Annotated in this window: 41 protein-coding genes (2 of these 41 only partly in view); 25 read left to right on the forward strand and 16 right to left on the reverse strand. The window is 67.0% G+C overall.

The features are described from left to right. A protein-coding gene (locus OV208_RS17740) for a M13 family metallopeptidase (protein WP_267575015.1) crosses the window boundary here: on the forward strand, positions 1 to 895 show its 3' portion. Its footprint begins 1,256 nt before the window's first position; the window shows 895 of its 2,151 coding nt (coding positions 1,257-2,151); its start codon lies off the left edge, out of view; its stop codon occupies positions 893 to 895. A gap of 48 nt (positions 896 to 943) precedes the next feature. Here the strand turns inward: OV208_RS17740 and OV208_RS17745 are convergent, their stop codons facing one another. After that, positions 944 to 1,621 (reverse strand): O-methyltransferase, encoded by a 678-nt coding sequence (locus OV208_RS17745; protein WP_267575016.1) that lies wholly within the window; start codon positions 1,619 to 1,621, stop codon positions 944 to 946. Between the two features lie 148 nt (positions 1,622 to 1,769). On the opposite strand from OV208_RS17745, the gene OV208_RS17750 reads away from it, so the two are divergent. The 5 genes from OV208_RS17750 (at position 1,770) to OV208_RS17770 (ending at position 7,801) form a co-directional block, all read left to right on the forward strand. Beyond that, positions 1,770 to 3,002 (forward strand): S8 family serine peptidase, encoded by a 1,233-nt coding sequence (locus OV208_RS17750; RefSeq protein WP_267575017.1) that lies wholly within the window; start codon positions 1,770 to 1,772, stop codon positions 3,000 to 3,002. Positions 3,003 to 3,168: 166 nt separating this feature from the next. After that, entirely contained in the window at positions 3,169 to 4,362 is a 1,194-nt protein-coding gene (locus tag OV208_RS17755; RefSeq protein ID WP_267575018.1) for a toxin-antitoxin system YwqK family antitoxin, read from the forward strand. 63 nt (positions 4,363 to 4,425) lie between these two features. Further along, on the forward strand, positions 4,426 to 5,010 hold the full coding sequence (locus OV208_RS17760) for a TetR/AcrR family transcriptional regulator (RefSeq protein ID WP_267575019.1): 585 nt from the start codon (positions 4,426 to 4,428) through the stop codon (positions 5,008 to 5,010). Next, positions 5,007 to 6,227, forward strand: a complete 1,221-nt coding sequence (locus tag OV208_RS17765) for an HlyD family secretion protein (protein ID WP_267575020.1) — start codon at positions 5,007 to 5,009, stop codon at positions 6,225 to 6,227. Before OV208_RS17760 ends, OV208_RS17765 begins: the two co-directional genes overlap by 4 nt. Continuing rightward, on the forward strand, positions 6,224 to 7,801 hold the full coding sequence (locus OV208_RS17770; RefSeq protein ID WP_267575021.1) for a DHA2 family efflux MFS transporter permease subunit: 1,578 nt from the start codon (positions 6,224 to 6,226) through the stop codon (positions 7,799 to 7,801). Before OV208_RS17765 ends, OV208_RS17770 begins: the two co-directional genes overlap by 4 nt. A 10-nt stretch (positions 7,802 to 7,811) precedes the next feature. Here OV208_RS17770 and OV208_RS17775 read toward each other — a convergent pair whose 3' ends face one another. The 5 genes from OV208_RS17775 to OV208_RS17795 all read right to left on the reverse strand — a co-directional run bounded on the left by OV208_RS17775 (position 7,812) and on the right by OV208_RS17795 (position 18,784). Further along, the gene (locus tag OV208_RS17775; RefSeq protein ID WP_267575022.1) at positions 7,812 to 9,425 is read right to left on the reverse strand and encodes a peptidoglycan-binding protein; all 1,614 of its coding nucleotides are present in this window, start codon (positions 9,423 to 9,425) and stop codon (positions 7,812 to 7,814) included. Positions 9,426 to 9,736: 311 nt separating this feature from the next. Continuing rightward, a complete protein-coding gene (locus OV208_RS17780; protein WP_267575023.1) occupies positions 9,737 to 13,072 on the reverse strand; it encodes a Dauer Up-regulated in 3,336 nt (1,111 codons plus the stop codon). Between the two features lie 277 nt (positions 13,073 to 13,349). Next, the gene (locus OV208_RS17785; RefSeq protein ID WP_267575024.1) at positions 13,350 to 15,155 is read right to left on the reverse strand and encodes a methyl-accepting chemotaxis protein; all 1,806 of its coding nucleotides are present in this window, start codon (positions 15,153 to 15,155) and stop codon (positions 13,350 to 13,352) included. Between the two features lie 213 nt (positions 15,156 to 15,368). Next, positions 15,369 to 16,550 carry a sialidase family protein gene (locus OV208_RS17790; protein WP_267575025.1) on the reverse strand — a complete coding sequence of 394 codons (1,182 nt, stop codon included), beginning with the start codon at positions 16,548 to 16,550 and terminating at the stop codon, positions 15,369 to 15,371. 413 nt (positions 16,551 to 16,963) lie between these two features. Continuing rightward, positions 16,964 to 18,784, reverse strand: coding sequence for an aminopeptidase P family protein (locus tag OV208_RS17795; RefSeq protein WP_267575026.1), 1,821 nt, complete (start codon positions 18,782 to 18,784; stop codon positions 16,964 to 16,966). A gap of 159 nt (positions 18,785 to 18,943) precedes the next feature. On the opposite strand from OV208_RS17795, the gene OV208_RS17800 reads away from it, so the two are divergent. The 3 genes from OV208_RS17800 (at position 18,944) to OV208_RS17810 (ending at position 22,040) form a co-directional block, all read left to right on the forward strand. Next, positions 18,944 to 19,225 (forward strand): hypothetical protein, encoded by a 282-nt coding sequence (locus OV208_RS17800; protein ID WP_267575027.1) that lies wholly within the window; start codon positions 18,944 to 18,946, stop codon positions 19,223 to 19,225. Between the two features lie 206 nt (positions 19,226 to 19,431). Further along, positions 19,432 to 20,679 carry a glycosyltransferase family 4 protein gene (locus OV208_RS17805; RefSeq protein WP_267575028.1) on the forward strand — a complete coding sequence of 416 codons (1,248 nt, stop codon included), beginning with the start codon at positions 19,432 to 19,434 and terminating at the stop codon, positions 20,677 to 20,679. A 176-nt stretch (positions 20,680 to 20,855) separates the two neighbouring features. Further along, positions 20,856 to 22,040, forward strand: a complete 1,185-nt coding sequence (locus tag OV208_RS17810; protein WP_267575029.1) for a site-specific integrase — start codon at positions 20,856 to 20,858, stop codon at positions 22,038 to 22,040. Here the strand turns inward: OV208_RS17810 and OV208_RS17815 are convergent. Next, a complete protein-coding gene (locus tag OV208_RS17815) occupies positions 22,018 to 22,443 on the reverse strand; it encodes a hypothetical protein (RefSeq protein WP_267575030.1) in 426 nt (141 codons plus the stop codon). The genes OV208_RS17810 and OV208_RS17815 overlap by 23 nt on opposite strands. Before the next feature lie 4,284 nt (positions 22,444 to 26,727). On the opposite strand from OV208_RS17815, the gene OV208_RS17820 reads away from it, so the two are divergent. From OV208_RS17820 to OV208_RS17855, 8 genes are all read left to right on the forward strand, one after another. Beyond that, a complete protein-coding gene (locus OV208_RS17820) occupies positions 26,728 to 27,681 on the forward strand; it encodes a DUF2381 family protein (protein WP_267575031.1) in 954 nt (317 codons plus the stop codon). After that, positions 27,678 to 29,468, forward strand: coding sequence for a serine/threonine protein kinase (locus tag OV208_RS17825; protein WP_267575032.1), 1,791 nt, complete (start codon positions 27,678 to 27,680; stop codon positions 29,466 to 29,468). The genes OV208_RS17820 and OV208_RS17825 overlap by 4 nt, the downstream gene beginning before the upstream one ends. Before the next feature lie 190 nt (positions 29,469 to 29,658). Next, positions 29,659 to 30,813 carry a protein kinase domain-containing protein gene (locus OV208_RS17830; protein WP_267575033.1) on the forward strand — a complete coding sequence of 385 codons (1,155 nt, stop codon included), beginning with the start codon at positions 29,659 to 29,661 and terminating at the stop codon, positions 30,811 to 30,813. Positions 30,814 to 31,017: 204 nt separating this feature from the next. Then, a complete protein-coding gene (locus OV208_RS17835) occupies positions 31,018 to 31,722 on the forward strand; it encodes a hypothetical protein (protein WP_267575034.1) in 705 nt (234 codons plus the stop codon). A 145-nt stretch (positions 31,723 to 31,867) separates the two neighbouring features. Continuing rightward, positions 31,868 to 33,429, forward strand: a protein-coding gene (locus tag OV208_RS17840) for an IS3 family transposase (RefSeq protein ID WP_267575035.1) whose coding sequence is annotated in 2 segments (ribosomal slippage) — positions 31,868 to 32,330 and positions 32,330 to 33,429 — 1,563 coding nt in all. Because the reading frame shifts where the segments join, the coding sequence is not laid out codon by codon here. Positions 33,430 to 34,596: 1,167 nt separating this feature from the next. Next, on the forward strand, positions 34,597 to 34,794 hold the full coding sequence (locus OV208_RS17845) for a hypothetical protein (protein ID WP_267575036.1): 198 nt from the start codon (positions 34,597 to 34,599) through the stop codon (positions 34,792 to 34,794). Positions 34,795 to 35,523: 729 nt separating this feature from the next. After that, a complete protein-coding gene (locus OV208_RS17850) occupies positions 35,524 to 36,807 on the forward strand; it encodes an AHH domain-containing protein (RefSeq protein ID WP_324291390.1) in 1,284 nt (427 codons plus the stop codon). Positions 36,808 to 36,820: 13 nt separating this feature from the next. Beyond that, positions 36,821 to 37,399, forward strand: coding sequence for an imm11 family protein (locus OV208_RS17855; RefSeq protein ID WP_324291391.1), 579 nt, complete (start codon positions 36,821 to 36,823; stop codon positions 37,397 to 37,399). Between the two features lie 344 nt (positions 37,400 to 37,743). Here the strand turns inward: OV208_RS17855 and OV208_RS17860 are convergent, their stop codons facing one another. From OV208_RS17860 to OV208_RS17870, 3 genes are all read right to left on the reverse strand, one after another. Next, positions 37,744 to 38,022, reverse strand: coding sequence for a hypothetical protein (locus OV208_RS17860; RefSeq protein ID WP_267575038.1), 279 nt, complete (start codon positions 38,020 to 38,022; stop codon positions 37,744 to 37,746). A gap of 877 nt (positions 38,023 to 38,899) precedes the next feature. Further along, entirely contained in the window at positions 38,900 to 41,278 is a 2,379-nt protein-coding gene (locus OV208_RS17865) for a hypothetical protein (RefSeq protein ID WP_267575039.1), read from the reverse strand. 163 nt (positions 41,279 to 41,441) lie between these two features. After that, complete coding sequence (locus tag OV208_RS17870; protein WP_267575040.1) at positions 41,442 to 41,804, reverse strand: hypothetical protein; 363 nt, start codon at positions 41,802 to 41,804, stop codon at positions 41,442 to 41,444. Between the two features lie 891 nt (positions 41,805 to 42,695). Here OV208_RS17870 and OV208_RS17875 point away from each other — a divergent pair. Then, complete coding sequence (locus OV208_RS17875) at positions 42,696 to 43,940, forward strand: FAD-dependent monooxygenase (protein ID WP_267575041.1); 1,245 nt, start codon at positions 42,696 to 42,698, stop codon at positions 43,938 to 43,940. A 93-nt stretch (positions 43,941 to 44,033) separates the two neighbouring features. Further along, positions 44,034 to 44,501: a hypothetical protein gene (locus tag OV208_RS17880; protein ID WP_267575042.1), complete on the forward strand. Its 468-nt coding sequence runs from the start codon at positions 44,034 to 44,036 to the stop codon at positions 44,499 to 44,501. Positions 44,502 to 44,566: 65 nt separating this feature from the next. Here the strand turns inward: OV208_RS17880 and OV208_RS17885 are convergent, their stop codons facing one another. After that, positions 44,567 to 45,046, reverse strand: coding sequence for a PaaI family thioesterase (locus OV208_RS17885; protein WP_267575043.1), 480 nt, complete (start codon positions 45,044 to 45,046; stop codon positions 44,567 to 44,569). A gap of 218 nt (positions 45,047 to 45,264) precedes the next feature. Between OV208_RS17885 and OV208_RS17890 the strand changes: the two genes are divergently transcribed. From OV208_RS17890 to OV208_RS17905, 4 genes are all read left to right on the forward strand, one after another. Then, positions 45,265 to 46,281 (forward strand): alcohol dehydrogenase, encoded by a 1,017-nt coding sequence (locus OV208_RS17890; RefSeq protein WP_267575044.1) that lies wholly within the window; start codon positions 45,265 to 45,267, stop codon positions 46,279 to 46,281. 758 nt (positions 46,282 to 47,039) lie between these two features. Continuing rightward, entirely contained in the window at positions 47,040 to 49,340 is a 2,301-nt protein-coding gene (locus OV208_RS17895) for a hypothetical protein (RefSeq protein ID WP_267575045.1), read from the forward strand. A 226-nt stretch (positions 49,341 to 49,566) separates the two neighbouring features. After that, positions 49,567 to 49,821, forward strand: coding sequence for an endonuclease/exonuclease/phosphatase family protein (locus OV208_RS17900; RefSeq protein WP_324291393.1), 255 nt, complete (start codon positions 49,567 to 49,569; stop codon positions 49,819 to 49,821). Between the two features lie 99 nt (positions 49,822 to 49,920). Beyond that, positions 49,921 to 50,748 (forward strand): glycosyltransferase, encoded by an 828-nt coding sequence (locus OV208_RS17905; RefSeq protein WP_267575047.1) that lies wholly within the window; start codon positions 49,921 to 49,923, stop codon positions 50,746 to 50,748. A 370-nt stretch (positions 50,749 to 51,118) separates the two neighbouring features. Here the strand turns inward: OV208_RS17905 and OV208_RS17915 are convergent, their stop codons facing one another. Together OV208_RS17915 and OV208_RS17920 are read right to left on the reverse strand one after the other, a co-directional pair. Continuing rightward, on the reverse strand, positions 51,119 to 51,313 hold the full coding sequence (locus OV208_RS17915) for a hypothetical protein (protein WP_267575048.1): 195 nt from the start codon (positions 51,311 to 51,313) through the stop codon (positions 51,119 to 51,121). A 97-nt stretch (positions 51,314 to 51,410) separates the two neighbouring features. Continuing rightward, positions 51,411 to 51,797, reverse strand: a complete 387-nt coding sequence (locus OV208_RS17920) for a transposase (RefSeq protein ID WP_267575049.1) — start codon at positions 51,795 to 51,797, stop codon at positions 51,411 to 51,413. Between the two features lie 173 nt (positions 51,798 to 51,970). On the opposite strand from OV208_RS17920, the gene OV208_RS17925 reads away from it, so the two are divergent. Beyond that, positions 51,971 to 54,151 carry an FG-GAP-like repeat-containing protein gene (locus OV208_RS17925; RefSeq protein WP_267575050.1) on the forward strand — a complete coding sequence of 727 codons (2,181 nt, stop codon included), beginning with the start codon at positions 51,971 to 51,973 and terminating at the stop codon, positions 54,149 to 54,151. A gap of 174 nt (positions 54,152 to 54,325) precedes the next feature. Here the strand turns inward: OV208_RS17925 and OV208_RS17930 are convergent, their stop codons facing one another. The 3 genes from OV208_RS17930 to OV208_RS17940 all read right to left on the reverse strand — a co-directional run bounded on the left by OV208_RS17930 (position 54,326) and on the right by OV208_RS17940 (position 55,953). After that, the gene (locus OV208_RS17930; RefSeq protein ID WP_267575051.1) at positions 54,326 to 54,811 is read right to left on the reverse strand and encodes an IS66 family transposase; all 486 of its coding nucleotides are present in this window, start codon (positions 54,809 to 54,811) and stop codon (positions 54,326 to 54,328) included. Further along, positions 54,805 to 55,332, reverse strand: a complete 528-nt coding sequence (locus OV208_RS17935) for an IS66 family transposase (RefSeq protein WP_267575052.1) — start codon at positions 55,330 to 55,332, stop codon at positions 54,805 to 54,807. The genes OV208_RS17930 and OV208_RS17935 overlap by 7 nt, the downstream gene beginning before the upstream one ends. A gap of 384 nt (positions 55,333 to 55,716) precedes the next feature. Continuing rightward, entirely contained in the window at positions 55,717 to 55,953 is a 237-nt protein-coding gene (locus OV208_RS17940; protein ID WP_267575053.1) for a hypothetical protein, read from the reverse strand. A gap of 738 nt (positions 55,954 to 56,691) precedes the next feature. Between OV208_RS17940 and OV208_RS17945 the strand changes: the two genes are divergently transcribed. After that, positions 56,692 to 57,671: the 5' portion of a hypothetical protein gene (locus OV208_RS17945; RefSeq protein WP_267575054.1), read on the forward strand. The gene runs 628 nt beyond the window's last position; the window shows 980 of its 1,608 coding nt (coding positions 1-980); it begins with the start codon at positions 56,692 to 56,694; its stop codon lies beyond the right edge, outside the window.

Genomic DNA, 57,671 nt, shown 5'->3' on the forward strand with positions numbered 1-57,671 from the left:
CGTCATGGTCCGCAACATCCTGGCCGCGCTGGGCCGCCACATCGAAGCGCTGGAGTGGATGTCGCCGGAGACCAAGGCGCGGGCCCAGGAGAAGCTGGGCACGGTGCAGGTGGGCATTGGCCACCCGGACACCTGGCGCGACTACTCCGCGCTGGAGATCATCAAGGGTGACGCCTTCGGCAACGCCGAGCGCGCGGACCTCTTCGAGTACCACCGCAACGTCGCCAAGCTGGGCAAGCCCGTGGACCGCAAGGAATGGTTCATGACGCCGCAGGAGGTCAACGCGCTCAACTCGCCGCAGCAGAACTCCATCATCTTCCCGGCCTCCATCCTCCAGGCCCCCTTCTTCGATCCGAACGCCGACCCGGCCGTGAACTACGGCGGCATCGGTGCCGTCATCGGCCACGAAATCATCCACAGCTTCGACGACGTGGGCGCGCAGTTCGACGCGAAGGGGAAGCTGGCTAACTGGTGGACGCCCAAGGACCTGCAGCGGTTCAAGGCCGCGGGCAAGGCGCTCGCCGCCCAGTACAACGCCTACCGCCCGCTGCCCGACATGACGGTGAATGGGGAGCTGACCCTGGGCGAGAACATCGCCGACGTGGCCGGTGTCTCCATCTCCCATGACGCCTACGTGATGTCGCTGGGAGACAAGCCCGCGGTCACGAAGGACGGCTTCACCGGCGAGCAGCGCTTCTTCCTCGGCTTCGCCCAGGTGTGGCGCAACAAGTTCCGTGAACCGCTGCTGCGCCGCCTGCTGGTGACGGACGGCCATTCCCCCGGCCCGTACCGCACCGCCACCGTGCGCAACGTGGACGCGTGGTACCAGGCGTTCGACGTGAAGCCCGGCCAGGGCCTCTTCCTCACGCCCGAGCAGCGCGTGAAGGTCTGGTAGTCATTGCCTGCACCGGGCGCACGAATGCAGTGCGCCCGGTGCGCGACGCTACGCCGGTCCGCCCGTGACGAGCGCCAGCGAGAAGCCGTCATGGCCCTTGCTGCCCACCGTCTGCACGGCGGTGGCGCTCACGCGGGGTTCTGCGGCCACGGCCTCGTAGAAGCGGCGCATGCCCTGGACGTTCGCGTCGGTGCTCGCCGCGTCGATGATGCCGCCCTTGCGCACGACGTTGTCCGTGAGGATGACGCTGCCCTGGCGCGACAGCTTGAGCGCCCACGCGAAGTACTCCGCCGTGTTCACCTTGTCCGCGTCGATGAACGTCAGGTCGAACGGCGCCTGCCCCTCCTTCGCCAGTTGGGGCAGCGTCTCCAGGGCAGGGCCCACCCGCACCTCCACCACGTCGGACAGGCCCGCGCGGGCGAAGTTCTCCCGGGCCACCTCCGCGTGCTTCGGCACCGCCTCCAGCGTGATGATGCGGCCCCCGGGCGGCAGCGCCCGCGCGAGCCACAGGGTGCTGTAGCCCCCCAGCGTGCCCACCTCCAGGATGCGGCGCGCGCCGTGAATCTGGGCCAGGAGCATCAGCAACTTCCCCTGGTTGGGCGCCACGTTGATGGCCGGCAGCCCCGCCTGCGCGCTCGACTCCAGCGCGGCCTCCAGCAGGGCGTCCGGTGCCACCAGGTGGTCGGTGATGTAGCGGTCGACGGCGGTCCACTGCTCCTGGCTCATGCGTCCTCCTCCGTGGAATTTCGACCTTCTCTAACGCCCGGCTTCCTCCCAGGTGCACCCGGAAAACAAATGCAACGAAACTTAAAATAGGGACAGGCGACAATGTGGGAGTCAGTGGCCGCTCCGCATCCCCCCACGGAGGAACACCATGGAAATCAACCGCAAGTCGCCCGCTTCCGTCGCCCCCACTGCCCGTACCGGTGAGACCTCCCGCGCGGAAGCCCCGAAGGCCAAGCCCCTCACGGTGCGTGACGGCTTCGAGACCCGGGGTGCGCGCCCCACCAACTTCGTGGACCGCCCCACGGGCCGTCCTTCGGCCCCGGCGGGCGGCCTGCCGGCGTCGGCCTTCGCCTTCGGTTCGTCCAACGTCGCGGTGAAGCCGGACGCGAACAAGGTCATCGACGCGAAGAAGGTGGACCCGTCGCAGCCGAAGCCCAAGCCGTCGGGCGATCCGGTCATCGCGGTCATCGACGGTGGCGTGGACTTCAAGCACACGGACCTGGACGACGCGATGTGGACGAACCCCGGCGAAATCGACGGGGACGGCATCGACAACGACGGCAACGGCGTCAAGGACGACATCCACGGCTTCAACGTGGGCACCGGCGAAGGCGACCCGTTCAAGGGTGAGGGCACGGACCACGGCACGCACGTGGCGGGCATCATCGCGGCCGAGGACAACGGCGAGGGCAACACCGGCATCGCGGCCGGCAAGGCGAAGATCCTGAGCGTGGGCGGCCTGTACGACGGCGCCGACCTGCTCACCAACTTCGAGCGCTCGGTGGACTACCTGGTGAATCTCAAGACGGAGCAGGGCGTGAACATCCGCGCCGCCAACGCGAGCTTCGGCAACACGTACCGCTCCCCCGCGGACCAGGCGCGCTGGACCGCGGCGGTGCAGAAGCTGGCGGACGCGGACATCCTGCTGGTCGCGGCCACGGCGAACGGCAACGGCAGCAACATGAACAACGTGGCGGACATGCCCGCCAACATCGACCTGCCCAACGTCATCACCATCGCGTCGATGGACAAGAACAACGACAAGCTGGCGCGCTTCTCGTCGCACGGCGACAAGGTCGTGGACCTGGCCGCGGTGGGCGAGGACGTGCTCAGCACCGTGCCGGGCAACAAGTGGGAGGAGATGAGCGGCACCTCCATGGCGACGCCGACGGTGGCCGCCACCGCCGCGCGCATGTTCGCTGAGAACCCGGACCTGACGGCCGTGCAGGTGCGCGACCTGCTCCTCAAGACGGTGGAGCTGGATCCGGACCTCAAGGGCAAGGTCATCACCGGCGGCAAGCTGGACATCGACGCCGCCATCCAGGCCGCGAAGGACACCGTCGTCGCGAAGCCCGAGCAGCCCGCCGTCGCCGCGCGCTAGTCAGAACTTGGCGCCATGAGTTCCGGGCCGGGTGCGCTTCGAGCGTGCCCGGCCCGTTGTCTTTTCACGGCGTGAAGCGCGCCGCGTTGGCGAGCACGGTTCCTGCGCACCGGCCCGCGAGGCTAGGGTTGGCGTGAAACCTTCCGCCTCCTTTCGTGGAAACCCCATGCGCGCGCCTCCCGTCCTACGCCTCCTCGTGCTCTCCGCCTCCCTGTCCGCCCTGCCCTCCTGGGCCGTGGAGGACTGCTCTTTCAAGGGCCAATCCATCAACCTGGACAACGGCAACTCGACCGCGAAGCTCACCGGCACCGTGCGCTGCGTGGACCGGGACACAAAGAAGGAGACGCACACCGTCTCATACCGCGACGGCAAGAAGGACGGCTGGGAGGTGCGCCGCTGGTCCGACGGCCGGGCCGTGGAACAGGAGTACAAGGCCGACAAGCGACACGGCGGCTTCAAGCGCTTCGAAGACGGCCGGCTGGTGGAGACCTCCACCTACGCCGACGACAACGAGCGCGGCGAAGGCCAGCGCTACCACCCCAACGGCAAGCTGTCCCGGCGCTTCGACCGGCAGCCGGAAGACGCGAAGAGCACCTACGCGGACTACGACGAGACTGGGCGGTTGAATGAAGCCGGCTGTGGCCTCCAGTCCTCGCGCGAGGCGGGCATCAAGGACTGCGTCTGGAAGGGCACCTCCCCGCTCGTGTTCTTCCACGCGAACGGCCAGAAGCGCTCCGTCATCCCCCTGAAGAACGGCCTGCGCGAAGGCGTGACGGAGTCGTTCGACGCCCAGGGCCAGCGCACCAGCACCACCGCCTACGCCGCGGGCCTGCGCGACGGGCTGAACACCGAGTACTCCAGCGGGACCCCTCGCCGCTCGACGACGTACGCCAAGGGGCAGATGGAGGGCGACGAGACGGAGTACTTCAAGGACGGCTCCAAGAAGCTCGTCACCACCTGGAAGGACCGCAAGAAGCTCAAGCGCGTGGAGTTCTTCCAGAACGGCGAGCGCAAGAGCGAGTTCGTCGTCACCGGCGAGCGCGCGGTGGACTCCCAGTTCAACGACGACGGCTCGCTGAGCCAGCGACAGGCCCAGGCCCTGGATGAAGGCAAGTATCGCTTCGAGCCCGACGGTGTGACGGAGTCCTTCTTCCCTGACGGTGGCGTGCAGTCGCGCGAGCACTACGTCCAGGGCCGGTCCGAAGGCCAGCGCCAGGTCTGGGCCGAGAACGGCGTCCTCGTGGAGGACTCGCAGTGGGCGAAGGACCGCGTCACGGCGCGCAAGCGCTGGAACCCGGACGGCGGACTCGTGGAGGACGACACCTTCTACGAGGACGGCTCGCGCAAGAAGAAGCCCTGAGCCAGCCCGCTCCCCACGTCGCCTTGACGGATGATGGTCGAAATATTACGAATATCATCCAACATGACCCAGAAGACGGAACAGAAGCAGAAGTCGCACGACGCCATCCTCGCGTCCGCCGCCACGTTGCTGTTGGAGCGGGGCATCCAGGCCAGCTCCATCATGGACGTGATGAAGGGGGCGGGGCTCACGGTGGGGGGCTTCTACGGGCACTTCGAGTCGAAGGAGCATCTGTTCACGGAGACCCTTCGGGGCACCGCCCGCGCGGTGTGGAACAAGCTCTTGCACAAGGCGAAGGAGGACGCGCCCGACGCGCCCGCGCTGAAGGTGCTGGAGCGCTACCTGTCGCGCAAGCACCGCGACGCCGTCACGCCCACCTGTCCCCTGCCCAGCATCACCGCCGACGTGGCGCGCTCTGGAGAGCCCTACCGGGGCGCGCTGGAGTCGGAGCTTCAGCAGTTCGTCCAGTCGTTCGCGGAGCTGCTGGGCCCCAACGCGCGCCACCGCGAGAAGGCCCTGGCGGCCGTCGCGCTCATGTACGGCGCCCTGTCGCTGTCGCGCGCCATCCAGGGCACGAAGCTGTCGGATGACTTCCTGGAGGCCGCGAAGAAGTGGGGCGCGCAGTGGGTGGCGAAGGAGGACGCATGAGCGCCGTGGCCGCCCTCCCCTCCCCGGCGGTGCCCGCCACTCCCGCCCCGAAGGAGCGCCGCCGCACGCCGCTGCTCATGAGCTCACTGGCGGTGGGCGCGGGGCTGCTCGCGGGTGGGTGGTGGCTCCTGCACCGGGGGCAGCAGACGACGGACGATGCCCAGGCCGAAGGCCGGGTGATGAACGTGGCCTCGCGCGTGGCGGGCCAGGTGCGCCGCGTGCCCGTGATGGACAACCAGCGCGTGGAGGCGGGCCAGGTGCTGGTGGAGCTGGATCCGGAGGACTTCGCCGCCCGGCTCGCCGCGGCCCGCGCGGACCTGCTCGCCGCGAGAGCTTCCGCCGACAACGCGAAGGCGGCCCTGGCCCTCACCGAACGGACCGCGCCCGCGTCGCTCGCCCAGGCGGAGGGCAGCCTCACCTCCGCCACCTCCACGCTGGAGTCCGCGAAGGCCGCCATCGCGCAGGCGGACGCGGAGGTCGCCGCCGCGGTGTCACGCCAGCTCTTCGCGGCCACGAACCTGCGCCGCGCGCGGACGCTCTTCGAACAGAAGGCCCTGGCCCAGGCGGACGTGGACCTGCGGCAGACGGAGCTCGACGCGGCGGACGCGCAGTTGGAGCAGGCGCGGGCCCGGCGGGTTTCCGCGGACGCCCATGTGGCGGGCTCGCACGGAGGCGTGACGCTGGCGAAGGGACGTCTGAGCGCGGCCCAGACGACCGGCGAACAGTTGGCCGCGGCGCGCGCCGTGCTCGCCCTGGCGGAGGCGCGGGTGCAGCAGGCGGAGGCCGCCGTGCGGCTTTCGGAGCTGAACCTCTCCTACGCCACGGTGCGCGCCGCGCGGTCCGGCGTGGTGTCGCGCCGCTCCGTCGAGGAAGGCCAGACAGTGAGCCCGGAGCGGTCGCTGATGGCCATCGTCCCGCGCGATGACGTCTGGGTGGTGGCGAACTTCAAGGAGGACCAGTTGGAGCGCGTGCGGCCCGGCCAGCGGGCGCGGGTGCGCTTCGACATGTACGGGCGGCGCGACTTCCCGGGCCACGTGGAGAGCCTGTCCCACGGCACCGGTTCCCGCTTCGCGCTGCTGCCGCCAGACAACGCCAGCGGCAACTTCGTGAAGGTCGTGCAGCGGGTGCCGGTGCTCATCCGCCTGGACGGCGCCCTGGACGTGGAGCTGCGCCCGGGCATGAGCGCCGAGGCCACCGTCTACACGGACGCGCCATGAGCGCGGCCACGGCCACCGCCGGCGAGGAAGCCACGCTGCTGACGGGCAACAAGACGCTCATCACGATGGGCGCCATGTTCGCCGGGCTGATGGCCTTCCTGGACATCTCCATCGTCAACGTGGGGCTCAACGACATCCGCGCGAGCTTCGGCACCCCGTTGGATCAGATCGCCTGGGTGTCCACCGCGTACGCGATGGCGAACATCACCATCATCCCGCTGTCTGGCTGGCTGCTGAAGCGCTTCGGCTTCCGGCGCTACTACACCGCGTCCATCCTCATATTCACCGCCGCGAGCGTGCTGTGCGGCCTGGCGTGGGACCTGCCGTCGCTGGTGCTGTTCCGCGTGCTCCAGGGCCTGGGCGGCGGCGCCATCATCCCCACGTCCCAGAGCGTGCTGTTCTCCCGCTACCCGGAGCGCCAGCACGGCATGGCGGGCGCGCTGTTCGGCATGGGCGCCATCACCGGGCCGCTCCTGGGCCCCACGCTGGGCGGCTACCTCATCGACCTGTCGTCCTGGCACTGGATCTTCCTCATCAACGTCCCCTTCGGCCTCTTCTCCGCCTGGGTCGCGTGGAAGCACCTGAAGCAGCCCGGCTTCACGCCGGAGCGCGCGCCGGTGGACCGCTTCGGCATCGCGCTGCTCGCGGTGGGCATGGTGTCCATGCAGTACGTGCTGGAGGAGGGCAACCGCGAGGGCTGGTTTGAAAGCGCCACCATCACCGTGCTCGCCTGCGTGGCGGTCATCAGCCTGGTGGGGTTCGTGAGCCACGAATTGGAGACACGCCACCCGGTGGTGGAGCTGCGCATCTTCCTCAACCGGGCCTATGCCGCGGCGACCGGGCTCAACTTCCTCATCGGGACGGCCATCTTCGCGGGGTCCCTGCTCCTGTCGCTCTACTGCGGCACGGTGATGCACTACCGGGCGCTCGACATCGGGAAGGTGTTCCTCTTCGGCAGTTGGATCCAACTGCTCATCTTCCCGCTGGCCGGGCGGCTGGTGACTCGCGTGGATCCGCGCAAGCTGCTGGTGGTGGCCAACGTCGGCATCTTCACCAGCCTGTGGCTCAACGCCCACCTGACGGCCCAGGCGGACATGACCACCCTGGTGACGCCGCTGTTCATCCGGGCGGTGGGAACGGGCTTCGGCTTCGTCCCGCTCACCTTCCTCGCCGTCACCGCGCTGCCCGCCTCCCAGCGTCCGGGCGGCACCGCGCTCTTCAGCCTCACCCGCGAGCTGGGGGCCTCCATCGGCACCGCGTGGATGAGCACCCTCCTGGACCGGGAGTCTCACCGCGCCTACGCGGCCATCACCCAGCACGTGGACGCCTACAACCCGTGGGTCCAGGAGCAGCTGTCCCTGATGCGAGCGGGCCCGGGCAACCGGCTCTTCGCGCCCGACGCCGCCGCGCTCACGGTGCTGCAACACCGCATCAGCGAACAGGCGCTGGTGATGGCCTTCAACAGCGGCTTCCTGTTCCTGGCCCTCACCTTCCTGGCCGCGTCGGTGCTCATCGTCTTCATGAAAAAGCCCGGTCCGTCACCGGACCGGGCTTCACTTGACGGGGCTCACTGAGCCGACTTCATCAGTCGCGCTGGATGGCGCCCTTCGGGACCAGGATGACGACTTCCTTGCAGTCCGAGTAGATGATGGACGGCATGTCCTTGTAGTTGTGCGTCGTCTTGCCGCCGTTGCGCACGATGCCCATGTCGTTGCCCTTCGAGCCGCCGCTGTAGTCCCAACCGTGGCGCGACTGGAAGATGATGGCGCCGTCCGGGACCTTGCCTTCCGCGACGAGCTTCTTGTACTGGTCCGCGGTCACCACGTTCGCGGTGGCGTTGCCGTACGGGCTCTTGATGGTCTGCTGACGCGCGCCGGGGAACGGGATGGAGTCCCAGCCCTTACGCAGCATCTGCGCCATGCCGCCGCGCGGGTTGTTCGGGTCGTTGCCCGTCGCCGCGGGGGTGTTCGGGATGCCCAGGCGACCCATGTTGTCCAGCGTCGTGCGCACGCAGTAGCCCGTCGCGCCGTTGTTCAGGGGCGAGGTGGCCAGCTTCTTCAGCGTGGGGTCGTTCGTGTTGATGCGGACGCCGTTGCCCAGCACCGCGCCGTTGTTGTTCGTCGCGCCGGTGTTGTTGTTGGTGTTCGTGCCGGTCGTCGTGGTGCCGGGCTTCACGCCGCCCGTCGTGTTGCCGGTGTTCGTCGTGTTGCCGGTGTTCGTGCCGCCGCGGGTGTTCTGCAGCGTCTGGAGCGTGGTGGGACCCACGTGACCTTCCGCCGTGCCCGGGCGCAGGTCGTGGGCCTTCTGGAACGCCGCCACGGCCTTCGCGGTGACGGGGCCGTACTTGCCGTCCGCCGGGATGCCCAGCATCTCCTGGATCTGCTTCACCGCGGGGCCCTGCATGCCCTCGCTCAGCTTCACGCCGCCGGCCTTCACCTGCTCCAGCGACGGCGCCGTCGTCCAGCGCTTGGGACCGGCCTGCTCGAAGGAGTCCTTGGTCTGCGCGGGACGCTGCGTGGTGGTGGAGGGCTGCGTGGGGGTGTTCGTGCCCGTCGCCCCGCCGAAGCTCGGCGCCAGCGCCTGCGCGCGCGCCCAGACGTCGTTGGAGTAGTCGTTGCCCGTGGTGCCCTGGTCCATGCCGGCCAGCGTGCGCACGTTGCCAGTGCCGGAGTTGTACGCCGCCACCGCGCCGCGCAGCTGCTGCGCCTCGGACCAGTCCGGGTGGTCCTTCTTCACGGTGTTGAGCATGCCCTTGAGGATGCCCGCCGCCTGGTCGATGTGCGCGGCGCTGGTGGGCCCGCCCTGCGTCTGGTGATAGCGGTGATCCACCTGCATCACACCAAAGCCGTTGCCGCCGTCACCGTGGCCCGTCTTGTCCAGGGCCGCGCCACCGCGCGACTCGCGGCTCGCGATGGCCGCCAGCAGCGCCGGGGGCACGCCGTGCTTCGCCGCCGCCGACTCAATGGCCGCCTTGAACGGGAGGATCCGCTTGAGGTCCGCCTGCGCCATCTTCGTCGACGCCGCCACACCCGGCTGCAGCCCGTCCTGACGCGCCGTGCGCGCCGAAGCGCCCGTCGGCGTGTACTGCGAGAGGATGGCGTTCGGGTTCGCGGCGCCATTGCGCGCGGACGTCGCCGTCACTGACTGGGAACGAGTCGAGTTCGTGCGCTGGGACGTGGTGGTCGCGGAGAGGCTCATGCGGGGATTCCTCGGTAGCGGCTGTGATTCCTGTCCCGATTATCCAGATCACTCCTGGTGAGTTGCGTGAGATCTGAAATTTAAGATCTCACAGTTTAATCTGAGTGAAACTTTCCGCTCAAACCTGTCTGGTCTGCAATGTCTGTCACAACCCAGTCACAGGCGGGTCATAAGCACACCGAGGGTCTGCGTAGCTTCACATCCGATGACGCACCGCGATTAACGGAAAGATCCAGCGAGGCCCGAAAATGAAACGGGGCCTGCTCCCGAATTGGGAACAGGCCCCGTCAGGGCGGAAATTTACAAACGGGCTAGATGAAGGGGACGCCCGGGATGTCGTCGGGGATCAGGTCGCCCAGGAAGTCCTTCACGGAGTTGAAGGCGTCACCGGCCAGTTTTCCCACCTCGCCCGGCAGGTTCGCGAGGCCCTCCAGCGCGTCCTTGGCCGTTTCGATGCCCTTGCGCGCCAGATCATCCAGGTGCCCCACGGCGGCCTCCGCGAGCTGTCCGCCCGCGCCGGCCAGGTCCTTGAGCGCGTCCACGCCCGCGTCGCCCAGGTCCGCGACGGCGACGAGCAGCTCCTTGCCGCCTTCGGTGAGGTTGTCCTTCCAGGCCTTGGCGACGTTGGTGAAGGCCTCCACTCCGTCCTTGAGCAGATCCTTGGCGAAGTCCTTGGCCCACGTCACGCGGTTGTCGACGAAGTCCTTGATGGCGGTGGCCGCGGCCTTGGCCGCCTCGCCGCCCTTGCGGGCCAGGGACGACAGCGTGCTTCCCACCCACTCCCCCGCCTTGGAGAGGGCCTCGCCCGGGTTGGCCGCGATGTACTTCAGCGTCTCCACGGCCTTCTCGCCCGCGTTGGCCAGGCCCTTCACCAGGCTCTCCGCCATCTGGACGCCCTGGGCGCCCAGGTCCTTCACGGAGTCCCAGGCCTTCTTGGCCAGCTCACCGCCCTTGGCCAGGACGTCGGTGAGGGCCTCCTTGGCCTTGGTGGCGGCCTCGCCGGGGTTGGCGGCCGTCCAGGCCAGCAGCTCCAGGCCCTTCTCGCCCAGCTCCTTCGCCTTGTTCACCGTGTCGTTGACGAGCGTCGTCGCGCCCTGGATGAGCTCCTTCGCCTTCTCCTTCGCGGCGCCGGTGAGCTTGTCGTAGCCGGCCTTCAGGTCGTTCAGCGTGGAGACGGCCTTCTTGTAGAGGTCCTTGCCGGCCTGGGTGGCCAGGTCCACGCCCGAGTCGACGATGCTCTTGATGCCGTCGAGCGCCTTCTTCGCCGCCGCGCCCGGGTTCTGGGCGATGTACTTCAGCGTCTCCAGGCCCTTCTCGCCCAGCTTCTTCGCCTCGTCGACGACGCTGCCCAGGACCTTCTGGGCCTCCTTCGCCAGCTCGCCACCCTTCTCGATGGCGGTGTTGAAGGCCTGGGTGGCCTGCTGCACCACGGCCTCGCCGTACTTGGACGGGTTGCGCACCACGTCCGCCAGCTTGTGGATGACGGCCGCGCCAGTCTTGAGGCCATCCCCCACGGCCTCCGCCTGCGACACGCCCACGAACTCGGCGAGCTTCACCGCGCCCTTGGCCCCCTTCTCCACGCCCCACTGGAGCAGCTGCGCGGCGCCCTCCGGCCCGTAGTACGCGGCCATGTGCGCCAGCCCCGCCGGGCCCTGGGCCGCGGCGCCGGCGATGTTCACGGCCTTCATCCAGTCCGGGGCCTTGTAGCCCTTGGGGTCGGCCTCGTACTTCGCCTTCTCCTGGCTGAAGCCGATGTCCATCGCCAGTTCGGCGGCGCCCAGCAGCACGCTGGCGCCCACGTCGACGGCCACGCCCACGCCCGTGAGGTCCAACGCGATGCCCAGGGCCCCGTCCGCGGCGTTCAGCGCCGCGATGGTGTGCGCGAAGTAGCCCAGGTCGTTGTTCTTGCCGTGCAGGTCCAGCGATTCCTTCTCGTACTTCACCGCGTCGATGGCGTTGGGCAGCGCGCCCGCCACCGGGACGACCTTCGCCAGGTTCTTGAAGACCTTGCTGGCCACCTCGGCGGTGATCTCCACGCCGACCTTGCCCAGCACCTTCTCCATCACCTTGAGGCCCTGGCCCACGAGCTTGCTGCCCGCCTTGTCCAGCAGCGGGCCCAGGCCCTTCATCGTCGTGTTGAGCGCGTCCGCGCCCACGCCATCGGTGAACTTGAGCAGCGCCTTGAGCGCGCCGGAGTCCATCTGCGTCACGGCCTTGGCCAGCACCTTGCCCGCGTCGTCATCCAGCTTGCCGACCAGCTTCGTCAATTGTTCGGCCGTCTTCGGGTCGGAGAGCGCCTCGTTGAGGACCTTGTGCTCCAGGCCGCCCAGGGCGCTCACCAGCCGCTTGCCGGCGGCGGCATCCAGCGTGTCCAGTTGGCCCACCAGCGCATCCAGCGCCTTGGGGTCGGTGATGCCCTTGATGACGGACTCCAGCGACTCCGGGCCGCCCAGCTTCGTGGCGGTGGCGGTGAGCTTCTCCAACTGCTGGGGCGTGAGCTTCGATGCCAGCGAAGGATCCAACCCCTTCACCGCCACCTCCGCCAACCGAGTGCCCTGCTGGGCCACGTCCGCCGCGTTCTTCACGCCCGCGTTCTTCAGGAGTTCGGTGAAGGCCTTGAGGTCCTTCTTGAGGTCGGGCACCTCCGCGAGCAGCTGCGCGGCGGCCATCGCCTTGTCCTGGATGGGGGCGTTGGGATCCGCCAGGGTGATGGCGGCGCCCGCGGCGCGCAGCGAACCGTCCAGCTTGCGCAGGTCATTGGCCAGGGCCGGGAACTTGTCCCCGGCGAAGTCCTTGAGCGCCTTGCCCAGCTCCAGCGTGGCCTTCGCCTTGTCCGTGGCGGACGCGTTGGGGTCCGTCCACTTGCCAATGGCGCCCACCAGCTTCTCCGCGGCGGGCAGGCCCTTGAGCGTGGTGTCCAGCACGCCCTTGAGGTCCTCCGGCTTGAGGATGTCCCCGGCCGCCTTCGCCAGGGTGAGGCTGGCCTGGGCCTTCTCGGTCACGCTCTTCTTGGGATCGGCCAGCGTGCCCAGGGAGCTCAGCGCGTCCGGGCTGGTGGCCAGCTTCGCCAGCTTCTCGTCCTTGACGCCCAGGCGCTCCAGCGCGTTGGGGACCGTCTCCGGGAACTGCGAGGCCAGCTCGCCCAGGGCCGTGGCGCGCTCGGAGAACGTGCCGGTGCCCAGCGTGTTGAGCGCGTCGTAGGCCTTCTTGAGGTCCTCCTTGCCCTTGTCCTTCAGCTCCGGGAAGAGCTTGGGCAACTCCTCCGGCGTGGCGGGCAGCGCGTCCGCGCGGGGCGGCGGGGTCGCCTGCGGGCCCTGGCCGGCACCCGTCGCGTTGGCGGCGACCGGGGCACCGGAGGTGGTCGGGGCGAACGGCGCCGGGGACTCGCCCGTCAGCCGGTTCGCGCCACGGCTGTTGGCGTTGCCCGTGGCGAAGTCGTCCTTCTTGAAGAGCTGGACCTGGGGCTGCTTCGGCTGCTGCTTCGCGGCGTTCTGGGCAGCGGCCTTCGCGGCGGCTTCAGCGGCGGCCTTCGCGGCGGCGGCACGGGCAGCGGCTTCAGCGGCGGCGCGGGCAGCGGCGGCGGCGGCGGCGGCAGCGGCGGCGGCAGCGGCGGCGGCACCAGCGCCCCCTTCGATAGGACTGGACATGTGGAATTCCCCCTCATTCAGACGACCGAGAAAAGTTCTCGGGATTCTCTACATTTCGGGACGAATGTTGCTGAAAGGCCCCCGTTGCGACAAGGCCCCCTCCGGACAGGCCCGGTACGTTGCCACCGCTCGGACGGTTTCATCCCCCAGGCGTTTTCCGCATGACGCGCGAAGGCATACCGGACGCAATGCGTTGCCTCCGGGTTCAGGGCTTCTCACGACGCGGTGCGACAGACTGAAGGATGAATGCGGAGGCGGAGCCCCCGGGCTTCGTGGATCAGCCGGCCTGGAACTGCCGCGCCAGCTCATCCACTTCCCGGGACACGCCCTGCAACGTCTGGGTGGCGTCCCGGGTGGTCTGCGCGCGGTGGAGCGTCTCCTCCATGATGCGCGACAGGTCGGCGACGGCGGTGAAGACCTGGGTGAAGCCCGCGTTCTGCTGCGTGACGGCGCCAGCGATCTGCCGGGCCGCGCCAGCGCTCTCGCGCGACATGGCCAGCAGCTCGCGCAGGGACGCCCCCGACGTCCTCACCCCCTCCAGGCCGCTGGCGACCTGCTGTCCGCCCTGCTCCCCCATGAGGGACGCGGCCTGGATGCCCTGGCGCAGGTCCTCCAGCACGGAGCGGATGCGGTCCGTCGCCTGGGCGGACTGGTTGGCCAGCCCCCGCATCTCCCGCGCCACCACGGAGAAGCCGCGGCCCACGTCCCCTGCCCTCGCCGCCTCGATGGCCGCGTTGAGCGCGAGCACGTTGGACTGGTCCGCCAGGTCCTTCACCGACGCGGTGATGTCCCCGATGCGCGACGCGCTCTCCGTCAGTGCCGCGAGGCGCGCCTGGATGCCGTCCACCGCCTGCTGGATGGCGACCAGTCCCGCGAGGCTCGCCTCCACGGAGCGCTCGCCCTGGAGCCCCAACGCCTCCGAGCGCTGCGCCACCTGGAGCACGGCCTCCGCGCGGTCCGCGGCGAGCCGGGAGGTGTGCTGGATTTCGTCGGACGTGGCCCGGGCCTCCTGGAGCGCCACGGCCTGCTTCGACAGACTCCCCTGCTGCTCCACCTGCGCGAGTCCCAACTGGTGGCCCGCCTCGCCCAGCCGGTGGGCGGCGGTGTGCAGCGACCGGGGCAGCGCGGACAGCTTGAGCAGCACCGCGCGCATGCCCGCCGCCAGGTCGCCCAGCTCATCCGTGGACACCCAGGCCGGCGCCGTCACTCGGCCCGCGGCCAGCGATTCAATGGCCACCTGGACCGCGCCGGCCCCCTTCGCCTGACGCCGGGCCATCATCCACAGCGTGAGGGCGGGGATGACCAGCATCACCCCGCAGATCCACGCCACCGCGACGGTGAACTCGCGCAGCATCTCGTGGCCCAGCGCATCCAGGTGCCCCACCGCATCCTGCGCGCCCAGCGCCCGGAGGTGCTCCTCCAGCATCGCCCGGGCGACGCGCAGCTTCACCCCCAGCATCCCGCCGCTCAGGAGCATCGTCAGCACCAGCGAGGTCACCGACGTCAGCGGCAGGAACCAGCGCTGCCGGGGCCAGAAGGGGCCTCCGCCCCGAGGCGCCGCCTCCGGAAAGCGCTGCTGTTCGGCCAGCACGAGCGGCAGCAGGCGCTGCTCCAGGCTGAGCGCGAAGGGCAGCGCCAGCAGCACTCCGAAACACGCCGCCACCGAACAGCCCATCACCACCTGGAAGGCGTCCTTCTGGTGCAGCCACGCGGCGATGAGGCTGAAGGTGAACCCGCCCACCGCCCAGGCCCCCGCCGTGGTGGCGGCGGCCGCGCGCCACGGCAGGCGCAGGAGCCGCTCCAGCCGTTGCCCCGGCACATCCCCGGGACTTCGCGCCAGCGCATGCCGACCCACCCACCACAGCGACAGCAGCGGGTATCCCGCGCCGAACACGAGGATGATGGGCGGCAGCACGGTGAGCACGACCTGCGTCGCCTGCGTGCCGCCCAGCCCCATCGCCACGGACACCAGATACCCGGCGATGAACGCGGGCAGCGACATCCACCGAAGGAACAGCCACACGCCCTGTTTGACAAAGGCCGACACCGCGTCGCCTTCACCCGCCATGTCTTGGTTTGTCATTCGCGGGGCGCAGGCTCCAGGCCGACCGGAGAGGGCCGTCTCCCGGTCGCCCGAGCGTAGCGAATCCCCCCGGGACTTGCCCCAGCGGACCGGCATGGAGGCGCGGCCCGGTGTGTTTCCATGTTTCAGTTACCTGTCTTTCCCGCGTTGCCCTGTTTGTCTCTCACGGAAGTCTGGCGTTCACCGGCTCTGGAGATGAAACAGGAGGGGAAGCTAGCGAAGGAGGACCCGGTTCGTGCCCAGCCCGTCGATGACGGCGATGACGTCGTTGGGGGCGCGCTCGAAGAGGCCGGGGGTGTAGTTGCGCGACGTGCCCGTCCACACGGGGCTGGGGGCGGACCAGGTTTCGAAGTTGGCCGTGGTGGTGACGAAGCCGACGTGGCAGTTGCGCTGGTCCACCGGGGCGCTGGACAGGTCGGGCGGGCCGGCCTTGTCCTCGTCGGAGCAGAACGCGACGCCCACCGGGCCCCCGCCCACGCGGATGGCGTAGGGGACGTAGGCGTTGTAGCGGCGGCCGGAGCCCGGGTCGATGCGAGAGCTGTACACGGTGCGGCGCAGCGAATCATCCCACGTGCGGCCCCCGTCCCAGGACTGCACGGCGTTGATGACATTGGCCCGGGCGCCTCCGGTGGGAAAGGCCTCCACGCCCTCCACGACGGCCATGATGCGGTCCCCGGCGAGCTGCACCACCGTGGGCATGCCCTCGCGGCTGAGCGCGCCCGCCCGCTTGTCGCGCGACACGGTGACGGTGCCGTACGCGGTCCACGCCCCGGCGAGGCCCTGGCGGCCCTGCATGGCGATCCACTGGTGGCCGGGGAAGCCGCTCTGCGCGGCCAGCAACTCCGAATCGTAATAGACCTGCAGGTCTCCGTTGCCGCGCCGGAAGAGGAAGGGCGCACCCACGAAGCGCGTCGTCGGTCCGGCGACGGTGCTGTCGTAGACCCAGCCGTCACCGTCGTTGTCGCTGCGGGTGATGGTGACGCGGAACTGGCCGTCGGCGTACTCGCGGAAGGCGCAGAAGACGGTGCGAGTGCCCGGGATGGCCAGCATCGTCACGTCGCCGAACTCCACGTTCGGGTTGTTGGCGACGGAGCCATGCAGGCTCCAGCTCGCGCCCCCGTTGGAGCTCGTCCACACGTCGATGCCGTGGCCCCAGCTCGAACCGCCGATGAGCAGCCCGTCCGCGCGGCGGGTGATGCCCCGGATGGGGGCGCCGCCGGCCGGCATCAGCACCCGCCAGCCTCCCGCCGGAAGCTCGGACTCCACTTGGGCCACGGGCTCCTGGGCCTGCGCGTCCTCTTCCGGCGCGCAGGCACCGAGCGAAGCCGTGAGCAGCGCGAACATCATCAGGCGTCGGGCATGACGCGGGCGAAACGACCAGCAGGATGGGTTCATGCCCACGAGCCTGCCGTCACAGGATTCCCCGCATCAAGAGCTAGAACGGCAATGCTTGAGAAAAATGACGACAGGCCCGTCATGACTAGAACTGGATGCGACACACCTTCTGGTCCGTGCCGCTCACGCCGTTACAAGCGTAGTTGTCACGGCAGTCGTCCTGCGAATCACAGACAGGTCGCATTCGCGTCCACTCCAATAACAGGCAGACTCAACCCCCGCAGCGCCCAGCATGAGCAGACGAAAAACTGCCGTCCATCCATGGCGTCTTGTGGTTGCGCGGTGGAGCGCATCATCAGCCTTCAGAAGAAAATCGAGCCAGATTCCGGGCCCCGCTCCGTATGGCGCGACTCCATCCCCTGGGGGCGCGGGACAGGGCCCTCCCGTCCCGCGAACCGCCAGGAGCGGCGGCCTCAGAGCGCTTCGGTCCGCTTCAGCAACCAGTCGCGCGCCGCGCCTTCGACATGGGGCAGCAGCCGCTCACGCACCATGGCGTGATAGGCATTGAGCCAGTCGGACTCGGCCCTGGACAGCAGGCCCGGGTCCACCAGCCGCGTGTCGATGGGGCACAGGGTCAGCGTCTCGAAGCGGAGGAACTCGCCAAAGGCAGTCGCCTGGTCGGGCACGGTGGCGATGAGGTTCTCGATGCGGATGCCCCAGCGGCCCGGACGGTAGAGGCCGGGTTCGTTGGAGGTGACCATGCCCGGCTCCAGCGCCGTGTGCGGGTCGTTGGGCATCGTCTGGGAGATGCCGTGCGGCCCCTCGTGGACGTTGAGGAAGTAGCCCACGCCGTGGCCCGTGCCGTGGCCGTAGTCCAGCCCTTCGGCCCACAGGGGCGCTCGCGCCAGCGCGTCCAGGGCCGGCGATCGCGTGCCCCGGGGGAACCGGGCGACGGACAGGTTGATCATCCCGCGCAGCACCAGCGTGAAGTCGCGCCGCTGCTCCGCCGTGGGCTCGCCCACCGGGACGACGCGGGTGATGTCCGTGGTGCCCGTCGTGTACTGCCCGCCCGAGTCGATGAGCAGCAGCCCCTGGGTGGGGCTTCCCGGCGTGCACACCGTCGCGTGTGATTCCTCCAGCGCGCGGTAGTGCGGCATCGCGCCGTTCGCGTTGAACGCGGCGATGGTGGAGAAGCTCAGCGACACGAAGCCCGGACGGCGGGCGCGCGCGGCGGACAGGCGCTCGTCGATGGTCAACTCCGTGATGGGCTCGCGGCCGAGCGCCGACTCGAACCACGCGAAGAAGTCGCACAGCGCCGCGCCGTCCTGCTCCATCGCGGAGCGGATGTGCGCGAGCTCCGCGGATGTCTTGCGGGACTTGGCCACCGTCGACGGGTTGAGCGCTTCAATCACCACCACGCCCGGCGCCACCGCCTGCCGCAGGCCGTGCGTCACGCGCCGGGGGTCCAGGAGCAGCTTCGTGCCTTGCGGCAGCGCGCCCAGCGCCGGGGCCGCCTCCGCGTAGGGGGCCAGCGTGAGGCCATCCTTCTCCAGCGCCGCGCGCAGGGCGTCAGGCACCTTGCCCTCGGAGATGAACAGGCGGACCTCGCCAGGCTCCACCAGCAGGTGCGCGAGGAACACCGGGTTGTAGTCCACGTCGGCGCCGCGCAGGTTCGTCAGCCACGCGATGTCATCCAGCGTGGAGATGAAGTGGTGCGTCGCCCCCAGCCGGCCCAGCTCCTCGCGCAGGGCCTGGAGCTTGTCGGCGCGCGAGCCGGGCGCCAGTTCGTGCGCGTACACCGGGGCCACGGGCATCACCGGACGGTCGGGCCAGGCCTCCGCCACCACGTCCAGGTCCGTGCGCAGCGTCACGCCCCTGGCCGTGAGCAGCGTGGACGCCGCCCTCGCCTGCCCCAGGCCCAGCACCGCGCCATCCACCGCCACCGCCTGCCCCTTGGCCACGTTCGCGGCGAGCCAGTCCAGGTATGGCTGACCGGGCGCGTTCGACGTGCGCACCGTCGCGATGCCGCTGCCCGAAAGCTGCGCGTCCGCCTGCTCCCAGTAGCGACTGTCCACCCACAGGCCGGCGTAATCGTGGGTCACCACCAGCGTCCCCGAGGAGCCGGTGAAGCCAGACACCCACTCCCGTCCCTTCCAGCGGCCGGGCAGGTATTCGGACAGGTGCGGATCGCTCGACGGAACCCACACCGCCGCCACGTCGCGGGCCTGCATCACCTGTCGCAGCCGGATGATGCGCTCGCGCGCCGCGGCACCCTGACTCTCCTGAAGGCTCATGGCTTCCTCCGTCGTTCGTCGTTCCAAAGGGCTCCCCTCATGCCGGAAACGGAGCGTCTTTTCGAGGACTCTGGCGACACGACGCCTGCCCAGCCTCCCTCCTGTCCACTAGACTTGTCCGCTCCGCCCTTGCGGGAAACCTCACTTCGGGAGCTGTGCATGCGAAAGACACTCATCGCGGGACTGATGGCGGTCGGGATGCTGGCGGGCTGTGGCGGCGCGGAGGATTTCGACGGAGAAGCCGCCGACCTGAGCACCCGGGAGGACGGGCTCGTGCGGTGTCCGGGAAACCAGGCGTCCAGCATCACCTACTACTCGGGGCCCGACCTCCGGACCATCGTCGGAGGCTACGGTTGCAGCTGCACCACCGGAGCCTCGTCCTTCGGCCGGCGTTCCGATTACGTGGTGGAGCGGATCGGCGCGGTCTGCACCGCGTCCTGAGCCGCGACCGCGAGGCGCCTGGGCGTCCGTGGGACAACGCGATGCGATAGCGGGGTGCATTCCGAACGTGGCATCTGTTCGCCATTGACGGAAAAGCGTCCCGCGCCCCTGGGCCGCTTGCGAACGGGTGGTTACCAAGCCGGTGGCCTCGGCGAGGAGCCCGAGGCCACATCCACCTGTCTCCTGAAGCGGATCTGGCCTCCACCGTGCGACGCGTTCTCGCCATCCTCCCCTATGTTCCGCTGCCCTCGGATACGGGCGGCACCTTGCGCACGCTGGAGCTGGTGCGCGCACTCGCCTCGCGCTTCTCGCTGGACGTGCTCGCGCTGCACCGCCCGGGAAACGACGCGCAGGGTTTCACCCGCTGGCTGGGTGAACTGGGCGTTCCCGCCTCGCGCCTCCACCTGGTGGACATGCCGCGAGTCGCACCGGGAGAGACGCTGAGCAGCACCCGGGCCTTCCTGCGCGGTACGCCGCTCACCTACGTGCGCTTCACGCGCCAGCGCCTCCAGGAGTCCTTCCGCCGCGTCATGGCGGAACGGGGCCCCTTCGACATCATCCACTTCGACCACCTGCACATGGCGCAGCTGTTGCCGCTGGCGCGGGAGCTGAACCCGTCCGCGCACCTGGTCATCGACGAGCACAACGTGGAGAGCCAGTTGCTCGCGCGCATGGCGCCCCTGAGCGCTGCGCCGCTGCGGCCCTTCCTGCGCTGGCAGTTCCGCCGGGTGGAGCGGCTGGAGCGCGAGTGTGTGAGTCAGGCGGACTCCGTGCTCGCGTGCTCGGAGGTGGACGCCGCGCAGCTGCGCGCCCTGGGGGCAAAGCAGGTGCACGTGGTGCCCAACGGCGTGAAGCTGCCGGACTTCGTGCCGGCGGAGACGGCGGGGAACGACCTGGTCTTCGTGGGCTCCATGGACTGGTGGCCCAACGAGGACGCGGTGCTGCGGCTGGCCCGGGAGGTGTGGCCGCTGGTGTCATCGGAGCTGGCACCGGGCAAGCTCATGGTGGTGGGCCGCAGCCCGTCCGCGTCCGTGCGGGCGCTGGAGAACGAGCGGCTGGTGGTGACGGGTTCGGTGCCGTCAGTGGCGCCGCACCTGGCGCGAGCGCTGGCGACGGCCATCCCCCTGCGCGCGGGCAGCGGCACGCGCCTCAAGGTGCTGGAAGCGGCGGCGGCCGGCGTGCCGGTGGTGGCCACGCGGCTGGCGGTGGAGGGCCTGCCCATGGTGGAGGGCGAGGACGTCCTGCTGGCTGAGTCACCGCAGGAGTTCGCTGATGCCCTGCGACGGCTACGCAATGATCCGGACCTGTGCAAGAGGCTCGCGATGAACGCCCGCCGGCTGGCGGAGACCTTCGCGTGGGAAGGTATTGGCGCGGGCCTGGGGGACATCTACCAGAGCGCTTCGGTGATGACCGGGAACGTGAAGAAGACTGCGGACACCGACATCGTCCAGTAATGCCTCTTCGTCCGAAGGCTCTGGCTTTCGGACGAGGGTTCGATTCCCTCCGCCTCCACAAGAAGTAACCCACCGCCTTGATCCGCGCCCCCTCCTGCCGAGGGGGCGCGGTTTGACTCCAGGGACCAAATCCGGTCAGTTGGGACCGAAATTGGACCAAACTGGAGTCTTTCTGCATGGGTAGCGGCAAGGTCTGGACAGGCAAATGGCAGGGCGGGCGCACGTTCACGGCGAAGGACGGCCGCCCGGTGTACGTGCTGCGCAAGATGGTCGCGGGCAAGACGTACACGGTCCACCTCGACGCCCGCAGCGAGACGGAAGCCGAAGCCGAGCTGGCCCTCTTCATGCGAGATCCCGAGGGCTACCGAACCAAGGGCGAAGCCCAGAAGCTCAAGCAAGAGTCCGCCGTCTACCTGGACGCGCCGACCGTGGGCCGCTACCTGGACTTCATGCGGCGCGCGGGCACGACGAAGCGCTACGTGAGCAGCGTTGGCTTTTACTTGGCCGCGTGGGCGGAATCGTTCTCGGGCCGCGACTTGCGCACCGTCACCCTCCAGGACCTTCTACGCGAGTTGAACCGGCAGCCCACTGCGCGCAAGAACCGGGTTACGGCGCTCAAGGCGTTCTGCGCGTGGCTGCGCGAGGAAGAGGGCACGTTGACGGTGGCCGAGGACGCCACCATTTCCCTCAAGGTGCCCGTCAGCCGTCCGGAAAAGTCGGTGCGTGAGAAGGGCTACAGCATCGAAACCATTGAACGGCTCTACCGCGCTATCACCGGGTGGGAGTTCACCAACTTCGACCAGGAGGCCACGCGCCGCGTGACGGACGTGCAATGCGTGCGCGACGTGCTGTGCCTCCACGCCAAGACGGGGATGCACGGCACGGAGATTGAGCGGCTTGCCCAAGGCGAGGGCAAGGTCACGGTGTTGAAGGAGCCGGGCGAAATCGCCGCAACCCTTCGGTTCGTCCACAAGAGCGGGCGTGTTCACGTCCAGAGCATCGACCGTCAGACGCTCGCGGCAGTGCAACGGCTTCAAACGCGCGGTGCTGCGCCTGTGGACAGCCACATCCGGCGCGTGGTGCGGCGGGCCTGCAAGTCCCTGGGCATGGAGCTGGTGCGCTTTGGGGAACTCCGGCACAGCTTTGTTACCTGGGCTTCTGAATGCGGCCAGGAAGTGCGGCCCAAATCAGGAGGACTGCCGCTTGCTGCCATTGCCGCCGTGGTGGGGCACACGTCGCCCGCGACCACCAAGCGCTTCTACGAAAACGTTGCGGTGCCGCCCATGATCAAGGTGCCGCTCCGGCTGGAGCATCCCGAGGATCCGGCAGTGCTGCCGCTCAAGGCTGCCGCAGCATCCTGAGAATCGCTTCCCGTGTCTCCCGCCCGGTGGAAGTGCTCCGGGCGGGTTGCCGCTTGAGCTTGGGGGTTGGCTCGCGGCCGAAGCGCTCCTGGAGTGCTTCGATGCTCTCCACCGTCACCATGGCCGTCTTGCCCACCTTGGGGGCGCGGCTCAGCGCGCCAGCCTTGAGGAGTGCGAAGTCCTGGGAGCGCCCGCAGCCGAGAAGGGCCCTTGCCGCGTCAACGGTGACGGCGCGGGCGGCCTGGACGGGAGCTGCTTGGGTGATGCGAGCCTGAATCACACCCACGGCCTCCCGCAGCCTGCGAAGTTCATGGTGGATCTCCCGCAGCAACGTGGATTCGGTGCCGCTGTCCATGGCGGTGAGATGCTGCGTGTTGCTGGTGTCCTTGTTGGTGTCCTTCATGGGTGCCGACCTGATGGCGTCTGGATGCCCCGTGGGGCGTCCTGGCGGTGTCCGTAATGAGGAGTGCCGCGCGTCGGAGTTTTCTCCGTCCGAGGGCTCGCCTTCCAAGTGGAAGGCACCCCGCAGCCTCACTGCGTCCCCTAATTTTCTCGCATAAGACAAACAATTGTCAAACACCTACCTCAAACACTGCTCCGCCTGCATGGCGGGAGTTTCGCCGTATTGAGCATGTATTTCGCGCTCTGAGGGAGGCAGTTTCGCGCCGGAGTTTCGCCGTTTGGCGCGAATCATTTCGCCGTCTTCAATTGCGCCGCAGGAGGCGCGAAATGGAGATGTGTAATTGCGCCGCACGGCGCGAAACGTTTCACGCCGTGCTGCAATACAGCGGCGCAATTTCGCGCGTGCGCCATCGCGGGCACGTCCTCGGGCGAAATGGCGCCGCGCGGTGGGTTTCGCGCCGTTTCCGGATCCGGAAACGCGCCCACAGGGACGGCGCGTTTTCCCCCGGCCCCACTCTGCCGCGTCTCAGTCGGGCGGACCTCGCGGCGCGTAGGGGCGCACCTCCAGCCGTTTCCGGGGTTTCGCGCCGACCCGCGAGCAGCGGCGCCGATGGCGTAACGAAACGCGCCGGCCGAGGGCGCGAATTGGCCCCGTGCGGCCCTGGTGTATCTGGTGGGGACATTTCGCCGCGTGAGCCGGCCCCACGCGCTGCGTTTCGCGCGCCGTGGAGGGTTTCGCCAACGGCGCCCCCGGTCGCGTTAGGACCCGAGCTAATTTGCGCCGCTGGGCCTGACGCGGGCGCTCCCGTCCCGCCATTTCGCCCGCGTTCGTGAGGATGCCGCCTGCTAGCTCGCTTGCCCCTCCGGGCGGCTGCCGTGCCCCGTTCCGTGGCGCGCGGTTGGGCTCGGCGCGCTCTCGTGGCGTCCGGTGTGGGTGTTGATGCTCCACGGGCACCGAAAGGGCGCCGTGCTCCAGGTGCCGGATCGAGACGGCGCGTTGCTTGGGGCTGGCTGCTGCGCATGGACGGACTCCGGGGTGCCCGGCGCGGCTGCTGGCGACTGCGCCCAGACTCCATGCGCCTCCGAGGTGAGGCTCGGCGCGCGTGCTCGCCACTGAGCCTTGGCGGGCTCCACGCGCCCCGAGGTGAGGCTTAGCGCGGAGACTGACCGCCACTGCGCACCGGATTGACTCCACGCCCCGAGGTGAGGCTCGGCGCGCGTGCCGGCCGCCGCTGCGCACCGGCAGGACTTCACCGCCTCCGAGGTGAGACTCGGCGCGGAGACTAATCACCGCTGCGTCTTGGCGGACTCCACGCGCCCCGTGGTGAGGCCCGGCGCGCATGATGGCCGCTGCCGCGCCTTGGCGGACTCCACGCGCCCCGTGGTGAGGCTCGGCGCGAAACGGCTCCACGGAACGCGGGGGCGGCGCGAAACGACTCCACGGAGAGAGGGGGCTCGGAGCGAAGTGGCTCCAAGGCGGCTCCGAGGAGTGCTCGGTACGGAATGGATCCACGGACTCCGAGGGAGGGCGGCGCGAAACGGTTCCACGGACCGAGGTGATGTTCGTGCGCGGCTCGGTGCTGGCTGCCGTCGTGCCCTGGCCGACTCCATGGCCCGACGTGGTGTGCGGCGCGAAAGGGCTACGGGCCGGTGCGTGGGGGCTGCGCCCTGGCGGACTCAATCGGCAAGCAAGCGGTGGGGCGGCTGCGAAAGCCCTCCGATATTCCGCAATTGCTCGATCCCTCGGGCTTCATGCGCTCGGTGTCAATGGTCGCCGTACTGGGCATGGTTTCGCCGCCATCTCGGAGCCGTGAAGCCATTTCGCGCCGAGCGTCCCCTCGGGGTCCGTGGAGCCGTTTCGCGCCGCATCCCCTCGGAGCCTTCTTGGAGCCATTTCGCGCCGAGCCCCCTCGTTCCGTGGAGTCGTTTCGCGCCGAGCCTCACCACGGGGCGCGTGGAGTCCGCCAAGACGCAGCGGTGATCAGTCTCCGCGCCGGGCCTCACCACGGAGGCGGTGGAGTCAATCCGGTGCGCAGCGGCGAGCATGCGCACCGGGCCTCGGCCTCACCACGGGGCGCGTGGAGCCCGCCAAGGCGCGGCAGCAGCCAGCATGCGCGCCGAGCCTCACCACGGAGCGCGTGGAGCCCTCTCGCGCCGCCCCCTCGGGGGCGCATGAGAGCGATTTCGCGCCAAGCCTCACCTCGGGGCTTACGGAGCCGGCCGGTGCGCAGCGACCATCACCCAAGCACGGCCCCGCTCGGAGCCCCATGGAGCCGTTTCGCGCCGCCCCCTTGGCGCCGTAGAGGCGTTTTGCGGCGCACCCCTCGGAGTCCGGGAAGCCACTTCGCGCCGAGCGCCCTCTCGGAGTCTGCGGAGCTGTTCGCGCCGCACTCTCTCAGGGCGCGCGGAGTCCGGTCGGTGCGCAGCGGCCAGCACGCGCGCCGAGTACCCCCTCGGGTCCGTGGAGCCCTTTCGCACCGTACCGCCTCGGGTCATGCGGAGCCCGGCCAGCACGCGCACCAAGCACGCCCCCGGGGCGGTGAAGCCCGGTCGGTTCGCAGCGGTCATTATCCGCACCGAGCACCCCCTCGGGGTACATGGAGCCCGGCCAGTGCGCAGTAGCGGCGCCGAGCATCCCCTCGGAGCATGTGGAGTCCGTTCGGTGCGCAACCGCCAGCACTCACCCCACGCCCCACCACGGAGGCCGTGGAGCGTGGAGCACGGCCGGTGTGCAGCCTCCAACCGCCGCGCCGAACGCCACCTCGGGGCCGTGGAGTCCGCCAGTGCGCCGCAGCCAGTAGCAGCGGCGCTCATTACCTCGGAGGCCGTGGTGCGCAGCCGCCTGCACCCGCACCGAGCCCCCCCACGGGGCGGTACATCCTTTTCGCGCCGCCCCCTCGGATGCGTGGAGTCCGGCCGGTGCGCAGCATCCAACAGACGCGCCGAGCACCCCTCGGAGGCCGTGGAGTCCGCCAAGGCACGGCGGCAGCCAGCACCGGCCACGCCGAGCCGCACCTCGGTCCGTGGAGCCCAGTCCGTGCGCAGCCGCCAGCGCCCAAGCACCTCGCCACCTCGGGGCGCGTGGGAGCCTTTTCGCGCCGAGCATCCCCTCGGAGTCCGTGGAACCTTTTCGCGCCGAGCACCCCCTCGGGGCTGTGTAGCTGTTTCGCGTCGAGCACCATCGCGGGGCCGTGGAGCCATTTCGCGCCGCACCCCTCGGGACCGTGGAGTCCCGCCAGGGCACAGCCGCAGCCAGCACCAGCTCACCCCCTCGGGGGCCGTAGGGCCGTTTCGCGCCGCCCCACCCTCGGAGGCCGTGGAGCCATTTCGCGCCGCACCCGCTCGGGGCCGTGGCGCTATTTCGCGCCGAGCACCCCCTCGGTCCGTGGAGCCGTTTCGCGCCGCACCCCCTCGGAGGCCGTGGAGTCTTTTCGCACCGCGCATCTCCCCGGGGTCCCATGGAGCCGGTCGGTGCGCGGCAGCCCCCGCCCCAAGCGCCGCCTCCATCGGAGTCCCGGAAGCCGTTTCGCGCCGTGCCCCTCGGAGCCGGTTTGCGCCGCACCCCTCGGAAATGGGAAGCCGTTTCGCGCCGCACCCCTCGGGCCGTATTGCGACACGCACCCCGTCGGAGCCGTTTCGCGCCACACACCAGCTCAGGCGCGTGGCGCATTTTCTCGCCGCGCACCACCTCGGGCCCGAAAGTCCGCCAGGGCGCAGCGGCAGCCAGCACCCGGGCGTCACCTCGGGCCATGGTGTCAGGGCACGGCGGCAGTCAGCATCCGCCGCGCCGAGCCTCACCTCGGGCCGTGGAGCCCGGTCGGTGCCCCAGTCGCCCACTACGACCCGAGCACCGCACCGCCTCGGGGCGCGTGGAGTCCGGCGGATGCGGAGCCGCCAGCGCCCGCTCCGAGCATCGCCTCGGGGCGGTGGAGTTCGGCCGGTGCGCAGCCGCCAGCACCCGCGCCGCGCCGTGCACCACCTCGGAGGCCGTGGAGCCCGGCCGGTGCGGCGGACCAGCACCCGCACCTGGAATCACCTCGGAACGGTGGAGTCCGGACGGTGCGCAGCAGCCAGCGTTCACGCCGAGCACCACCTCGGAGGCTGCTATGGAGCCCGGCCAAGTTGCAGCAGTCAGCACCCGCCGCACGCCACCTCAGGGCAACCCTGCGAGTGCACCCAATGGCTCGCACCTACTCGGCACACCTTCAGACCTGGCCCTCGCAATCGCACGTTGCCAGGGGCGGGCGCACGCTCGGGCAGGATGGGCGTCTGTTAGGGTCAACGCATGAGGTTTCGCCCCTTGCCACGACTCCCCGGGCTCTTGTTGGCGTTCTTGTCCTTCGCGGCGTGGGCAGCGGCAGCGGAGGACTCCGCCCTGCCCAGGTTACGGATGCGGACCGTTGCGCTCACCGCGAAAGCCGAGGGAGTGCGCGTCTCCACCAGCATTCCCACCACGTTGACATTCGACACGCCGATCAACGCGCAGGCCGTGAAGCTGGGCGAAAAGGCCCCCGTGGAAATCCTGGGCGCTGGAGAGCGCTCCCTCACCCTCCGGGCGCTGGAGGAATTGAGCGAAGCGGTGACGTTGCGCGTGCCGTTTCTCAACGAATCGATCCTGACGGCGCCCGTCTTCAAACTCACCACGGCGGCGGACGTGGTGGACGCGCAAGTCCTGGTGTTCCGCGAAGCTAGCGCGCCGGAGTTGATACGGGCCCAGCTTGCCGCATTGGAGGCCCGCTGCTCCGCATGTGAGGCAGCACTCGCCACGCAACGCGAGCGCGGCACGGCCATGGGCCCTTCCGGTTGGATTCTCTCGGGGCAGGTGGAAACGAGCACTGGCATCAAGGTCAAACAACTCCGTGCGCCGCCCCTCAGTGCCACAACGGGCCTGGAGGTAGCGTCCGTCTACCGCTTCAATGCGGATGCGTGGGTGGTGCTCGCCGTGGAGGTGTCGAACCGCTCCGGGCCGCCCTGGAGGCCGGGCAAGGCATGGCTGGAGAGTCCATCCACCGGCCGCCGCGTGGAGGCGCGCACGGTGGCCATGGCGCCGGACGTGCTGCCGCCCAACGGCACGGGCCGTGTGGCGGTGGAGTTGGATTGGAAGAAGGGGGAGTCCGGGCCGAACGGAGAAGCCTTCCGGTTGGTGATACAGGAGGCGGCGGACGGCACCCGGCCCCTTTCCATTCCGGGCGTGGTGCTTGAGGACGGGACTTCAGCGCAGGAGAAGAGCGGACCATGACGACGGCGGAAGTCTTCAGCTACCTCAAGCCCGGTTCCCGCCTGGGGGCCTACCGCGTCCGCGAGTGGAAGGGCGGGGGCGCCTATGGCGACGTCTACCGGGGCGTGAAGGACGGCAAGCCCGTGGCCCTCAAGCTCTCCAAGCACCGGCAGCACAGCGCGGATCCGGGAAAGACGGATGAACGCCTGCTGCGCGAACTGGTGTGCCTCGTTCACGTAGACCATCCCCATATCGCCAAGGTGCAGGGCTGGGCGCGCACGCCGCAGGGACGCGGGTATCTGGTGCTGGAGTACGTGGACGGCTGGACGCTGGCGCACTGGCTCCAGGACGCGCGGCCCACCTTCCAGCAGGTGGCGCGCCTCTTCGCGAAGCTGGCCCATGCCCTGGAGCACATGCACGGCCGGAGGGTGCGCCACCGGGACTTGTCGCTCTCCAACATCATGGTGCGCAAGGTGGACGGTGAGCCCGTCCTCATCGACCTGGGTGCGGGGGAATACTCGGGAGCCCAGGAGTTGACGGACGCGCCCCTGCCCCCGGGCACCCACCGCTACCGCTCTCCGGAAGCGGCGCGCTTCTTCAAGGAGAACCAGAACAACCCCGACGCGCGTTACCCCTTCCCGCCTGAGGATGACCTCTACTCGCTGGCGGTGTGCCTGTATGACGCGCTGACCGACGCGGAGCCCGCGCGCGGCGGGTGGGAGGCGCGCAAGGCGCCCCGCATCGACGTCAACAGCCCCATGTGGGCGCCCCCGTCCGCGCGCACCGCCAACCCTCGCGTGCCCGAGGCGTTGAGCGAGTGGGTGGAGAAGTGGATGGCGCGCGACTTCGAGAAGCGGCTTCCCTCACTGGCCTCCATGCGGGAGGCCCTGGAAGCGCTGGGGGCCCAGGAGGGCGCGGAGTGGCAAGCCCCTGTGCAGGCGCCTCCGGACACGGGCGCCGTTGCCCTGGAAGCCACGGGCCGCCCTCCAGCGAAGGCACGGCGGCGAGTGCTGGCGGGAGCCGTGGCCGCCGTCGTGCTCGCCGTCGGCGCCTTCGCCGTCTTGCGCGAAGCCCCTTCACAGGAAGCTCCGCCCGTCCCAGCAGTGCTGGAGTCCTCCAGCGGCCCGCTTGCGCGGGCCCACCAAGCGCTCCCTTCACCGCCCGCACCGTCCGCCAGTGCAGTACCGTCCCCGTCCGAGGTGCCCCCCGCCGTGAAGGAAAGTCCCTCTGTGCCTGCCCCCACGAATCCGTCCCCGAATCCGCCAATGAAGTCCGCGCCCGCTTTCAGCCGTGGATTCCTCAAGAAGTGCGCAGAGGCGGGGGCGTTGGCCGCCGCGCTGTTGGGCTGTCCCGCGCAGCAGGTGCAGCCCACGCAGCAGAAGTGCTCCGCAGCGGCATATGAAAGCATGCGGAGGCTCGGCCTCAATGACGGCTCGGGGGTCCCAATCCTCGTTGACGCGAAGCAGCCCTTCTTGAGATCGCCCGACGAATGCAAAGCCGCAGGTCGCGTGTGGAGCGACGACATGGGTGAGTGCTTGACCCTGCTGGGCGATGGGAAGCTCGAATCCGAAACTGTGGTGAAACTGGCCAGGGTGCCCGAGGGCTCGCGGCTCTACGGCCGGGTGTGGACGGAAGGGGCGACGGTGGTGGGCCGCTATACCCGGGCCCGTCTGCCCAATGGCGCGGAACACGAAGTCTGCGTGTCACTCTCGCTCAATGGGGGCTTGGACAAGCTGCCCGGTTCCAAGCCCGGTGCCGCGCTCGTGCGTCCAAGAGACGGTGTGATCTTCTTCGGAGGGCCAAAGTGATGAGGTTGGGGCGTAAAGGCGCGTTACAGAAAGGCGCCTGAAAACTGGCCCCAATAGCATTAGCCACAGGGTTGCAATAATACCGAGTCTTCAACCCGTGGCGTCCTTCTCTTTCGGGCCTACCTGCCAGTAATTTCCTTCCTGCGTGGGCGCGGCGTCCGCTCCCGCTCACCCGCAAGGAGATGGCCCCATGCCGTACTCTGGTACTTCCCTGTTTCCCGAAGGACTGGTGCTCTTTTCGCTCAAGGGTGCCTCTTACGAAATGCTGGAAGACCTGGGCCCCGGCCATCATGGCGAGCGCGTCCTGTCGGCCCTCCAGCGCGTCAAGGACAAGGTGGTCCGCCGAGTCATCCTCAAAGCGCTGCCGCTGTCTGACTCTGCGGCAGTGTGGAAGGAGGCACGCAAGCGACTGGAGGAAGAGATCCAGTTGGCCACCTTCCTCCGACACCCGAACATCGCCTGCGTCCATGGAGCGCACAAAGCCAAGGGCACTCTGTTTGTCATTACGGAAGCTGTCGCCGGCTTCTCGCTGAATACACTCCTTGACGTCGCGGCAGCGCGGGGGAGCTACTTCCCCGAATCCTTCATGCTGTATGTCGGGGCCAAGATCGCGGGGGCCCTGGCGCACGCGCACACCTGCCGGAGTGCGCAGGGGGATCCACTGAAAATCGTCCACCGGGCGATTGACCCGACACGCATCCGCGTGACCTTCGATGGACAGGTCAAATTGACGGACTTTGGCGTAGCGTCCGCACGCCTCCCCGGCCAGCGCACCACCCGGCGTCCCGGCACCCGGGGCGAAGTCTTTTGGGCTTCTCCAGAGGCATTGCTAGGCCAGCCCGAGGACGCGCGCTCGGACTTGTTCACGCTGGGAATGGTGCTGTTGGAGTTCGCCACCGGCAAACACCTGCTCACTGCCTACAGACTGCTGCCAAAGGATTTATGGGTGTTGGTCCCGGAAGGGGAAACGGAGCCGCTGCGCAGTGCCATCGCACGGATGAGGAACGCATGGCGCGGGGTGGATCCGGAGGAGACAATATTACGTGCGGCCACCTTCACTCCGGCCGATGTAGAAGCGGCAACACAAACGTTTTCAGAGCCCACCCGGGCTGTCTTCCGTAAGCTGCTGCGGCGCAACCCGGCAGAACGGCATATGTCCGCGCTGACGCTGCAAGACGATTTGGCGAAGGTGCTGCGCGCGCGAGGGAGTTACACCGCCAGGATGGCTTCGCAGGAGATTCAAGCGGCACTGCGAGGAGCTGGCCAAGCGATGGCCGAGGATGAGGAAGGCCCAAAGAGTTTGAGGCATCAAGACTTCATCACGACGGAACCAAGCCCGGCATGAGACTGCCTCTCAACGGCCAGCCCCCTGGGGTGGGCTCCACGTCGCTTTGAATTCGTGGAGCCCGCGCCCGGCGCGCAGGAGTTGCAAGCGCCTAATACTACCCGGTCACATGCGCGACGGCCCACATGGAGGCGCGCGAGCGTTGACAGGTTCCGGGCGAGTGGGCGTTGAGCTTGGGTGGCCTTCTGGCACACTGATGACCCCATGGTCATCGAAGGCAGCAGCTTTCTCCTCACGGTGCTGTGGAAGTACTACGGACCCGAGGAGCCGAACCCGGTTCGGCGCGCGGTTCTTGATTCGACGTACTTCCTGCACCCGGACGTGGTCGCCCAGACCAAAGGGCTGCCCATCGTGCGTGCGCGGCGGCTGACGAGCCCCGAGCGGAAGAACACGGTCGCCGCCGACGGCGACTTCGTCAGCGACAACTTCCCGCCCGACTACGTCTTCCGGGCAGCAATGACCGATACACGAGACCAGGGAAGCACCCAGCTCTCGCACATTTACGGAGGGAACGGCGAAGCACGCGATGCGTTCTTATACACGAACCTCGCAAACCTGTGCCTGATGCCATCGTTCCTGGCGAAGTTCGCGGACACGGACGCGAGCACCGTCACGCTGCTGAAGCAGTGTGCATATGTGCTTTACGGCTTCAACCCCCGGCGGGAGGTCAACGTCCAATCAGTCAACCCGGAGCTGCGCGGACGGCTCAAGCTGGCGACGCCACTCAAGAAGCCGCTGCATAGCGCGCTGGCCGGCCTGCGGGACGCAAAATTCCTTCGTGCGAAGGCGGCTGGCTACCTATTCACCCCCGAGGGCGCCGTGAACGACACAGACCCGTGGGTTGCGGAGATGGTCATCCGGAGACAAGCCACGGTGGAGGCCACTCCCCTCACCGACAATCATCGTTGAGGTCACCCGAGGACGCGAAAAGCGGCGGCCACTTCTTCTCAGCGTCTAATTGGGCTTGGTCACTCCCCCCTGTGTCAGGGAAGTTGTCGCCTCGGCTGAGCGGCCGGGATGACCACGCCTTGGGGGCGAGAGCAGGCAGGACGCAGTGCCGTACACGGATGGATTCAAGGCGCAGTTGGTGAAGCGGATGGTGGGCCCGGGCGCGGTGAGTGCCGCCGCGTTGGCTCGCCAGGTGGGCGTGTCGCAGCCGACATTGTCGCAGTGGTTGCGGGAGGCGAATAAGTTGGCGGCGATGACGCCCCCGCCCGAGGAAAAGCCCGCCCCGCCGTCTGGACCGAAGAAGTGGACGCCGGAGGAGAAGCTGCGCGTGCTGGTGGCGGCCCAGGGGCTCGCAGGCGAGGCGTTGGGGGTGCTGCTGCGCCGCGAGGGGCTGCACGAGGAGAAGCTGAAGGAGTGGCAGCAGGCCCTCGCGGGTGCGGCCACGGAAGCCCTGCCGGCCAAGGAGCGCAGGCGGTTGGCGGCGGCGGAGAAGCGGGTGAAGGAGCTGGAGCGCGAGCTGCGCCGCAAGGAGAAGGCGCTGGCGGAGACGGCGGCGCTGCTGGTGCTCGAAAAAAAACTCCAGGCGACGGGCTGGGACGAGCGACACCTGGACGACGAGGACGACGCAGCGGACGAGAGGCGCGAGAAATGACGCTCGCCCACGTGCAGGAGGCCCTCCAGCAGGGCGTGCGGCTGGAGGCCGTCTGCGAGCGGCTCGGGGTGGCTCCGCGCACCATTCAACGCTGGAGCAAGCCGGCCACCGCGCAGGATGGGCGGTGCGGTCCGCGCACCCGGCCCGCCAACCGCCTCTCGGAGGCGGAGAAGCGCCGCATGCTGGCGGTGGCCAACAGCGAGGAGTTCCGCGACGTCTCGCCCAAGCAGCTGGTGCCGAGACTCGCCGACCGGGGTGAGTACGTGGCCAGCGAGGCGAGCTTCTACCGGGTGCTGCGCGCAGCGGGCCAGTTGGCCCACCGGGGCCCCGCGAAGCCGCCCACGCCGCGCCCCAAGGCCGAGCACACGGCCAGCGCCCCCTGCCAGGTGTGGAGCTGGGACATCACCTACTTGAAGGGCCCGGTGAAGGGCTGCTTCCTCTACCTCTACCTCGTGGTGGACGTCTTCAGCCGCCGCATCATGGGCTGGCGCGTCCACGAGGAGGAGTCCTCCGCGCATGCCGCGGCCCTCATCCGCGACAGCTGGCACGAGGCGGGCTGCCCCGAGGGCTTGGTGCTGCATTCGGACAACGGCGGCCCCATGAAAGGCGCCACGATGCTGGCCACGCTGCAATGGCTGGGCGTGGCCCCTTCCTTCAGCAGGCCTCGCGTCTCGGACGACAACGCCTTCTCCGAGGCCCTCTTCCGCACGCTGAAGTACCGCCCCTGCTTCCCCCAGCGAGCCTTCGCCTCGACGCAGGATGCGCACACGTGGGTGGCGCGTTTCGTCACCTGGTACAACACCGAGCACCGGCACTCCGCCATCCGCTTCGTCACGCCGGAAGCCAGGCACTTCGGCCTCGACGCAGCCCTGCTCGCCCAGCGCCACCAGGTGTACCTGCGTGCTCGCGCACGTCACCCCGAGCGATGGAGCCGCGACACGCGCGACTGGACGCCCGCGGGCCCCGTGCGCCTCAACCCCTCACCGGAAGGACAGGAACTGAAGCGCATCGGCTGAACCCTTTCATGCGACAACTACCTTGACGCTCACCGACTCCCGGAGGGCGGTCGTAAAATCCGAGCGCGAAGTCCTCCTCCGATGCCGTTGGAAGTGGCCACGTAGTACTAATCCTCTTCAGGTAACTCCACGAAGGATTCTTGCTATTGGCAGTGAGCCCCTCTCTTGGAACTAACTCTCTTGAGAGGCCTGCCGTCGGCCAACCAGATTCCAGGGTGGGTTGTATCGTGCGATGAACAAGGGCTCCATCTGAATGGCAGCAGTTGCTGCGTCAACGTCTCCTCCTGTAACCAAGACATCGATTGTCAGTTAATCTCGACAGTCAAACATTATCGGTCCCGCGCCGTATTTACGGCCGCTATTGCTAGGTCGGGTATAGTCCCTAAGACGCTTGCTGAGCCCTCCGTTGTCATGTTCGTAGGCTTTGCCGATATACATGACCTCCCTCTCGCGGAGCGCCCGATAAAGCCCCACAGATCGATTCAGCTGAGAGAAGTTGCCGGTGAGAGGGCCTACGTGCTCCCACTGGCGGTCCCACTCCTCAATCGTCCGGCCGAGGAAATGCTGTTCGAGAGCGTCGCCCGCCTCCGCAAGGAAGCGCCCCATCTCAGCGCAGACGCTTCCCCTTGGACCGAGGGTGTGGCTTGTGTCGCCGAGCCGAAGGAGGACACACTCGTCTGACGTGAGTTCAAACCTCAAAAACTGTTCATTGCCACTCACAGAAAACGTCCCTGTTGCTTGCTGTCTTAAGGCACCGCGCCGATGCGGCGCTGATTTATTGTCTCGCCCGGGCGCCCCAAGATAGTACCGGCCAACCTGAAGTTCAACCGGAAGCTCCGGCACTGGCACTACTCCACTTCCGGGATGTTGCCGCGACCATTCGGTAAGACACACAGGGAGGGCTCTCTGCTCATAGAGAGAACCCCTCGTGGACTTACCTGAAGGGGATTAGCGCGCCCGAGGGGCACTTGTCTCCCAGCCGACCATCCGCCGGATGCGTTGAATGTCTTTTAAGTTTTCCTTCCGCACAGAGTGGGCTTTACGCAGAAAGAGCAGGTGCCTCTCTGCCTCATCCAGCTTCCGCCGCACCCTTTCGGACTGACTGGAAAATTGCTTGAGGGGCAATGCGAAAAGACACGCTACGTGCGCTCGCCTTCCTGGATTGTCGTGGCCCAGTTTCTCGGTGCGACGCAGGGCCCGGTTGAATTCGTTCCAGGTGCATTCGCGTCCGTGACCGCCCATCAGAATGTCTTCGGCCGTCCTTCGCTTGATGACAAGCCGCTCTTTCGCCGGCTTGGCATTGCGCAGCCATGTTTGTTGGCATTCCAGAAATATGCGCTCGAATTCCGCGAAGGTCGCCTTTGACAAAGAGAGGTGAAGCCTCCCGCTCTCCAGTGCGCCAACTGGGCTCGCGTCCTGTCTTCTTCGCCTGACGGTGGTTCATCCCCTTGGACACCTCTTCTTCCCGTTGGCGGAGTAGGGCCGAACAGCCTCTGCGCATACGGTGTTCATAGCGAGCTTTGCATTGTTCGGCCTGCCTCATAGGCCGATTCGGCGCAGCGCTTCGCGTCCGAGGTGGTCCGGGGCTTGGGTCTGGCCATCATTGCGCACCGGAGGGGCACCACGGAGGCCGAGGTGGCGCTCGGCACGAGTATCCGCCGCGCACCGGGCAGGCTCCACGGCCCCCGGGTAGTGATCGGCGCGGACGCTGGCAGCACTCCATTCGGGGAGGGCACCACGGCTCCGAGGCGTTGCTCGGCACGGGTCATCTCTCTTCAGCCCGAGGTGGTGCTCGGCGCGGGCAGGCTCAACGGCCCCGAGGTGGCGCTCGGCACGGACGTTGGCGGCCACCATGCACCGGCAGGCGCCACGGCCCAGAGGTAGTGCTCGGCATAGACCCTGGCCGCCGCTGCGCACCTCCCAGATGCCTCGCCCTGAGGTGGCGCTCGGGGAGGCCCGATCCGCTGGGTTCTGGCCGTGGCCCTGCCTCGCCCTGGAGGATGAAGCTCTTTCCCGCTGGGGGGCTTGATGAGGGTACATCGCGCTGTCGCGCTACTCCTGCTGGTTTGGTTGACAGGCTGTGCCTCAGGGCGCGTGGTGCGCTTGGAAACGGGCCAGGGGCCGCCAGTCGTCTTCACGCCTCACAACAACGAAGCCGGGCCGGTGGAGGTGGAGCGGCGCGAGTTCAAAGCGGCCGTGGCGAGGCTGGCACGGGGTGTGAGGCTCCCGGCCAATCCCCAGCAGGCCGCGCGGCGCCTGATGGGAGTGGACGCCCGAGGCGGCACGTACCTCTTCGATCCGCGCACCCGGCAGATGACGCCAATGGAGGGGGCTGCACTGGCCTCCGACATGTCGCCCGCGGATGTGGAGCTGACGCGGGCATATCTGCGTTGGTGCGAGCGCACCGGGCGCAAGGGCGACTGTCTGCACTTGCTGGCGGAGAGTCCCACCGTCACCGGAGACGGGCGCTATGCGCTGGCCATGGCCATGGCCCAAGGTGTGGTCCTGGAAGAGATGCTGGATGCCTTCAAAGGCATGGCCGACCCGCACGCGGCGCTCTCGGCGGCGCTGTGGACCATGACCTTCTATCTGGTCCTCTGGTCGGTGCCCGAACCCGTGAGCAAGGGCCTGGCTGCCGTGATGACGGCGACAGCCATTGTCTACCTCGGGGTGGACACCTTCTGGACGCTGATCGCGGGCTTCAAACGGCTGGTGGAAGAGGCGGACCGGGCCACCACGTTTGACGAGCTCCGCGATGCGGGTGAGGGCTACGGCAAGGTGATGGGCCGGAACGCGGCGCGGGCCTTCGCGCTGCTGGCGACGGTGGCCGTCGGTAACACTGCCGCAGGCTTCGCCTCGAAGGTGCCGACGTTGCCCGGTTCCGCCCAGGCGGCGGTGGTGGCCGGGGGCCGCGCGGGCATCCGCCTTGCCGCCGTGGGCGAAGTCGGAGCGGTGGCGGTGACGGGCGAGGCCGTCACGGTGGCGCTGGCCCCCAATGCGGTGGCCATGACGGCACGGGCCATGGGGGGCACGGCTGCCGCCCCGGTGGACGCGGAGGGCCACGACCACCACATCGCCACGAACAAGTGGTGGAAATCCACGAACAATGAAGGCCCGTGGTCACCCAGATTCCAGGAGATTTTCGACAAGGCGGGCATGTCGCTGGACGACCCGGCCAACATCATCCACGTCAAGGGCCACAAAGGGCCCCACCCGCAGGCCTATCACGAGCGAATTCTTGAGCGGCTGACCGACGCAACCGAGGGATGCCGCACCATGGAACGATGCCGTGAGGCGCTGACAGCCGAACTCGGCCGGTTGGGGGAGCAGATTGCCACTCCGGGCACCAAGCTGAATAAGCTGGTGACGGGCACCTAGATGCGGCGCCACAATGAATCCCATGCCCAGTCGGTACTTCAAGTTGACTGACAACATGACTGTTCCAGGCCGGTGGTTGCTCGGCACTCCCACAGATGCTCAAGGTCGGGAGGTGGACGACCCGTGGATGTTCTATCGGGGCCAACGACTCCCGGACTTGGGCGCCTTGAAGCTCCCCGTGACTGTGACCGGCAGGGCGCTTGATTTCTCACTCGCGGCGTTCGCGGCCCCCGTGGTCCACGCCCGCGTGGCTTCCGTGCTCTCGGAACTCGTGCCCGGGGAGGTGCAAACCCTGCCTGTGGAGATTGAAGGCCAGTCGGAACAGTTCTTCATTCTCGTGGCCACCAAGCTGATTCACTGCATTGACGAGAAGGCCACCGAGGAATTTCAGAAGTGGACGCCGGAGGACGGGCGCCCTGAGAAGGTTGGAAAGTACCGAGACGTTTGGGGAATGCGGATTGACGCTTCGCAGGCAGGTGATGCGAAGGTCTTCCGCGCCTGGGGCTGGCCCATCGCGTTGATCGTCCGAGAGGAAATCCGCGACGCACTTGAGCGCATAGGCGCCACGGGAACGAAGTTTGAAGAGGTTTAGGGGCATGTTCCTCAGCTCCGAGGTGGTTCTCGGTGCCGGTGCGGGCTGTCACTGCGCGCCGGGAGGGCTCTGCGGGCCGAGGTGGTGCTCGGCGTAGACCGTGGCTGCTAACACGCACCCAGCAGGCGCCACGGTCCAGAGGTGGTGCTCGGCACGGGTGGGCACTCTGGCTCGATGTCGCGCGGGGCCTATTGCTGGGGCCACGAGGTCCAGCGCTCACCACGAGGCCCGCGTCCGGCCTGGACGCTCACCACAAGCCCCAGTACCACGAGCCCCAGCACTCGCCACGAGGCCTACATTGACGGTGGCCCGCTTGGACGCGCACCAAGGGGCGTGGTGAGCAATTACGGGCCAAACAAGAACTTGAAATCCCGCAGCAGGGTTCCACCTTCGACGTTCGACTCAGAGTAATTGAAACACCCTGCGGGGTACTCCCAGACCTCCCAAGCCGCCGTCCCACCGTCGAATTCAAATTCTGCGTAGTGAATCAATTCCGACCCCATCTCTCTTTCTTCTCCATCCTGCGCCGAATTCCACGGCAGGTCACTGCAAGTCACTTCAACAACCTCGCCAGTGCGTTCAACTTTGATCTGCGCCGTCTGGTGACTCTGGATACTCGCCATGCCAAGCCTTCCTGTGTGATCGCTCCGCGTTCGGCACGCTCGCTGACGCAAGCGCGCCGCATGCTCGTTATAATCGAGTGTCATGGGCCGCACTATCGGGTAGCTCGTGGGTCACCTCCTCGGATCGCTGTCCCGATCAGTCCGACCAGCCTGCGTGCTCGGGAGCGTCAAGGGGCGGCTCCGCCGAAACCTGAATGACTCTGCATCCTTGACCCTCCCTCCGCGCGCAGACGAAAGGCAAGCGGCCAGTCCTGAGCGATCAGGAGTCGCGATCCGTTTGGCCGACCCGGATGCGGTCCGTTGACCCGGCCCCTGACAGCCAGAAGCGGCCCGTCTCCAACCGCTTGTAGAGCAGCATGGAAGCGTCCGCCGCGCGCCGCTCCCCCGGCAATCCCTCACGGCACGTCGTTGGCCGGACGGTTACGAGAGGGTGACCCGCGAGCGATCCGATGGGCAGCCTGTCACAGCCAGACACTTCGGCTGCGAAGCGGCGCTGCTCGCCCAGCGTCACCAAGTGTACCAGCACGCCCGCGCACGTCACCCGAGCACTGGAGCTGCGACACCCGCGACTGGACGCCAGCAGGCCCCGTGCGCCTCAACCCCTCACCGCAAGTGCAGGAACTGAAGCGCATCGGCCAAACCCTCTCACGCGGCAACTACCTTGACGTTCACCGGTTACGGTGCCTCCGGTGCGCCGTCGACTTCAACACCTGCTGCTGCGCAGCAATGGCAACCTCCCGCTCTACCTACGCGACGTCGACGCACGCGCCCTGCCTCGCGGTCCCTCTCGCATTTGATCAAGCAGTGCCAAATGCTGTTAGCCAAGCAATCCCGACCGCACACAGCGCCAACCCCCAGATCGACCAAAATTCCAGAGTCACAAATCAAAAACATAGTTTCTGACTTTGTCCGCCATGGGATACTTCCTTTTGAGCTCCCGCACAGCCATTTGCACATGACGTTTAGCCTGCTCTTTGTAGCTCTCGTAGCGCATCACTGCCGCACGCCCTTTGTCCAAATCGCGCTCGGCAGCAAAAAGACAATCCACCGATTTAAGAATCTTCCTTGCAAGACTTAAACTCAATCCCTCAACGTTCGCCAACTGCTTGAGTGGACTAAACCCATAATTCCTAACCTTGAGCGCAACCTCCTCGAAATTCCACACAGAGTCAACCGCCAGGAAAGAATTCCAATAAACAGAATAAATCTTGCTGTCGTCCGAGAGATAGTTATCAAAATCAGACGACTCAAGCCTTCCAAGCCTTCTCATTGGGATTAAGAACTCATCACTCCCCACAGAAAGCCCACTGACACCGGAGCCAACAAAATTAACCAACTCCCTTAAGTGTCGCACTGGATGTCCACGGAACGAGGCGCCAGCCAGAAGCCGATGGCCGAACACCACGCACGTAGACAATTCAGCAGAATCACAGTCCCACCCCAAGCGCTTTCCGACCTCCCTCCTAAACTCGTCATCGCCCCAAGCCACTTTAAATCTATCCAATTGATGAGCGGCTGTGTCCACATAGTCCCATGTGGTCCTCTGCTCAAAACCACTACAAGGAAGAAGCGTATGCTTGCACTCAAAGGCATACACCGAATTGCCGATCTTGACCAAAACATCAATCTCCCCCTCATCCTCCTCGTACTCGTACTTAAACTCCCGTCCTAGTTCTACTTGTGCTCCGCCAAAGGCATCAGACAAAATCTTGACAACCGGGTTCTCTGCCTTGCTGTCGCCATGAACGCGTGCTTCCGAAAGAACAAGACAATTCCTAATGACATTTGACATGCCCAGAATGAAAAACGGAAAAGCAAAGACCTTCCCGATCTTCATCATCGGCTGGTACTGTATGTCAAAATAACCCTTCTTCTCTACGTCCCAGGAAAATAAATCCAAGAAAGCCTGGACAACTTCTCTACCGATCCCAGCAGAAAGCAGGAGTTCCCAAAGCATCTCTTCATTCATTGCGCCAATTAGCGAATTGCGCGCAACGACTTCTGAGATCCCTTCTGCCTCCAGCGCCAGCATTCGGACTATTCCAGAAAACCGGAAGACACGCTGTAGGCGAATCACGTCGCGCATTACCAACCCCGGCTCGACCTCCAAGGCGAGCAATTCATCCAGCGGCGTCAGCAGTTCATTGCATGCGCGCTCCAGTTCCCCCATCTCCTCTTTGTAATAGCCATCAACCAGGAGCAACTCGTCCGCGAGAATTTTCCAGGCTTCCGCTGGAAGGGCGAAAATCAACCTCTCTTGCCCTGGCGTTCCGGCCAAACCAAGAGAACGTCCACCCACATGCTCGAAGAATTTCCGGCACTCCTCATCAAAAGATCTCCCAATCCCCGGCTCGTCCGCTCCAAATCCAGACCACGCTTGCACATTCCGAATATACCCAAGCGACAAGGCCATCCCCCAACGCTCATTGGGAGGCAAAATACGGTATTCCCTGTTATCCCCCATATGGCATATATATTCTTGCCTGTAAACTTTTGCCTCCATCCCCATCAACTCGCTCAGCCGAAAAGCCAAGACAATCTCAGAATCAAACGCAAGTTGCCCTGGATCTGACTCGGCAAAAGGGCGGAACTCTGCGCCAGTCAGTCCATACTTTTTATTGTAGGATTCGATTGCATAGGAAACACCACTCGCGATGTCCTCCCTGTCTAATCCTTCGATAGTTTCATTCGTCGGATCCCTGCTGGCGCGAGAGTGTCGAACAAATGCAAGCTCTGCCCGATCCAGCATCGTTTTCAGACCCGTGTCGGATTGAGCGCGTAGCTTTTCTACAAGCTTGGCTTCGTCCAGTCGCGTAGCGGAATACAATTCGACAAACACGCTGAACGACAGCAGTCTGCGCAATGCCGACTCGACTTTCGGATGCTGGGTAACCACCCGACATAAACTCCCCAACACCTCCGAGAGCGTCACCAAGCATGTCTCGGCATAGATGCTTGGTCTAAACGCATCGACAAATTTCGCCATGCCGAATATTTCACCATCCGAGAGCATTATCCCCATCAGTCCCCACTCAACAGAGGTAGTCACCTCCCCCCTCTCGACGGCCTTCTGTATCTGACGCCCAACTTCTTTTGCTGCATCGTCTTTGAATAAAAAAAGACCGGCATTTTGCCGCAATCTAAGCGCTTCTGACTCCCATTCGCCACCTCTCCATTTCTCAATTATCTTCTTTACATTCGACTTGGAAATAATCGTCACTTTTGATTCCATTGGCTGCTCTCTCTTATCGCTCAAGGTCGACTTCCAATCTGTAATTGATAGCCAAGCCAACAATTTCCATTTCAGCAGAAGCAGTCAGTAGACTAGGCGGCCGAGAAGAGACTCTCGCCGATAGATCGATAGATGAAGAGGCGCCATGGTCAGGCGTCCGAAGCTCGGGATGTTCATGAGCGCCCGCTCACAAATTTGCCCTATTCTTCGGTGGCCAGACAGCATCCTGGGGCAACTTCAGCCAACGTCGCACGTCTTCCGGCGGCGCCTCCATCCAGCCTGCGAAGTCATCAAGGGTAACGTCCTCTGGAGGGCCGAATTCCATTGGCTCTTGATAGGCTAAAGCAGTGGCTGCCGCCCGCCAATCTCCGTTGCTCGCCTTGGCATGCCATTTCTTGAAGGCATCGGCTTTCATTTCCGCATCGGCTCTCCGCTCCGTAGGCCCCTCGTCACCTCCATTCTCCTTCTTCTTGACGCGAGATTTTTTCGGGATGGGCTTCTTACCAACTGAAGACTTTCCCCCTGCGGTTTTCTTCTTGGAAGCACACATCAAATTCTAGCTCCTCGTCATAATGAGTGACACCACTACGAGTAGACCATAATTCTTTAACGCTCGGAATCAGCCCCGGCCGCTGCGCATTGGGCGGGCTCCAGGGTGTCGGGGGATCGGCGCGGGCCCTGCCTCCGCCTCGCACTGGGCAAGATTCGCGGCCCCGGGGTGATGCTCGGCGCGGCCCCTAGCCAATGCGCTCCAGGCAACCGCAATGGATCCGAGGTAACAGTCGGTACGGGCGCTGAATGTCACGGAACACTGGGCAGGCGCCCACGACCCGAAGCGGCGCTCTGCGCGGGTGGCATCCACCGCGCATCCGGGGGCTCCACGGCCCCAGTCCGAGGTGATGCGCGGGGCGGGCACCGGCCGATGCCGCGCGCGGAGCAGGTTCCAAGGCGAGAGGTGTAACTCGGTGAGGGTGGCTTTCACGTCGCACCGGGCAGGCTCCACGACTCCGAGATGTCACTTGGCAAGGGCGGGGACCCTGGCTAGGGGCAGATCGGGATTATATGCTGGCCACAGCGGCGCGCCGGTCCCGCACTACGGCTCACAGTTGGCGCGACGATCGGGCCTATCTAGCGCTGCGCCTCGCCCGGTTTGGCACTCCGCAGGGACCAAAAAAGAACCAAATCCAATGGACGGGCCTGGACTCGCCCGGACAGGAAGCCGCCTACTTCCTCAGAGGGAACGTTGGGTAGCCGGCCGGTGTTCCAAGTAGGGACCAAATCCGCCTACGAGGCTTCGATTCCCTCCGCCTCCATCCCGAGAAGCCCAGCAATATGGAAGGGCTGCTGGGCTTTCCGCCGTCACGAAAATGGCGACGGGCTCAGTCGAAGGCCGCGAACAGGGTGGCATCGGAACCAGCGGGAGTCCGGTAGAAGGTCCGCCATGAAGCCTCCTCGCATCGTCATCGTCGGTGGTGGACCCGCCGGAATGCTCCTCGCCTACCAGCTCGTGTCGAACGGCGTTCCGGTCCGCGTCCTGGAGCGCCACCCGGACTTCGAACGCGAGTTCCGCGGCGAACTCCTGCAGGCGCCGGTCGTCGAAGCGCTCGAACGCGCAGGGCTCTTCTCCGCGCTGCTCGAACGGGGGCTTGCATTGCCAGACATCGAGCGCCGCATGTACGTGGGCAAGCGTCGCGCGGTCCGCGTGCCAGGCCCCCAGGAGCGCGGGGCCGTGGTGTCGCAGCCGGGCATGCTCGCGCTGCTGCACGGGCTGTGCATGCGTCATCCCCACTACCGCCTCGACTTCGGCACCACCGTGCTCGACGCCCTCCAGGAAGACGGGCGCGTCGTCGCGATGAAGACCCGCCACGACGGCGTGGAGGACCGCGTGGACGGGGACCTCTTCATCGTCTGCAACGGACGCAACAGCCACCTGCGCAAGTCCTGCGGCCTGGAGACCGAACAGTTCGCTACGACCGCCGACGCGCTCTGGCTGCGCTTCGACCTCTCCGACGCGCCGGAGGCACTGCCCGAGTCGCTCCAGGTCCACATGTTCGGCAAGGGGCTCGTCGTCGTATTCCAGCGCTCCACGGGCCACCGGCTGCACCTCGCCTACAGCGAGCCGGGCGACCTCAACCGGCTGCGCAAGGACCTCCCGGAGCTGCGACGGCGGCTGCTGTCCACGCTGCCGGAGACGCTCCGGCCCCACGTGGAGCGCAAGCTCGACGAACACACCGAGTGGCAGGTGTTGAAGATTGTCGTCGACCGCGTGCGCCAATGGCACGCACCGGGCGTTCTCTTCCTCGGGGATGCGGCGCACACCATGTCACCGTCGGGCGGACAGGGATTGAACCTCGCCCTGCGCGACACGTTCGTGGCCGCCAACCACCTGCTGGATGCCCTCCAGGCGGAGCGCCCGCTGGATGCAGCGGTCTTCCAGCGGATCCAGGAGGAGCGCCAGCCGGAGATCGACCGGGTCCAGGCGGGGCAGACGCGCGCGGGACAGATGGTGCTCAAGCCCCTCGGCGTACTGCACATGATGTTCACCCTTCTGGGCGCCGTGATGTGGTTCGCGGGCAAGAAGATGCAGGGCACAGGGGGCGTGCCCCCCGTCGAACCGCGCTATCTCACACCGCTCACGGGCGCACATCCCGTTGCCCCTGGGCTCCAGGGCCCGACCGCACCCTGATTCCGCAAGAAAGAATGCAAAAGAATTCCCTGGGGCCATTCCCTGGATGAACGGCGGGCCGCACTGCCGCAGCCCGCTTCCACCAGGAGCCCCATGTTCCGCATTCCGTCCTTGTGTCTGTGCCTGTTCGCCTCGCTCGCCATCGCCGACGAGTCCTCCTCGAAGCCCGCACGGCTCACCGTGGCCCAGAAGAACGGCTGGGCTGCCTACGACAAGGAACTGAAGCGGAAGGAGGACGCGGTCAACGAGGCCTGCGGGTCGGCCTTGAAGAGCAGCTACGACAAGGCGACCTACCCCGCCTTCGACCCGATGAAGGACCGGACCCAGAGCGCATGCCAGACAGCCGTGGGCACCCTGGTCGAAGTCTGCGGCACCGCGGATGGCAAGGCGGCGGTGAAGGAGGCGGTCACCAAGACAGTCTGCCGACTGTCGACGGACGGGACCCGGGTCTCACTCGACGAGGGCGTGCTGACCCTCCACATCGACCCGGTGAAGAGCTCCATCGCGGGCAAGGAGACCGGGAACTACAGTTGGAAGGGCGCCCTCGAGGAGATTCTGTAGCCACGGCGTGCGCCCACAGGCCCCGGTGCGTCGGAGCCCGGGCTCGCACCCATCATTGAAACGCTTCAGCCCGAGACTTCCCGGCCGCTCACCGCCATCATCGTCGCGAGCATGGTGGCGACGGGCTTCAGGCCCGACACGGTCTCCGCGACCACCTCGCCCGTGGTGACCGTGAGCGTCCGGCCAGGTTTCATCACCCGCCCATACGCGACGAACCTGCGGCCAGCGGCAGGCGCGAGAAAGTTCACCTTGTACTCCACCGTCAGGACGGCGGCGTCCACGGGCATCAGGGAGTACGCGGCGTAACCACAGGCGCTGTCGACGATGGCCGTGACGATGGCCGCGTGTAGGTACCCGTGCTGCTGCGTGAGGTCTTCCCGGAATGGCAGCTCGATGACGACCTCGCCCGGCGAGACAGAGGTCAGCGTCGCTCCCAGGGTATTCATGACGCGCTGGCGCGCGAAGCTGTCGCGCACGCGCTGCTCGAACGCGGTGTCTGCTGGTGTGAAGACTTGCGATCCAAAGGGTGGCCTGGCTGCGCTCATCGAATGGCTCCTGCCTGAAAACCTCCGGGGCCTTCAAAGTCAGCAGAGCCCTGGCCGCTTCCAAGTCTCTGGCATGAAGCGGACGCTTGCTTGTCGGACGAGGCGTTGGGCATGGGGCGCCAGCCGCCCTCCCGCCCGTTCCCCTGCCTGGCGGTCTTGATCGCGGCCCGCGAGGAGCCCTTAGCTTATCCGCGTTCTTCATACCCACGGAGACGCGGATGGCCAGGAAGATGAAGGCAGTGCAGGTGCGGCAGGCGAAGGGCCCGCTCGAAATCGTCGAGCGGGAAGTCCCCGAGCCGGGTCCCGGACAGGTGCGCATCGCGGTGGAGGCCTGCGGCGTCTGTCACAGCGATGCCATCACCAAGGAAGGCTGGATGCCCATCCAGTATCCACGGGTCCCGGGCCACGAGGTGGCGGGCCGCATCGACCGGATAGGCCCCGGGGTGACGGCGTGGAAGGAGGGACAGCACGTCGGCGTGGGCTGGCACGGAGGCCACTGCGGTCAATGCACCGCCTGCCGAGAGGGCGACTTCGTCACCTGCGAGGTGCAGCAGGTGTGTGGCATCAGCTACGACGGCGGCTACGCGGAGTACATGGTCGCGCCCCAGGAGGCCCTCGCCCGGGTGCCCGAGGGAATGAGCTCCGTGGACGCCGCGCCCCTGCTCTGCGCGGGTGTCACCACCTTCAACTCCCTGCGCCACATGGACGTGCGGCCGGGGGACCTGGTGGCGGTGCAAGGCATTGGCGGGCTCGGGCACCTGGCCATCCAATATGCCCGCAAGCTGGGCTACCGCACCGCCGCCATCTCACGGGGCGCGGACAAGCGGCAGCTCGCGCTCGAGCTGGGTGCGCACGAGTACGTCGACACGGAGCAGGGCCCGGTGGCCCAGGCGCTCCAGAAGCTCGGTGGGGCGCGCGTCATCATGATGACCGCATCCAGCAGCAGCCTCGCGGGCGAGCTGGTGGGGGGCCTGGGACGCAATGGCACCCTGTTGCTACTGGGCGCGGGCGCCGAGCCCATCCCCGTCAGCAGCATGCAACTGCTCATGAAGCGGCAGCGCGTCCAGGGCTGGCCGAGCGGCGTCCCCCAGGACTCGCAGGACACGATGGCCTTCAGCGCCCTCGCGGACGTGCGCTCCCGCAATGAAGTGTTCCCGCTCGAGCGCGCCACCGAGGCCTATGAGCGGATGATGGGCAACCACGCCCGCTTCCGCGTGGTGCTCAAGCTGCGTTGAGCCGTACCCCGCCCGGAGGAATGGGGGCACGGGCTGCTTGCCTGGAGGCGCATCCACTTCCGTGCGGGGTCTGTCCATCGATGAGCGAGCCGACAGCACCTCGCGGCGTACGTCGGCGGACCGGTGCTGTTCTCGTTGAAGCATGCGAAGGGCTCCGCTGGCCGTGCGGACTGTTCCGATGGCCACAGCCCTGATCATCTTGCTCAGCGTGTCCACCAGGGTCGCCGCAGCATGGTCGTTCATTGGCATCTCGGGTGGTCATGAGAAGGCAATCGAGCGCGTCCGTCGCGAGGGGCAATGGCCATGTCGCCGTCATCAAGGAGTTCAGTCCTCTGCGGGGCAATGATCATTGCAACGATCATTGCAACATCTCGAATCTGAGGGGTTGCGCTGGGAGCAAGCAAGCCTCGACGGGATGAGCGTCGTGCTGTCGATCAGGCCTCCCTCTTCACGCCGAGCAACTCCATGGAAACAGGGACGGGGCGCCGGGCCAGGAACGAGGATCGCTCCGGAGCGCCCCTCCTCGCGTCCCTTGAGGCCGTCGGAATGCGAGGGGAGGGTCCAAGCAGACAGGCGTGCGCGCAATCCATCTTGATAACGGCAAGGCAGGCTTTTTTGGAAAAGCCTTGAATGCTAGCTAGCCTCTTCTTGGTCCCCCTGACCAACGGACGCCCCTCTCACCTCCGGCGTCTGCCCTGATGAGGTATTACCCCTTGAAATTGCCTTTTTTGCGTGGGTCGCTACGACTCACCCTGCTCTTGCTCCCATTGGCGGCTCCGGCGTCCAACCCGTCGCTTTCGCCTGCCGGGGTGCGCCCCATCGAGCAGTGCGACATCGTCTATTCCTACAGGCTGCCGCAGTGCCCATGTGATCCGAACATGGAGCTGTGCGACCTGTGCGACACGACGAATCCGAATTCATGGTGCTACGAGCCCTGCGACATGACGGATCCGAACTCGTGGTGCTACGAACCGCCGCCGCCCCCGCCCCCGCCCCCCACCGACTTCCAGGTGCAGGTCTTCCCCACCGCCCTCTCCATGGCGCAGCTGGCGCCCATCCTCGAGCAGGAGAACCTCCAGTGGTACGCGTCCCATGGGTACCCGGCCCCCATCGTCCAGGGCGGTGAAGGCTCGATGCTGCGGAGGGTCTGCACGCTGCCGGACGCGGACTGGGACGGAGATGGACTGGTCGGTGCCGCGGATGAATTTCCCCTCACACTTGGGCCCCTCACGGCGGACTTTCCCGTGCTGGGCGTGGGCTTCACGGGCACGTTGACGGCGGACGTGGCGCTCCAGGTCAGTGGCGGGACGACCCAGACCAACACCCTGGCCACCGTAGACAGCAACTCCTACACCCGCACGAACACCGCCACCGACACCAAGGCGATCAAGAGCGCCTACGCCTTCAAGACCGGTACCAGCACGGACTCGGAGACGTCCTTGGATCTGGCCAAGCTGCTCAAGGGAGACTTCGCCGGCGGCCTCACTGGCAAGTCGACGATGAAGTTCTACTCGAAGAACGACTTCGACTTCTCCACGAGCTTCACCCGCGTCCTGAAGGACGAGGCGGTGCGGAAGATCGTCTCCGACGTGAACCACACCATCACCACCGTCACGACCACCAGCACCACCTATGACGCGGACGCCGGGCGCATCCGGACCACGTACGTGCTTGAGAACCTGTCGACCAATGCTCGCAACCTGAAGGTGAAGAACCTTCAGTTCCTGGTCATGGCCCACGACCCCCGTACGGGCACGGACCTTACCTTCGCGCGCGCCGTCCAGATTGACGCCAATACGATCGAACTGGGCTCGGGTCCGACGAACAACCGCTACCAGGGCTCTCTGGTCATCGACAACATCAACACCAATGACATGCTCAACGCCCTCAATCAGGGCTGGACCCTGGAGGTGGTGGCCGCGAAGGGCTATCTGTTGCTGGACGCGAACAGCGGCCAGGAGCTCAACACGCTCATCAACAATGTCAGCGTTCGCACCGCGATGCTCAACGTGAACTGGGGCGGGCTGGACATCCCCTTCAAGCGGCAGATCAGCGCCTACATGTCGACGGGCTACTGCACCAATATCCAGGACTTCCTGCTCAATGCCTTTGGTGCGGGCAATGTCACCTTCAAGGCCAACGCCACGGGCAAGCTCGTCATCGACAGGATCCACTACAAGCAGGCACGGCACGACGACCGGGACTTCAATACGCTGTCGGAAACAGAGAAGAACGAGTACGGAAAGTGGGTGGTGGCCATGTACGGTCATCCCGCGCGCCATCCCTTCATGCCCGACACCTTCGACCTGGTGGACATGGACGTCTACCCGTTCGATGAGGTGTACGTGTATTACCTGACCCGGCGGGACTTCGAGCCCATCAGCGGGCCCCTCGTCGTGGACTACTACGATGACAACGTGGGCATCATTCCCGAATCGCCCGGTGCCTGCCCCGCGAACAGTCAGCACGTCGTCATCCTGATGGACGATGAAAACAGTCGGAACGCGAGTTGGGCCAACCCGTGGATCGGGGCCTTCATGTCCAGCTCCGACACCCGCCTGGAGTTCTGCAAGGTCGATGGCGCGCGCTTTCGCCGACTCACCGACTCAGAGAGCTACAAGTATCACTACGCGGTGCTCAAGCTGGATCAGAACTGCCCGGTGGGCGCGGTGCCCTTCAACCGGTCTTTCGACAACGAGGACTTCGCCAATCACAATGCCAATAGCCAGAACATCTGGCCGAACGCACAAGACCAGTATGGGACCCACCTGCAGTTCTGTCTGTTCCGCAAGGATTCGAATGCCGCCCGCAATCAGGGGGTGCGCCACATGAATTCATTCCCGGATCTGGGCATCCCCTATGGCGTCTTCGTGGACCCGGACTTCGATGGACAGTTCCTGGTGCCGGGCGTGCCAAGGGGCGTGATCCACACGGACGACGAGGACTCAAGCAACAGGAACACCTTCTGGGCACCCACCCCCAGCATTGAATGGGAGGCGAGGCGCATCGTGCCGTCGGACGGCAACACCAGCCTGTATACGGGCAAGGTGCGCAACTGAGTACGGGGGGCCCCAGCCCGCGACATCCCCTGGGGCCCCCGCAGGCATCCACCCGATTCCCGCGCGGTCCATCCCCCTGCCGACCGCGACGAACGGCTCAACGCGGAGCTGACAGCTCCACCTGGAACGTCTTCGCGGCGCTCGACGCCAGGTCCAATCCCTTCCTCCCGCTGGCTTCCGATGATCGCGAAGCCGCCACGCTCAAGGATTCGCGAGGCGCGCGTCTATCTGGTACCTCTACCCGGGTCCCAGGGTCCTGATGGCCGACCTCAACGCCGTCGAAGGCTCCTGGGAGCTGCAGCCCGTGCGCAATGACTTGCAGGACGCGTGGTTCGCGGCGGGCAACCCTTCCGCCGATCGGATCGACTACATCTTCTCGACGCCGCTCCCGGTGGCGCGCGCCTACAAAGTGCCGTCGGACGCCTCGGACCATGATGCCGTGATGAGCTGGGTGGGCCTGGAGCCCGCGAGCGCACCCTAGCCACGCGGTGTCACGAGGACCTTCCGGCGGGAGGCGGGTGGGCTAGAGTCCCGCGGCACGCAGATGCAGCCCGTCCGTGCGAGGAAAGGTGGCGGAGGCGTGAGACTCGCCGGATTCGTGATCCACGGAAACAACCAGGACACCCTGCCCCGGTGCCTGGAAGGCCTGTTGTCGGTCTGCGACGAGGTCGTCGCCCTGGACTCCCTGTCCACGGACGGCTCCACGGAGATTGCCCGGCGGATGGGGGCACGCTCCGTGTCCATGGCCTGGGCGGGCTATGGCGCCGCCAGGGCCGCGGCCATCGCGGCGCTGGAGCCCTCCGACTACGTCTTCTTCCTCGACTCGGACGAGCACCTGGACGCGGAGGCCATCCAGGCCATCCGGGCCTGGAAGCAGAGCCAACCCCAGGAAGTCGTCTACCGCCTGCCCCGGCACGACTGGGCGGAGGTGGACGGCCATCGCTTCCTGTACCGCACGGAGTGGCGCGCGCGCCTCATTCGCAGGGAGGTCGCGGTCTGGCGTCCGGAGATGATCGTCCACGAAGCGCTGCCGCGCATGCGCGCGGGGCGGCTTCAGGCGCCCATCGAGCACCGGTTCGCCACGTCCCTCTCCCTGCGCTCCGCCAAGGAGCACCGCTACGCGCTGCTCTGGGCGGTCATGGCGCTCGCGGAGGGTCGCAGGTCCAAGCCCGCGCTGCTCCAGCGCCCCGCGCATGTCATCCGGGACGGCCTGCTGCATGGTGCGCTGTGGCGCGGCGGATGGACGGCGCTGAAGCTCGCATGGGTGGTGGCCGGATACCACGCGGCCAAGTACCGCTACCTGCGCGACCTGCGACAGGGCCGTCATCCGGAGCTGGTCCAGGCCTTCCAGGAGCGGCGCTACGGCGAGCTGTTCCAGCGGGTCCAGACCGTGGACCTCGCCCCCTGACGCCGGACGCGATTCGCGGCGCGTGTCTCCCCGAACGTGTCCGGTCACCGTTCACCGGCTCATGCTGCGTGCGCGAGCCGAAGCGCCTCCGTGAGTGGAAGCAGCGAGCGTGGCGGCAGGCCCCGGCGGTGCGTGCGCAGCGTGTCCGTCAGGAAGTCCAGCACGCCCCGCTCTTGCAGCTTGAGCGCGGAGCGGGCCGGGCTGCCTCCTCCGGACAGCGGCCTGTGCTACCTCCTGCGGCTCGCGCTTGGAAAAGCGTCCGTCGCACTCCTGCCTTCATGGCTGGTTCCCATCGCGTAGTGCTTGCGCCCCACGCGCCGGGGGAGCGCGGTCCCTCGGCGGCGGCAGGGGCTGGGACAGCGCTCGTGGCCTACGCCCTGCTGGCCGCGAGCAACCGGGCGAGGAGGCCGGCGTCCGTCACGCGCTCGTACTCCAGCGGCTTCTCCGCCGACGCGCGGTAGCGGTAGATGGTGAAGGGCCCCTGCTCCTCGGAGGCTTGCTCCGGCACGAGGACGGCGCATGCCTCCTTGTCGACGGCGATCATGTCGATGCAGCGAAGCCGCACGACGCATCGGCGGGATGGAGGCCGTGTTGAGGGCAGAGCGCTGGAGCCAAGGCGGGAGTGGCCGCATACGCGAAGACGCGCACCGCACGCGTCAGCGTCAGCACTCCAGCCTCCCCAGCAACTGCGCTGCGGCCTCCACGCTGAGCCCCTCGACTCGCCAGCCGCCCGTCGACACCAGCACCACCGGCTGCAATCCCATCACTCCAGCCACTGCCGGATGCTCGCGGACACGCACCGGAACCAGGGCCGCGCTCTTCTCGGCGAATCTCGGACGCGCTCGCCCCGCGGGCTTGCCTTTGCGCCACTCGTAGAGCGTCGGCCCGGACACACCCAGCCTCTGCGCCACCTCCACCACCGTCCCGCCTGTCTCCTGGACGTGCTCCGCGTAGCGCACCGCGAAGGCACGCAGCGCCTCGGGGAACGGCTCGGAGGTGCGCTGCCCTTTTTCCCAGCCCCGTCGATTCGCTGAGACGGGCAGACACATGTCATGGACTTTGTGTAGATGGCGCTCAAGTGCTTGTCGGCTGGTGGCCGGATGACGTTTGCCATTCGCGTATTGCGCGCCGAGCCGTTGAGTGCAAGGAATTGTGTCGTGCATTCCATGAGGGGGACGGCCCATTCCGGGCTTCATCCTGCTCCTGGGGGGGGAGCCATCCAATGAGAAGCCATACACATGCCTCGCTGTCGTGGGGGCTGGGGGCGACACTGGCGTTATTGCTGGGCGCTTGCGGTGTGGAGCCCCTCGACGAAGGGGCAGAGCCCGGAAGCGACAAGGCGTTGGCGCAGGTGAGCCAGGAGCTCGCGCCGCCGTGGGACTTGTATGCGGATGCGGTGGCGCCGGGCACCACGCCGGCGGTGCTCCACCCGAGCAGGGCGCTGGGCGCACCGGACGGGCAGAGGGCAACGATACCGGGCCTGCTCACCTCGGCGCTGGTGCTGGACCTGGGGCAGGGCGAGGAGGGCACCGGAGACCTGCGCGTCTATTACCAGGGCCTGGCGGCGGTGCTGGTGGCCCAGGTGGACTTCCTGAAGGCGGATGGGACCCGCGTCGGCTCCAGCCTGCTGCACATGGGCCTGGGGACCCATGTCGCGGTGGCGAGGTACCCCGGAAACTACCCCTACCGCTACGTGCGCCTGCGGGGCGCGTTGTTCGGGATCTATCAGGTGGACGCGGTGGAGACGTCCATCCGGCCCTTCTGTGGTGACGGGGTGATTGGTGGAGCCGAAACCTGTGACGACGGCAACCAGCTCTCCGGAGACGGCTGCAACAGCGTCTGCCAGGTGGAGCCGGGCTACACCTGCACGGGAGAGCCGACAGTGTGTACCGACATCGACGAGTGCGCCGCCGGTACCGACAACTGCAACGAAAACGCCACCTGCACCAACATCGGGGGCTCCTTCACCTGCGCCTGCAATGCGGGGTACGAGGGCGACGGCGTGACCTGCACCAACATCGACGAGTGCGCCGCAAGCCCCTGCCTGAACGGTGGCACCTGCATCGACGGCGTGGGTAGCTACACCTGCAAGTGCGCGCCCACCTACGAGGGGAACAACTGCCAATCTTGCTCCGGCACCCTCGCGGACTGCAACGCGAACTCGTCCGACGGCTGCGAGGTGAACCTCCAGAGCGACGCCGACAGTTGCGGCGCCTGCGGCATCGTGTGCTCGACGGGCCAGATCTGCTCGAACGCCACCTGCCAGACCGCCCCCACCGGCCAGGTCCCCGGCACGCCGGTCAGCTCCCCCGCGAACCACAGCCCGCTGGCCCCGGCGGTCGCCGATGTGAATGGCGACGGCAAGCTCGACATCCTGGTGGCCAACGCCGAATCCGAGTCGACCCAGACTCCCGCTGGCTCCCTCTCCGTCTTCCTGGGGAATGGCGACGCCAGCGTCCAGTCGGAGGTCAACTACGGGAGCGCCTCGCTCTCCAGCAACGCGGTCGTGGCCGTGGACGTGGACGGCGACGGGTGGCTCGACGCCGTCACCGTCGACGGCCAGACGAACCTGCCCCTCATCAACGGAAACATCAGCGTCTACAAGAACCTGGGCTCGAGCGCGCCCGGGACCTTCGGCGCGCCGACGAGCTTCACAACGGGCACCCCGGGCTCCGTCCACCTCTGCACCGGGGACTTCGACAACGACGGGGTGGCTGACATCGCCACTACTAGCGTGACCCAGAGCCAGGTGAGCGTGCTCTTCGGCACCGGCGCGGGCAACTTCGGCGCGCCCACGTTCATCGGCATCCAGAACACCGGCGGCGTGCAGTCGACCATCGCCTGCCGTGACCTGAACAGCGATGGCTTCTCCGATCTCGTGGTGACGAGCCCCGCCAGCGCACGCCTGTCGGTCCTCATCAACCAGGGCAACGGCTCGTTCGCCGCAGCCGTCGCCTACAGCAATTCCGCCGGCGGCTTTACAGCGGGCATCGCCTTCGGCGACGCCAACGGCGACGGCACGCTCGACATCCTCTCGAACGGCGCGGCCGGCCGGTTCCTCTTCTTCTTCAGAGGGAACGGCAACGGCACCTTCGCGAGCGGCGTTCAGTCAACCGCCTCGGCCACTTCGGCCACCAACTCGGCGCTGGGCGTCGTGGCCGATGACTTCAACGGCGATGGCAAGCTCGACGCCTACATCCTCGTGACAGCGGCCTCGGGCGGCGTCCGCCCGATGACCGGCAACGGCAACGGAGGCTTCACCTCTGGCACCGTCGTCACGACCGGCGCCTCGCCTGGCCTCAACGCCATCGCCACCGCGGACATGGACGCGGATGGGTACCCCGATCTCATCCTGACCAACAGGGGCTCCGGCACCGTGACCGTGGTCCCCAACGGACTCTAGGTCGCTGTCCGCGATACCGCGATGGGGCGGTGTGCCCTGATTTCAGCGCGGTCTCGGTAGGAGAATCGGTGCGCCGCGTGCTTCGCGCGCGGCGCACCGAAAGACGGTAACTGTTCGCCGTGCCCCGTTCCTGCGCCGAGCTGACGCGACCGGGGCGGCCAGTGGGAGTTGGGGTCAGTCCTGGTTCTTCGGAAGCGTGACGGTGCCTGGGCTCTCGATGGCGGCGAGCGCAGCGCGCTGGAGGTAGTGGCCCGGGTCCTCACCGCGCAGGCGTGCTGTCTCGATGAGGGAGTAGAAGAGGGCGGCCACTTCGGTGCCTCGCTTCGACTTGCTGCCGTAGTGGTTTTTCCTGCCCATCACCATGTCGCGCATCTGCCGCTCGACGTGGTTGTTGTCGATGGGGACCACGGGGTTGCTCAAGAAGACAGACAGCCCGTCCCACAGCTTCAGCATGTACTCCAGGGCCTTGCGGAAGGCGCTGCCGGGGGCGGCTCGCTGCGTCAGGGCCCAGTCGCGGATACGCTCCACCACCGGCGCGGAGTGCTGCTGGCGCACGGCGAGCCGCTGCGCGAGCGCGGCCTGGCGCTCCTCTGCCGCCAGGGCGTACCAGCCGGGCAGGTCCGCCTCAATGGCATACACCTCACCAATAAGCTTCAGCACCTCTTCGCAAGGGGAGCGAACTGTTTCGCCTCGAAGAATTTGCGGCGCACGTGCGCCCAGCAGAAGGCCAGCGTCGCGGGGGCGGGCCCGTCCGCGTGGATGAGGGGCGAGGTGAAGACTTCGGCCAGCAGCGCCTCGTAGGACTTCTGAAGGTGGGTGGCCAGCGCGTCGAGCTGGTCCCACAGCGTCTGCGCTTCCACCACCAGGCCCTCGCGCAGGTACAACCGCTGCTGGCGGGCCAGCGGCAGGTGAAAGCCATACTTCATGAGGGCCACGTGGACGGCGAACTCCAGCGAGTAGCGGCCACCGGGAATCAGCCGCGGCGGCGCGGAGGCCGTCACCGGCGTGCAGCCCTGGTGGCAGCGGTACTTCTGCCGGCGCACCCGGCGCAGCACGAAGTTTCGCTCGACGACGGTGACTTGCTCGCAGTCCTCCGTCTGCCCTTCCCACGCGTGCAGCCCACTGCCGCACAGGCCGCAGACTCGGTCCGCCTCGTCCAGCGGCAGTAGCACCTCCTGCACCTTCAGCTCCGGTGGGGCCGTGGCCGCGCCGTGGCTTCGTCCTCGGAGGCTTCGCGGGTTTCTCCCCGCGCTTCTCCCTGGAGGCGCCGAAGAGGCGCTTCTGCAAGAGGGCCAGTTGCTCCTTGAGGTCCTCGAGCTCCAACTGGAGCCGCGCCTGGGCGTCCTCGCCCTTGAGCCGGGCATTCTCCGCGACGAGGGTTTCGAGGCGCTGGTGCAGCCGGGCGTTTTCCGCCTCCAGAAGGCTGGCCACCTGCTTCGCCGTCTCCAAGTCTCGCAACTGCTCGACGCGCGTCATGACTACCTGGCAGGTGCTACACCCCCCCGCCTACCGCAAGGACCTTCTCGTCCACCGTCGGCGGCGACAGCCTCCACCGCTTCGCCAACTCACAGCCCTCCAGGAAGAGGGACAGCTCGCTCACCGTCAGCTCCACCGCCTGCGCGCCCTCCTCCCAGCTTCAACGCCGCGTCCGTCACCGTCCCTCCCGCCGCGACGGTGTGCTCGGCGTAGCGCACCGCGAAGGCGCGCAGCGTCTGCGCAAACGGCAACGAGCCACTGCGCCGCCCTGCCTTCAACCGCTGCGCCTCCTGACGGAACTGCTCCAACTCCTTCTCCAACTCCATCGCTCACCTCCTGTTGTGTGGCCAAGGGAGGTCTCACGAAATGCCGTGCCCCGTCGCGACGGGGCACGGCGAACACTTACTCAGCTACGGGGCCGTGCAGCGAGTTCGCAGGGGATTGTTGCCTGAACTATCGGCTGGCCGGGGCGGGTCAGAGCGGGGACCTCTCATCCATTCGGGACAAGGCGGCCACCCAGCTCAAGCGGCGGGTGACCCAGAAGCCAGACGCGAAGGTGCGCGAGTGTCCTCGCCGCGCTCTTGAGCGTGGTGGATGTCCGACGACGAGTCCTTTGTAATACCTCGCTGACACTGATGGGCGCCATCCGTAACCGCTGCCGGCCCCAACGGATGACGCACCGAAGCGCCATCAATGGGCGCCTCTTCGGGCGATTCGTCCGCCAGCGCCCATGCCCCTGGCTGCGCCCGGTGCCGTGGTGAGCGGACCTGAGGAATCAGGGCGCATTGACCAGCTCTCTGGCGCGCACACTGATGCACCGCGCAATCCGGATTCTCACATCCCGGGACGATCGGCCGGCATGCAAAACATATTTCGCTGATTGTCACTGGCTGCCTCGAAATCGCGTAAAAGCCTTCACAGCGGCAATGGCGTCGGCCGCCCCCCAGACAAGACAGCACGGATGGCACAGCCGGCAGGCTGTGCGCATGCATTGCATTTCAACAGTGACGCCACTGCACATGTTTCGCAGTGTCATGCAGCCACGGGCTGCGAAAAGGAGAAGTATGCGGAAGCTGTCCATGACGTTCGTCATGCTGTGCGGAGCATTGGTGTCAGGATGCCAGGGAGAGGAGTTGGAGCAGCCCGCCCACGAACAGCCGCGCGGCACCGGCACCGAGTCGTCCGTCGCGTCCATCCGCCAGGGAGTCGTCTCCGCGGAACTCGCGGCTTCGCTCTCGTGTATCGAGACGTACGTCAACGCGGGGACCTGCGACTGGGCGCACTGGAGCGAGCTGTGGGACACGTGCCAGGCCTACGCGCACCCGGAGCTCGACGACGGCTTCTTCATTGATGAGGTGCAGTCAGGAAACTGCACGGCGGCCAACTGGCCCACGCTGCGCGAGCAGATCATCGCCCCGCGTTCTCCTGCCGTCCGCGTGCGCGAGAGCTGCGATGTCGGCTCCCAGGTGATTCAGGAGGCCGGATCCAACGGTTGCCACACGCTCGCGGCAGTCGCGAGCGGCTCCTACGTCGACGTGCCCATGGGCAAGGCCGTGACGCTCCATGCCGGCACGAACTGCACCGGCGACTCGGTCACCGTCGAGAACGACGCGAACCTCTGTGAGACCTCGTTCGAGAGCGGCGCGAGCGCGAACGACCAGGTGCGTTCGTTCCGGATCCAGGACGTCGTGGCCCTCCCCTCGCCGTACAGCTACGACTGCGGCGCCAACGAGCCGACCTGCGTCAAGAACTTCAACAGCAGACTGGGCGCCCTCAACAAGAAGCACACCGTCAAGCTCGTCCGCGTCACCCTCGCTGGCAGGACAACGCCCTCGATGGCCACCATCCGGGGCAACGTCGTTGACCTGTACAACTACTACGCCGTCGCGTCTCGCCATCAGGTGAGCTTGCAGATCACCGGCACGCAGACCGTGGCGGTGACGAGCACCAACTGCGCGGACGCGAAGGGCCAGGCCCGCAGGGCAGTCACCGGCGCGAGCGCGTTCCTGACCGTGTATTCGCTGCCCAGCGGGCTGTGCTCCAC

The organism is Corallococcus sp. bb12-1 (assembly GCF_026626765.1).
GTDB classification, from domain to species: domain Bacteria; phylum Myxococcota; class Myxococcia; order Myxococcales; family Myxococcaceae; genus Corallococcus; species Corallococcus terminator.

Excerpts from the sequence above, each read along its gene's own strand:
- OV208_RS17745 (WP_267575016.1), bottom strand. The coding sequence starts at position 1,621 with ATGAGCCAGGAGCAGTGGACCGCCGTCGACCGCTACATCACCGACCAC.
- OV208_RS17750 (WP_267575017.1), top strand. The coding sequence starts at position 1,770 with ATGGAAATCAACCGCAAGTCGCCCGCTTCCGTCGCCCCCACTGCCCGT.
- OV208_RS17755 (WP_267575018.1), top strand. The coding sequence starts at position 3,169 with ATGCGCGCGCCTCCCGTCCTACGCCTCCTCGTGCTCTCCGCCTCCCTG.
- OV208_RS17760 (WP_267575019.1), top strand. The coding sequence starts at position 4,426 with ATGACCCAGAAGACGGAACAGAAGCAGAAGTCGCACGACGCCATCCTC.
- OV208_RS17765 (WP_267575020.1), top strand. The coding sequence starts at position 5,007 with ATGAGCGCCGTGGCCGCCCTCCCCTCCCCGGCGGTGCCCGCCACTCCC.
- OV208_RS17770 (WP_267575021.1), top strand. The coding sequence starts at position 6,224 with ATGAGCGCGGCCACGGCCACCGCCGGCGAGGAAGCCACGCTGCTGACG.
- OV208_RS17775 (WP_267575022.1), bottom strand. The coding sequence starts at position 9,425 with ATGAGCCTCTCCGCGACCACCACGTCCCAGCGCACGAACTCGACTCGT.
- OV208_RS17780 (WP_267575023.1), bottom strand. The coding sequence starts at position 13,072 with ATGTCCAGTCCTATCGAAGGGGGCGCTGGTGCCGCCGCCGCTGCCGCC.
- OV208_RS17785 (WP_267575024.1), bottom strand. The coding sequence starts at position 15,155 with ATGACAAACCAAGACATGGCGGGTGAAGGCGACGCGGTGTCGGCCTTT.
- OV208_RS17790 (WP_267575025.1), bottom strand. The coding sequence starts at position 16,550 with ATGAACCCATCCTGCTGGTCGTTTCGCCCGCGTCATGCCCGACGCCTG.
- OV208_RS17795 (WP_267575026.1), bottom strand. The coding sequence starts at position 18,784 with ATGAGCCTTCAGGAGAGTCAGGGTGCCGCGGCGCGCGAGCGCATCATC.
- OV208_RS17800 (WP_267575027.1), top strand. The coding sequence starts at position 18,944 with ATGCGAAAGACACTCATCGCGGGACTGATGGCGGTCGGGATGCTGGCG.
- OV208_RS17810 (WP_267575029.1), top strand. The coding sequence starts at position 20,856 with ATGGGTAGCGGCAAGGTCTGGACAGGCAAATGGCAGGGCGGGCGCACG.
- OV208_RS17815 (WP_267575030.1), bottom strand. The coding sequence starts at position 22,443 with ATGAAGGACACCAACAAGGACACCAGCAACACGCAGCATCTCACCGCC.
- OV208_RS17820 (WP_267575031.1), top strand. The coding sequence starts at position 26,728 with ATGAGGTTTCGCCCCTTGCCACGACTCCCCGGGCTCTTGTTGGCGTTC.
- OV208_RS17825 (WP_267575032.1), top strand. The coding sequence starts at position 27,678 with ATGACGACGGCGGAAGTCTTCAGCTACCTCAAGCCCGGTTCCCGCCTG.
- OV208_RS17830 (WP_267575033.1), top strand. The coding sequence starts at position 29,659 with ATGCCGTACTCTGGTACTTCCCTGTTTCCCGAAGGACTGGTGCTCTTT.
- OV208_RS17835 (WP_267575034.1), top strand. The coding sequence starts at position 31,018 with ATGGTCATCGAAGGCAGCAGCTTTCTCCTCACGGTGCTGTGGAAGTAC.
- OV208_RS17855 (WP_324291391.1), top strand. The coding sequence starts at position 36,821 with ATGAATCCCATGCCCAGTCGGTACTTCAAGTTGACTGACAACATGACT.
- OV208_RS17860 (WP_267575038.1), bottom strand. The coding sequence starts at position 38,022 with ATGGCGAGTATCCAGAGTCACCAGACGGCGCAGATCAAAGTTGAACGC.
- OV208_RS17870 (WP_267575040.1), bottom strand. The coding sequence starts at position 41,804 with ATGTGTGCTTCCAAGAAGAAAACCGCAGGGGGAAAGTCTTCAGTTGGT.
- OV208_RS17875 (WP_267575041.1), top strand. The coding sequence starts at position 42,696 with ATGAAGCCTCCTCGCATCGTCATCGTCGGTGGTGGACCCGCCGGAATG.
- OV208_RS17880 (WP_267575042.1), top strand. The coding sequence starts at position 44,034 with ATGTTCCGCATTCCGTCCTTGTGTCTGTGCCTGTTCGCCTCGCTCGCC.
- OV208_RS17885 (WP_267575043.1), bottom strand. The coding sequence starts at position 45,046 with ATGAGCGCAGCCAGGCCACCCTTTGGATCGCAAGTCTTCACACCAGCA.
- OV208_RS17890 (WP_267575044.1), top strand. The coding sequence starts at position 45,265 with ATGGCCAGGAAGATGAAGGCAGTGCAGGTGCGGCAGGCGAAGGGCCCG.
- OV208_RS17920 (WP_267575049.1), bottom strand. The coding sequence starts at position 51,797 with ATGTGTCTGCCCGTCTCAGCGAATCGACGGGGCTGGGAAAAAGGGCAG.
- OV208_RS17925 (WP_267575050.1), top strand. The coding sequence starts at position 51,971 with ATGAGAAGCCATACACATGCCTCGCTGTCGTGGGGGCTGGGGGCGACA.
- OV208_RS17940 (WP_267575053.1), bottom strand. The coding sequence starts at position 55,953 with ATGGAGTTGGAGAAGGAGTTGGAGCAGTTCCGTCAGGAGGCGCAGCGG.